The sequence below is a fragment of the Mesorhizobium sp. M0772 genome, from assembly GCF_040320135.1.
Taxonomy (GTDB): domain Bacteria; phylum Pseudomonadota; class Alphaproteobacteria; order Rhizobiales; family Rhizobiaceae; genus Mesorhizobium.
The window spans coordinates 1-55782 of the sequence record NZ_JAMYPB010000021.1; the positions used below are offsets into that span (position 1 = coordinate 1).

Consider the following 55782-nt stretch of genomic DNA (forward strand, 5'->3'; position numbering starts at 1 on the left):
CCCCCGGCCAAAGCCCCGGCGGCGCGCGGCGGGCGCGCCCCCAAAAAGCGGACCCCCCCCCCCGGCGGGGGCGGCGTTCCGAACCCCCCCCCCGCCCGCCCCTCCCCCGTTTGAGGCCCCTTCAAGGCGTCGTGTCCGCCACGAGAAGAGCTTGCTGACGGGCCAGTTCATCTGCTGTGGGTTTGCGCAGGTGTCGCCTGCCATCAGCCTGGATGACGGAAAACAAACCAACCTCGGCATGTCGCGAATTGTCCCAGCCCGGGTAGGCCGTTATCGGGTACAGGCAAATACCCTCGATCGGCGCTCCGAGACTGATTGCGGAACGCACCTCGTCGCAGACATAGTGGAGCCAAGCCGGCCCGCCGGATCCCTCGGAGCCGGTCTCCGCAATGAACATCGGCTTGCCGTACCGGTGAGCAACTTCTAGCAACATTTCCGACAGGGCGCGGTACTCGTGGTGTCCCATCGGAATCGTCGGCCCGTTTACGTACCATTGATTGTGCGGGTAAAAATTCAAGCCCACGACATCGACAACATCTTCGCTCCCGCCCAACTCAGGTTCGACGCGGCCCAGCAACATGTCGTAAGCTTCGAACTGTCCCTGTCGGGCGTTTTCGGCCCGGCGCCGTTCGCTGCGGGTCCGGTCACGAGGGGCGATATGGATAAGCGGCTCGGCCCAGACAAATCTGCAGGCGGGATCGATCTCCCGCATTGCACGAACACCCGCGATGGCGGCCTTGACGAGGTGCCGCTTGAACCATCCACGTTTGTTCGGCCCCACGCGCGGGAAATAGCCGACCTCGACAGCCCATGCGAAAAACGAGATTTCGTTGATGGGGCACAACAGAGGCGATGTTCCGGTGATCGAACGGTGTACCTTGACGGCTTCTGCCGCGAACGAGGCATAGGCGTCGATGAAATGCAGCGAGCCCTGATCGACATGGTCCGGAGATCCGTAGTGAAAGATGTCCCAGATTACCTGAACACCTGCCGATCGGGCTGCCTCGACCATTGGCGCCCAACTTGACCAGTCATAGGTTCCGGGAGCGGTTTCGATCAAATGCCAACGCAGGCCGTCGCGGATGGTGCGAAGGCCGAGTTCGGCGCAGCCGCGGTAGTCGCCCAGGGCATGCAAATTATGCGAGGTCGCACGAATAAGATCGAGGCGAACGCCGTCCTTGCGCCGGTGCGAGGAGCATTCAAAGCCTGCCATGAAAAAACTGGCGAAGCGCGAAGCTTCCGGAACCGAGGCCTCCGTCTGGCGTCCCACTTCGCTCATTTTTCGAAGTCTCCTTTGGGCAATCGGCTTCGAACTCGGCCGCCTTGTCCGGACCGGGAACCGCGTTGGCGAAATACCGAATTCAGTCGGGCGCGCCCCATGTTCGTTGCTCAGTCCAGCTCGTCCTTGCGTGGCCGGGTAGTGCCGAACCCATTGGTAGAGCCTTTGTTCCGGTGGTGAACTGTCCGGGCGCCGCGTGCAAATGAGGAACAAGGAGGCCCGTCCCAAGTTCGGGGCGATGTACAGCCGCCGTCATCCACTCGAGCGGCTGCTCGGCAACAACAGAGGCATGGGATCACATGACCGTTCAGATTCGACTTTCCGAGATCGACCACGCCAGGCGCGAGGATCGTGGCGACGGCGCTTGGAGCATCGCACCGGACCTGGGTTACTTGCGGCTAGCAATCGTCAATGTCGTGTTCTTCGGCGCACCGGGCAGCGGAGATCGGAACTGGGTGCTGATCGATACCGGGTTGCCGACGTCTCGCAGCAGCATTCTAGCGGTCGCGGAAAAGCGGTTCGGCGTCAACGCACGGCCGGCTGCAATCATCCTGACCCATGGCCATTTCGACCATGTGGGAACGGTTCTAGAACTCGCAAATGGCTGGGACGTGCCTGTCTTCGCCCATCCACTCGAGCACCCCTATTTGGACGGAACCACATCCTATCCGCCACCGGATCCCTGGGTTGGGGGTGGACTGATGGCGCTGCTTTCACCGCTTTTTCCACGCGGGCCAATCGATCTTGGCAGCCGTTTGCAACCCTTGCCCGCCGATGGATCGATCCCCGGAATGCCCGGATGGCAATGGCTGCACACACCCGGACATGCCCCTGGGCATATCTCGCTCTGGCGCGAGCAAGACCGCTCGCTCATCGTAGGAGACGCTTTCATCACCACCGGTCAGGAGTCGGTCTATGAAGTCGCCATTCAGGATCTCGAGATGCACGGTCCGCCGCGCTATTTCACGCCAGACTGGGATGCAGCGGAAAGGTCCGTGAAGCATCTGGCTGCCTTGGGCCCCCAGATGGTCATCAGTGGACACGGTGCGGCTGCTGCGGGAGTGGGCATGCGTCAGGCTCTCGATAATCTGGCTGAGCGATTCAGGGTATTCGCCGTCCCGCCGAAATTGAAATTCGTGCGGGAGCCAGCGTCGCCGATAGCTAGGCCAATCGAGCCGCCATCGTTCTGAATGGCCAGATTGGGCCAAGGCGGGACCATCGGACAGAGTAACTCGGTCCAGCGGAACAAACCCGGCCGGCGACAGTTGGGGCACTCGCTCAGGTGGCGACACCCTGCGAAGTGCCGCGAGGTTCCGCGCCATGGGGAGGCTCAGATGGAAACCCGACGAACGCATGCCTCTAGCCCGCGTTCCCGCAAAGAGAGATTGCAGAGCCGGTGTTCTTGCCATCCAGCCCTAAGTTGACACGCCAACTGCTCTGGATCGTCGGAGGCGCATTCTTGCCCGGTTGCGCGGGGGGAGTGCTCGATCCCCAAGGACCAATTGGTGTCGGTAATCGCACGATCCTTTTGAACTCGCTGGCGGTGATGCTGGTGATCGTTGTTCCCACGCTTGTTGCACTTCTGGCATTCGCCTGGAAGTTCCGCGCCTCGAACAGCAACGCCCGCTATAACCCGGAGTTCACCTATTCGGGACGCGTGGAGTTGATCGTCTGGTCGATCCCGACGCTCACCATCCTGTTCATTGGCGGTCTGATCTACTACGGATCGTATCAGCTCGATCCGCGCAAACCGATCCCTTCTAGCCAGCCGCCGCTCGACATTCAGGTGGTGGCGCTCGACTGGAAATGGCTGTTCCTCTATCCCGAGCAGGGCGTGGGCGCTGTCAATCAACTGGTTATTCCCGCCGGTGTTCCAGTGCGTTTCAAGTTGACCTCGGCCAGCGTGATGAACACGTTCTTCGTGCCCCAGCTTGGCAGCATGGTCTACGTCATGAACGGCATGCAGACCGAATTGCATCTGCAGGCCGACCGCGAGGGCAGCTTTTTCGGCCAGTCGGCGCACTTCAGCGGCGACGGCTTCTCGGATATGAATTTCAGTGTGAGCGCGGTTTCAGCCGATGCCTTCACCCGCTGGGCGTCATCGCTGCGTGGCGGGGGCGGCGTGCTCAATGCCAATGCCTATCGCGAACTCGCCCGGCAAAGCACAAATGTGGCGCCGGCTTCCTTCGGTCATGTCCAGCCTGGGCTGTTCGAAGCGGTCGTTCAGCAGACGCTCCCACCGGGTCCGGGGCCTGCTGAGAGCGCAGCCAGCGGCGAGCCACAGGTGAGCCCAAGGGCATTACCCGCGGCGGCGGCAACGATGACCCATCATCCACAAGGCGCAGAATGACGATGCTGGGCAAGCTCGACTGGTCGGCCGTTCCTTTCGATCAACCCATCCCCCTCGGCGCAGCCCTTGGCGTCTTTCTGGCAGCAGCCGCCGTGCTTGGCTGGATAACGGTGAAGGGGTACTGGCCATATCTGTGGAGCGAGTGGATAAGCTCGGTCGACCACAAGCGCATCGGCGTGATGTACATTGTGCTGGCGATGCTCATGCTTCTTCGTGGTTTTATCGATGCTATCATGATGCGCACACAACAGGTGCTGGCGATTCACGGGCCGGGCTACCTCCCGCCGGAGCATTACGACCAGATCTTTTCCGCGCACGGCACGATCATGATCTTCTTCGCCGCGATGCCGTTCATGATCGGCCTGATGAATTTCGTCGTGCCGCTGCAGCTTGGCGTACGCGATGTCGCTTTTCCGACGCTCAATTCCGTCAGCTTCTGGCTGACGGCTTCCGGAGCCCTGCTGGTCAACATCTCGCTTGTGATCGGCGAGTTCGCGCGCACCGGCTGGCTGCCCTATGCCCCTTTGTCGGAAACCACCTACTCGCCGGGCGTCGGTGTCGATTATTATCTGTGGGCGATCCAGATCTCCGGCGTCGGCACGCTGCTCACCGGTGTCAACCTGGTGACGACCATCCTCAAGATGCGGGCGCCGGGAATGGGCTATCTGCGAATGCCGATGTTCTGCTGGACCTCGCTCGCGTCCAACCTGCTCATTGTCGCAGCCTTCCCGATCCTTACCGCCACGCTCGCAATGCTGACGCTGGACCGGTACCTCGGCTTCCACTTCTTCACCAACGAAGCCGGTGGAAATCAGATGATGTTCGTCAACCTGATCTGGGCGTGGGGCCATCCCGAAGTATACATCCTGGTGCTTCCCGCCTTCGGAATCTTTTCCGAGATTTTCTCGACTTTTTCATCGAAGCCGCTGTTCGGATACCGTTCGATGGTCGCGGCCACGATGTTCATCTGCATCGTCTCGTTCATGGTCTGGCTGCATCACTTCTTCACCATGGGTGCTGGAGCGGACGTTAATGCCGCCTTCGGCATCGCCACGTCGGTCATTGCCGTGGGAACCGGTGTGAAAATCTACAACTGGCTCTTCACCATGTATGGCGGGCGCGTTCGTTTCGACACGCCGATGCTTTGGGCACTGGCTTTCGTGACCACCTTCACCGTCGGCGGCATGACTGGCGTCCTGCTTGCCGTCCCGCCGGCCGACTTCGTGCTACACAATTCCCTTTTCCTCGTCGCGCATTTCCATAACGTCATCATCTCGGGCGTGTTGTTTGGAGCATTCGCCGGCTTCACCTACTGGTTCCCCAAGGCGTTCGGCTTCCGTTTGCACGAAGGCTGGGGAAAGGCGGCATTTTGGGTCACCTTGGCCGGCTACATGCTGGTCTTCGTACCGCTCTATATTGTCGGTCTGCTCGGCATGACGCGGCGCCTGCAACATATCGATATGGACCTTTGGGCACCGTGGCTGGTGGTGGCCGCTTTCGGCGTGGTGGTGATGATCGCCGGCGCGGCGCTGCAGATCACACAGCTTTTCGTTTCGATCCGGCATCGCGACAAGTTTCGCGACGAAACCGGCGACCCGTGGGACGGGCGTTCGCTGGAGTGGTCGACATCTTCTCCTCCTCCTGTCTTCAATTATGCACGGCTGCCTCACGTGGAAGACGAAGAGCCCTACTGGAGCATCAAGCAACGAGGGATCGAACAGAGCTCGGACGAGGAAAAGGCATATGAGCCGATCGAGATGCCTCGCAACAGCCCGACTGGCTTCGTCACCGCCTTCTTCAGCACACTGATCGGCTTCGCGCTGATCTGGCATATATGGTGGCTGGCGATCGTCGGCTTCATCGGCGCCTACGCAACCTTCGTCGTATTCGCCTGGCGCGATCATGGAGACTACGAGATCCCTGTCGACGAGGTCGCCCGCATCGACCATGACCACAAGGCAGCCCAGTTTGCCTGGCTGCGCGGGTGGGAGCGCCCGGCATGAGCGATCATGCATTCTCCAGCGTCGGCACCCAGGCACGGGACCCGTATCGGCTCAATCACACCGGTCGGCACGCGGTGCGCTCTGCGACCGGCCACGGAGAAGGCGGCCCGGCCTCAAAGTTCGTCACAGTGACTTACGGCTTCTGGATCTTTCTCCTGTCCGACATCATCATGTTCTCGGCATTTTTCGCCGCCTACGCCGTGCTCGCCAAGGCAACCGCCGGCGGACCGACAGGCAAGGATCTGTTCGAACCGACACGCGTTGCGGTCCAGACGGGCCTTCTGCTCACTTCGAGCTTCACCGGCGGCGTGGCAACACTCGCCACCCTTCGCAGATCAATGGCTGCCACGCAGTTCTGGCTTCTCGTCACGGGGTTGCTCGGGGCAGCGTTCCTGTTCCTGGAACTGCAGGAGTTCGCGGCAATGATCGGCGAGCAGGCAGGCCCCTCGCGCAGCGCATTTCTTTCTGCCTTCTTTGCGCTCGTTGGCTGCCACGGTGCCCACGTCGGTCTCGGCCTGCTTTGGCTGGGAACGATGATGGCGCAGCTGTGGGTCAAGGGCTTTCGGCCCGACATCTTGCGGCGGCTCCACTGCTTCGGGCTCTTCTGGCACACCCTCGACATCATCTGGGTTGCCATCTTCACCCTGGTCTATCTGCTGGGAGCATCGTCATGACCGAGATCGAGAGCAAGACCGGCGAGTTGCAGGACCGCCGCGATTCAGCGCCGGGCGAGGAACACATAAGCGAGCACGAAACCGCTGGGGGCCTCTCGGGCTATGTGCTCGGCTTCGGCCTGGCCATTCTGCTCACGATCGCGTCATTCCTGGCGGCGCGAACCGATCTGATTTACCAGCCCGCGGTCATCTCGGCCCTGGTGGTGCTCGCTGTTGCGCAGATGGGCGTGCATCTTGTCTTCTTTCTGCACCTGACCACCGGGCCGGACAACACCAACAACATCCTGGCCCTGGCCTTCGGCGTGCTGATTGTCGCGCTGGTGGTTCTGGGCTCTATCTGGATCATGGCCCATCTGAATGAAAACATGGCTGCCATGACACCCCATCAAGCCGGAACGATGCCTTGAACGCTGCCCTGCGAACGCACGGCCGCCCACAGTGCACCATTCGCACCGATGGCCCGAGCCAAGCTGCGGCGGCAACGCTGAGATGATACTAGGCAGTGAACTCATAAATTGGGGAGACTGGGATCGGTGGGAAACGGGCGCTCCGGACTTCCTGTACTGGGCGGCTTTGATAGGCGCCATGGTCGTCGAGGTCTGGCGATCCTTATTTCAATCGCACTCAGTCGCGGTAGCGCAGCCTTTCCAGCGCGAGTGCGAAAGCCGGCGAGTGTTGGCGCCGGCTTGGATAATACAGGTGATAGCCCGGCCGAAGGGGGCACCAGTCCTCAAGAACGCGCACTAGGCGACCCTGTTCGAGTAGGTAGGTCACTAGATCCTCGGGCAGATAGGCGAGCCCGAACCCTTCAAGGCTGGCCTGGCAGATCATCGCGAGGGTGTTGAAGGCGGCGTGTCCGTGAACGCGCACCTTCAATTCCCGCCCCTCCTTGCGAAACTCCCACGGTGCAAAGCCGCCTGTGGGCAGTCGCAGGGGTATGCATGCATGATCGGCAAGATCTTCAGGCGTGACCGGACGGGAGCGGCTTACAAAGTATGAAGGCGCTACCACAACCGCCATGCGGAAGTCTGGCCCAATGCGCGCCGAGATCATGTCCTTATCCACCTGTTCGCCGAGCCGTACACCCGCATCGAAGCGATCGGCCGCAATGTCAGCCAAGCCGTAGTCGTGGATAATCTCGACCCTGATGTCGGGATAGTCGCGCATGAGCCCGACCATGGCGGGCCAGATGATGGTCTCGCCGGCATGCTCCACGGTGGTGATCCGGACTGTACCGGCCGGCTTGTCGCGCAGGGCGCTGAGGGCGGCAATCTCGCTTGCGATCTCATCTAACTTGGGAGCGATGCTTCGAAACAGGCGATCCCCCGCTTCGGTTAGCGAGACGCTGCGGGTCGTGCGGGTCAGCAGCCGAAGGCCGAGGCGTTCTTCCATCGTCCGGATCGAATAGCTCAGGGCAGACTGCGACACGCCGAGCATGGCGGCCGCCTTGGTGAAACTGCGCTCGCGGGCGACGGCGATGAAGGTCAGGAAGTCATCCAGACTGTCGCGACGCATTCATCAATCCTACTTCTAAGCCCATGCAGATTATACCACCTAATTGCATGTCGCTAAAGGAGCTAACTTCCTGACTCAAGGCCAGACGGTCAACCGGAGCAACTCTCCGCGCATTGCCTACCGTCCCACTGGCCCACTGAAGGAGAACAATATGAAGAAGGTAATCGTGGGCGCGCTCGCCGCCCTCACCATGATCGTGAGCCCGGCCGCCTTTGCTCAGCAAGCGACGGGCGTCGCTCCCCGCGCCTACATGATCGGCAGCTATGACATCAAGGATCAGGCGGTGTTTCAGCAGTACATCGAAGCGGCGTCGCCGCTCGTCACCAAGTATGGCGGCCGCGTGATCGTCTACAATCCCAATGTCACTGCCATCGAAGGAAGCTCGAGATCGGTGATCGCCATCGCCGAGTTCCCGAGCCTTGCTGACGCCAAGCGCTACTACAACTCGCCGGAATACACAGCGGCCCGGCAGTTTTTTACCAGGTCGACCGAAGGATTTCGCATCATCACCGAAGGCGCCGGCCTTCCGCAGTGACGCAGTCCGCCGGCGGATGGATCAACATGGGGATCAGTCCCTGCTGGCCATCGCGTCCAAATCCGGGCCGAGCTGCGGCCTAGAGAACAGGAGCCCAAAATGAGTGTTTGGTTCATCACCGGCGCAGGCCGGGGCCTCGGTCTGGATATCGCCAAGGCCGCATTGGCGGCGGGCCACAAGGTGGTGGCAACCGGCCGCAACACGGAAAAAGTCGCAAGGGCCGTGGGAAACGCCGAGAACCTCCTTATCGTCAAGCTGGACGTGACGAGCGCGGCCGACGCCGAAGCCGCTGCCCAGGCCACGTTTGACCGGTTTGGCCGCATCGACGTGCTGGTCAACAATGCGGCGAGTTTCTTTGCCGGGTACTTCGAAGAGTTGACCGCCGAACAGATGCAACTGCAGCTCAGCACCAGCCTCGTCGGACCCATGAATGTGACGCGGGCCTTTCTGCCAGCGATGCGCAAGCAGCGGTCCGGCAGGGTCATTTCGATCTCCTCGACGGCCGGGCTAATGGGTTTCGAGTTCTGCACGGCCTATTCAGCCTCGAAGTTCGGCCTCGACGGCTGGATGGAGGCGCTGCAGACCGAAGTCGTGCCGTTCGGCATCGAGACGATGATCGTGAACCCGGGCTTCTTCCGCACCGAGCTTCTCACGGAAGAGTCGACCAACTATGCCGCCCCCTCCGTCGAGGACTACCATGAGCGGCGGACGGCGCAGATCGCCTTCTGGCGCTCTCAGAACGGCAAGCAGGGGGGTGATCCGGCCAAGCTCGCGCGCGCCCTGATCACGCTCACGTCTGGGGACGTGCTCCCCCAGCGTTTCCTTGCCGGTACTGACGCCATTGCGACGGCAGAGCAGAAGATTGCCATTCTGCAGCAGCAGATCGGTGCCTATCGCGAGCTCTCGAGTTCCCTCGCCATGGACGAGAACGGCCGCAACTAACGACCCCTGCGGAACATCCGGACTTGCGGTACTGGTGGCTGAACACCACTGGCACTGCAATTCCGAGGTGAAGACTCGTGGCTGCGGCACTCCCATTGTCGTGCCGCCGCCGGATGGAGAGAAAAGGCTAGTCAGATCTCGTGCTTTGGCTGAGCTGCACGTATGGCATCAAGCGCTAAGCGAACGGCGTCGACGCCAGAGACGCCGGGCGGGATCGGCCTGAAAATCAGGCGGCCGTTCCGGTACTCCAGGCCCAACGCCTTGCTGTTCCGCCATTGGGACGCCGACGGCTTGTTCCGAAGGGTGATCGCGATGGCCTCGGGACCCAAATCGACTTTGCCGATGCCCAGTTCCGACGCTGCTATTCGCAACCTGGTAAATTCCAGCAAAAGGGCTACTTCGCCAGGCATGTCTCCAAAGCGGTCCTCGAGCTCTTCGCTGAATGTATCGAGGTCCGGCTCCGAACGGATGCGGGAGAGCCGCGCATAGAGGCCAACACGCACCGTAGGCTCTTCGACATAGCTCTTGGGAAAAGCGCCCTTTCCCGAACCGTTGATCTCGGCAAGTTGCTTGTCGAAGTCGGCCCCTCCGCCAGCCGCCGAGACCGCCCGCTCCAGCAAGTGCTCGTACAAGCCCACTCCGATCAGCTTCATATGCCCGGCCTGGTCTTCTCCGAAAAGATCTCCGGCGCCACGCAGGTCGAGGTCCCTTTGACTGATTGCCAGGCCGGAGCCGAGCCGATCGAGCGCAAGCATCGTCGAAAGCCGGGCCCTGGTGCTGTCGGCCAGTTCAACGCCAGGCTGGGTCAGAAGAAACGCAACAGCCTGCACCGCCCCCCTTCCGACCCGGCCCCGCAGCTGGTGCAACTGCGCCAGACCGAACCGGTCGGGGCGCCAAACGATGATGGTGTTGGCCCGCGGCACATCGAGGCCGCTCTCGATGATGTCGGTGCTCAACAAAATGTCGCCATCACCGTCGGCGAATCCGACCATGACTTCGTCCAGCTGTCTCCCCTTCATTTCACCATGCGCCGTCTTGACCTCGAGTTCCGGCACCAGTCTGTTCAGCTGGTCACAGGCCGGGGCAATATCCTCGATCCGCGGGATCACGAAAAAGCTCTGTCCACCCCGGTGAAATTCACGCAGAAGGGCCGCGCGCACCGATGCTGGATCGAACGCTGCCAAGATCGTGCGAACGGGACGTCTTTTGGCGGGCGGAGAGTTTAGAACGCTGACGTCCTGGATACCCGACAACGCCGATTGCAGCGTCCGGGGTATCGGTGTGGCGCTCATGCTCAGCGTATGGAGGCGAGGCGCCATGGTCCGCAGGGCCCGCTTCAACTTGACCCCGAACCGGTGCTCCTCGTCGATCACCAGCAGTCCAAGATTGGCGAAGGTGACGCTCCTGGACGCCAAGGCCTGGGTACCCACAACGACCGCAACCTGGCCGCTCCGCAGACCCTCTTTTGCCGCTCTCGCGTCCGCTGCCCCGACCATTCTTGAAAGGTGGGCGACCTGCAGGCCGGTTCCTGCGAAGCGGCGGCTGAACGTCTCATAGTGCTGCCGTGCCAACACCGTTGTCGGAGCTATGATAGCAACCTGTTTCCCGCAGAGAGCGGCGGCGGCGCAAGCACGCAGGGCGACCTCTGTCTTGCCGAAGCCGACATCGCCGCAGACGAGCCGGTTCATTGTCCTTCCGGAGGAAAGGTCATCGAGCACAGCGAGGATGGCGGCCGCTTGGTCGGGCGTCTCCGTATAGGGAAATTTCGCCGCAAAACGAGCCAAGTCCGTGCGGGAGGGCTTCATGATCTCGGCAGGCTGGCTGGACCTGATTTTGGCAAGACCCAAGAGGCGCTTGGCCAGCCTGTCGATCTCGCGCAACGCAGCTTCGCGTCGCTTCGGCCAGCCCTCGCCGTTGAGGCGATCAAGGGACACTGCCTCCGGTTCCGAGCCGTAGCGCCATATTCGTCCAAAGTCGTCGACCGGAACCAGCAAGGAAGCCCCGCCATGATATTCGAGCCTGACGACATCCTGTTGCTGGCCAGCCAACTCGACCTGTTCGACCGCGGCGAGCACGCCCAGGCCATGGTCTTCATGGACGACGACATCGCCAATGCGCAACTCGGGTTCGAGTATGCCCGTGGTCGCGCTCCCGTTCGCCTTCAACGCGGGACCAAACAGGTCGGATGCGGCGACCAAGGCGATATTGGATTGCGCGTCGACAAACCCTTCGTCGAGGACGAATTCAGCCTTGAGAAGAGAGCCCCTTGCGGCCGAAAGTATTTGCGGCAAGTCGGCCGCTTCCTCTGCCCGCCGGCCTAGTCTCCTATCGAGCAGGCGATCTGCTCGCTGCAATTCAGAGGCATCGCCGGTGAACACTACTCTGACTCCGGCGCTCGTCTGCCTTGTGACGAATTCCGCGAAATCATGCCCGGGTCGGGCCTGGCGGAAGAATTTGGGAACTCCCACGGCAGAAACGGCAAGTCTCACGCAGCAGCGGTTAAGCAGAGCAGCGTCCCACTCTTCACGGGATAGGTAAAATCGTCCCGGCAAAGGTTTTTTCGTTCCGGCTGCCTCCTGCCTGGCACGACGTGCATCCTCGACCAGATCCAGAATTCTGCCGAGCGGCTGCCCGTCGGTCCCTTCAAGGAAGGAGATCGAGGCGCTGGAAGCCGCATCGAAGACGGATGGCATAGCGCCATACGATGCGACCAGGCGCTCTTCCATCGACGTCGCGCGCATCGCTGTCAGCTCAGGATGCTCACCAGCTTTAAAGATCAGCTCGGATGCCGGTCCGACCGTAACCGAGTCTCGAACCTGATCGCTGAGCTGACTGAGCGGGTCGTAGGTCTTGAGCTGGCCGATGCAGGCATCGGGACCAACGATGATGCGAACGGGGCCATCCGCGCCAGCAGGGAAAATATCGATGAGATCGCCCCGAAAGGCTATCTCACCCGGTTCGTCGACCCTCTCGTCGACGACATAGCCAATGGCTTCGGACCTGGTTCTGAAATCGTCACGGTCGAGCTTTTGGCCTACCTCCAGAATTGTGAAACCGCCAGCGATGACGGGAGCAGGCGGCACCCGCTGCAGAATGGCTTCGAGCGACATTACAGCGATGCGCGGGCGATCCGGCTTCGTTGCGATCTCATGCAACGCACGAAGCCTTCGCCCCATATTGGCACGTGTGGGCCACACCCTGTCGTAGGGCAGGCAATCCCAGGACGGCAGCAAGATGATATCCGCGTCAGGCAGGAACTGACGCAAGGCGCCGGCGATCTCCTCGGCACTGCGTTCCGAGGGAGCTATATGGACGATGTGCTTATCCCGACTGGTCTCCAGGCCACGGGCCAGCGCTACCGCGATTGCTGAGGATGGCGGTCCGCCATGCTCTATCGCAAACCCGCTGTCATCCGTGTGATCGATTTGTTCGACATCCGTCCGCGAAATATGCCTGTTCACTGAAATCTCACCTTGCCATTGAGACAACGTCAGCGGAGCCACCCCGTTCCTGGTGGCGCATCAAAGAGTTCCAGGACTGGCTGCGGGTGCAGCCCTTGAAATTGGGGGGAGCGACTGGGTCAAAGCTGCGCCGTGATCGGCGAACTCCTGGGGCTGGCTGCCCAGCGGGACAATTTCTAACCGAGCCTATGTCATAGGTTAATGCATTGCTGCCTGGCTCACCTATGGCTGTCCTAAAAAACTGGTGCTTGGATCATTCCGGGATCTTCAACCACCCTCGACGCTGGCAAAACGCCCCAGGCACGGGACCATGCCGCACGGCGGCGCCTTCTGCCGCCGCGCATATGTCCCCATGCCAATCGGAACTTTTGGCGCGGATAATAGTTCGATCACCAACATCAGCCAGGTAGTCAATTTGTTCCCCACCTCATCCTCGGATGTACTCATTCGCAAGCTTCAGACCATCTCGGATCTTCGAGAGGCCGACATCGGCGTTCTGAAAGGCATTCCGATCCAGGAGAAGGAATATTCGGCCAACCACGATCTGGTGCGTGAGGGCGACCGTCCTGTTTACTCGTTTATCGTTCTTGATGGCTTGGTCGGTTCCACCAAACATACGGGCGAAGGAAAGCGACAAATCACATCATTCTTCGTCGCTGGCGACATTCCTGATCTGCATGGGCTGCATCTGTCGGTCATGGATTGTAACTTCTCGACCCTTACGCCGGCCCGAGTAGGTTTCATGCGGCATGACACTCTGCGTGCCGTTTGCGACCAGCACCCTCGCATCGCCACCGCTTTTTGGCGGTCGACGTTGATAGATGCCGCGATTTATAGGGAGTGGGTCATCAATGTGGGAAGACGCGAGGCATACACCCGCATGGCTCACATCCTGTGCGAACTGATTTTTCGCTTGCGCTCTATGGGGCGCATTGAGGATCACGTGGCGGATATTCCCATTACACAGGCGGCCCTTGGCGATGCACTGGGTTTGTCCACGGTCCACGTCAACCGGATGCTCCAGGAACTACGACGCAGAGGCCTCATTGCCACCTCGGGATCAAAAGTTCACGCACTGGACTGGGCTGGCCTCACTCACGCAGGAGATTTCGACACGACCTACCTGCACCAAAGGGACCCCGCAGATTAGCAGTGACGGAAGCTCTCCGATGGCACGATTTTTCTTCGACAGCGGCGATGGCGATCTCATCTTCGAGGACGAAATAGGTGTCGAATGCGCTGGCCTCGAAGAGGTCCGCCGCGCGGGATTCGAGGGCCTTGTCGACCTCACGAGAGAGTCACTGAAGAGCGTCGACGGGCAGCAATTGTTTATCGAAGTGCGCGATGAAAATGGCGCCAAGATTTTGCGGCTGAGCCTCTCGCTTCGGGTAAAATCGAACGTATAAATTTGCACTCTACGCGCAGCGTTAGGCGAGCGGACTGGGACTGCAAACATCCACTGGCATGTCGTGTCTCAAAACCAGGGCCACTTTTGAGCGACATGCATTAACCCATAGATTGTGCCTCGATTCGCCTCGATTTGTGTACAGGACGGGGAACCATCAAAGAGCCGCCGAGTTCGTCCAACGGACAAGCTCGGAATCTAACATGGAAGAAATCGGCAAGGCACAACAAAAGGTCATAGCCCGCCTCATACGGGAGTGGATTTCATCGGACGCCAATCGTCGCCAGCTTCGCCAGTTGCTGGATCTGCCGACAGATGCGGACATGCCCAGCGAGCATCGGTCATTGCTTGACGAACTCGACCGAAAGCTCAACCAATGAGCGCCCCTGCTTTCGGGAGGGCTTCCGAGTGGATGCGAGCCGGTGGCGAGGGAAAGGAGCTGAGGTCGACATCTGGTTGAGGCCGCCGACATTTGACCCAAGCAGACGCGAACGCTTTACGCCGGACGGCGCCGATTGGCCGAAGAAAGAATGTTCGGTGGTTTCGTGGAGCCGCGGTCCGATTCCTAGAGGTGAGTTTCTGCACCTTGCTGCGCGTTTAAAAGTTGAGAAACGGCAGTTATGATCTGCGGCAGAAAAAAGGGCTTGGTGATCATTATGCTGTTGGGCACACCTTCCGCTCCCCAGTGTACCGCGCTGTCGCCACTGATATAGACAACCGGGATGGTCGAGTTGGACCTTCGCAAGTGCCGAGCGACCTCCCACCCCGACTGTCCTGCTCCCAGACGGATGTCCGTGAGCACGGCCTTGAACTTGGTCGGATCGGGGTCGAAAGCCGCCAGCGCCTCGGCGGCACTCCGAGTGCCGACGACCTGGAAGCCGGCCTCCTCCAAAGCTGACTCGAGGTCGAGCAGGATCATTGTCTCATCTTCGACGATCAGAACAGCACCTTCGCTCATCCGGAATCTCCCCAAGCCGCCATCGCTAATACGAGTTCGGCGTCAACTTGGTTCCATCTGACGCGCAGCAGCCTGTTGGTATCGAAGCTCTACGCTGCCTCGATTGCGCGGCGGACTTGTGACGTGGGGAAGCCACCCTGGAAAAGGCCGACACCGGCTTAGCTGCTTCGACAGCCTTGGACAATGAGGCTGAATTACAGGCTGCAGCCGACGCTGAACCGTTGCCGGCAAGGTCGCTTTGATCAAGCGTTCTCCTGATCTTCAGAAGCTTGCTGGATTTGCGTCATCACCTTTTGGGGATCGACATTCTCGGCGAGTTCCGGCAGCTCTTTGTCGGCCGGGGTCGAGATATTCAGACGCGCCGTCAAGGCAGCCACCATCTCGATCAGCCGCGTGGTTTCATGTTCGTTCAGAAGGCTGATCTGCAAATCCAGTTCGGCTCGCCGCTCGCTGTGTGCGGCCATTCTGTTCTGATTGATCAGCACGAAAGTAGACAGGAAGATTGCCTCAACCGAGGCGACCATGGCCAGGATCACGAAAGTCGGGTCCCAGGCTGGGACGGCTGGTATCGCGCCAAGGTTCGCGAGGACCCAGACGACAAGAATTGCAAGGTGCAGATAGACGAAAGTCATGCTTCCCGCGAAGCGCGAAACGGCGCCGGCGACCCACGCTTGAACGCCTTGGTGCTCCTCTTGCTGTCGCCTGTGCTCCACCAGGGCCTGTATGTTCTGGTGGAGCACCGACTGCATGTCGGCTGGACGTTGGTCGCTCATTTGAAAGCCCCGTTTGGAGATCATTCCGTGCAAGCGGCGTCGCTTATCGCCGGTGGCTCCCGCGAGGCCGGATCTGCCTTGAACTCGTCGGCACACGACTTGGGTCGCTGCCCACGGCCCGCTTGGAACAAGGCGTGCCGTCCTGCAATAGTGTGCACCATGCCGACCACTGCTTGGGGGGCGCTCTGATGAACCATATGGCCGGCGCCCGGAACCACCTCAAGGAGAGACCCACCGACTTCCGCGTGCAAGCGTCGTGCATCGCGTTGCGCGTCGAACAACCGATCCCCGGATCCCGCCATGATGCCGGTGGGCACGGCAATGTCCCTATAGTTGGCCTTTCCCAACAGGGACGCGGCCAGCATCGATGCTGTCTCCAGAGAAACCGCCCGCAGTTGGGAAGGGCGGCTGGCGACATCTTTGGCGAGTGCGGCGAACTCGCTGGCGACGATGGCGGGTTTAAAGATCTTCTCCATTGCCCAATGCCAAGCAAGCCTTACAAGCGGCGGCAGCAAGGTGTGACGAAACGCGGTGCCGATCACAGGCAGTGCAGGGAGTGCGGCCAGTGCAAGATCCAGCCGCGGTGGCGGATAGTAATAGCCCGAGACCAGCACGATGCCGACGACCGATTGAGAATGCCTGCGCGCCAGTTCGAGGGCGATCCAAGCTCCCCAGGAATGTCCAAGCACGAGGTATTTCTCTATACCCAGCCCGCAGGCCGCGGCATGTATAAGGTCGGCTTGGTCGCGAGCGGACCAACGCCGGCCGCGCGGCCGTGAGCTTCGCCCAAAACCGGGACGATCAAATGCAAGCACCCGGTAGGTCTTTGCCGCCTCATCGAAGATGCCGCTCGACTTGAAATCCTCCGCCATGGATCCATTGCCATGCAGGAGAAGCAGCGGCATGCCGGTTCCGGCTTCGATAAAATGCAGGCGCACACCATAGATCTCCATCACACGTCCGCACGCCCGGCCGGCAATCGCACGTTTGGCGCGGATGGCGTTGTATGCCGCCAGCGCCGCCAACGAGGCCGCGAGCAACCCGGTCGCGAGTTTCGGTCCATCTCTGTCGAACGCCATGCACGTGCCTGTTGGAAACCATCTGCCGACCCCAACTCTCGGGGCGAAAGCTTGTTCCGCCAGACAAGACAACGCTGTACAGCCGGCTCAAGCGGCTAAAGTAGGCCTTCTCCATTGAGTTGGGACCGTTAAGCCTGGGCAGCGCTGCTGCCTCCCATTTTCCAATCACCCTGCCAACGTGCGCGCACGGCAATCATCAGCATGGCCGCTTCCGTCATCCCGGTCTGGAAAAGTCTGACCAGCTCTCTCGCGATGGATTCTGCCGCGGTAGTGTCCGACGAAATCTCAAATTCCTGACACAGCGCGTCGAAGACCGACCGAAGCGTTTTCAGGTCGTCTGGATAGAGAGCGTCCGTATTCGTAAGAATGGGTCGGTCAAGCATCAAACGTCTCCAAACGAGTGAAGTGTGGTTCGGGCACCCAGCCAGCGGGAGCTCGTCAAGTGCCCGCTGGTTTCCCCTTTATCCGCCACAGCGCGCCAAGCTGTCATTAACCTATGACCGGTGCGGCGTGTTCGGCTGACCGGCCCGCCAAAGAAACTGCCGTCCTGCGGGGAACTCTTGGCCGCAGACTGCATTTAAGTCCGGGCAAAACGGGGGCGAAATGGGGGCCACTTCGATCAATCGGCGATCTGAACTGCAGCGCTTCGAGCTTTTGGCAGCGCTGGGCGACCGTATTCGCGAGATTACGGATCCCGCAGAACTGGCCTACGCAGCCGCGGAACTGCTGGGGAACCATTTTGGCATCAGCCGAGCCGGATACGGCACGATCGATCTAGAGAAAGAAACGATCACCATTGAAAGGGACTGGAACGCGCCAGGCATCAAAAGCCTGGCTGGGACGCTGAATTTCAGGAACTACGGCTCGTATATCGAGGATTTGAAGCGAGGCGAAACCGTTGTCTTTGAAAACGCCGAGGCAGATCCGCGAACCAGCAGCCATGCGGAGGCACTCAAAGCCATCAGCGCCCAATCCGTCATCAACATGCCCGTTACCGAGCATGGCGGGCTGGTGGCGCTGTTATACCTGAACCACTCCGCGCCCAGACGCTGGGCGACGGAGGAAGTAGCCCTCATTTCGGCAGTCGCGGACCGGACGCGTACGGCGATAGAACGCCTTCGCGCCGAACTGGCCCTGCGTGAGAACGCCGAACGCCTTGCTTTTCTCGACCGCCTCGGCAGGGAGATAGCCCTCGCGGCCGACGCCGATGCTGTCATGCAGATCACCACTCGGCTCCTCGGCGAACATCTTGGCGTCTCGATTTGCGCCTATGCCGACATGGAGCAGGACCAAGACCATTTCACCATCCGCGGCGATTGGAGCGCACCTGGCTCGCCCAGCATCAGGGGATATTACAGTCTTGCCGATTTCGGTCGCCTGGCTGTCACCAACCTCAGCGCCAACAAGCCGCTTATCATCAACAACAACCTTGAGGAAATTGCTCCCGAGGAAGCGAAGACCTTTCAGGATATCGGGATAACGGCAACCATCTGTATGCCTTTGGTCAAACAAGGCCGACTGACTGCCCTGATGGCCATCCACGACAAGCAGCGCCACGTCTGGTCGCAACGCGAACTGTCCTTGCTGACCGAGGTGACGGAGCGGTCCTGGGCTCACATCGAGCGCGTTCGCTCGGAACAGGCGGCACGGGCCAGCGAGGAGAGGCTGAGGCTTGCCACCGACGCGGCCGCTATTGGCACCTGGGATTACGATCCGATCAGCGGAGTGCTGCGTTGGGACGACCGGTGCAAAGCCCTTTTTGGTTTGCCGCCGGACGCGGAGGTGACATATGAAAGCGCCTTCCTGGCGGGCCTCCACCCGGAAGATCGCGCACGGGCCGACGAGGCCGTACGCCAGTCGCTCGCGCCAGGCACCCCCTCCCGCTACGACATCGAATACCGGACGATCGGCCTTCGGGATGGCAAGGAGCGCTGGATTGCCGCAACGGGGGAAGCGCTTTTCCAGTCCGGCCGTGCGATCCGCTTCATCGGCACCGTGGTCGACGTCACCGCGCGAAAGCGGGTGGAGCATCAGCTTCAGTTGATGAACGCCACTGCGGCAGCCGTGGCGGCCGAGCTTGACGTAGAGCGAATTGTCCAGACGGTAACCGATGCCGGCGTGGTGCTGTCGGGCGCACAATTCGGAGCTTTCTTCTACAATGTGATCGACGACAAGGGCGACAGCTATGTGCTCTACGCCCTGTCGGGGGCACCTCGTTCTGCTTTCGAAAACTTTCCCATGCCGCGCAACACCGCGGTGTTCGAGCCCACTTTCCGCGGAACAAGCGTGGTGCGTTCCGACGATATCCTCACCGATCCGCGCTACGGCAAGAACTGGCCCCGCAAGGGAATGCCGGAGGGCCATCTACCGGTGCGTTCCTATCTCGCCGTGCCGGTCGTCTCGCGTTCGGGCGAGGTCCTGGGCGGCCTCTTCCTTGGTCATTCAGAGACCGGCGTGTTCGCCGAACAGCAAGAAGCGGCCTTGCTGGGGCTTGCCGGCCATGCCGCGACGGCCATCGACAACTCCCGGCTGTTCAAGGCGCTGCAGACACTCAACGGCACGCTCGAACAACGTGTCAAAGATGAAGTTGCGGAACGCGCCAGAGCAGAAGAGCACCTGCGCCAAGCCCAGAAGATGGAAGCTGTCGGACAGCTCACCGGTGGCATCGCGCACGACTTCAACAATATGCTGGCCGTCATCATCGGCGGCCTGAACCTTGTGCAGCGCAAGCTCAGAAACGGCGATACCAACGTCCACCAATTCGTAACCGGCGCGATCGATGGAGCACAACGTGCCGCAGAACTTACCAGGCGACTGCTCGCCTTTTCCCGCCAGCAACCACTGGCGCCGAAGCGGCTGAATCCAAATCGCCTCGTCTCCGGTATGAGCGAATTGCTGAACCGGACGCTTGGCGAGACCATCCAGATCGAGACCGTGCTCGCTGCGGGCCTATGGCATGTCGAGGCCGACGCAGGGCAATTGGAAAGCGCGCTGCTCAACCTTTGCGTCAACGCAAGGGATGCCATGCCTGCTGGCGGCAAGCTGACGATCGAGACATCAAACGCCCACGTCGACGATCGCTATGCCAGGGAGAACGCGATCCCCTCCGGCCAGTATGTGATGATAGCGGTCACCGATACAGGAACGGGCATGACTGCTGATGTTGTCGCAAGAGCCTTCGATCCGTTCTTCACCACCAAGGGGGTCGGCAAAGGCACCGGGCTGGGACTCAGCCAAGTCTATGGGTTTGTTCGCCAGTCCGGCGGCAGTGTGAAGATCTATTCCGAGCAGGGCATTGGAACCACCTTGAAAATATATTTGCCGCGCTCGCACCATGGCGTGCTCGACAGCCAAATCGACGTCGTGGCAGGCGAGCACCCCGGCTGTGCAGACGAGATCATCATGGTTGTCGAGGATGAAGATCGCGTCCGGCTGATGGCCGCGGAAGCGCTGCGGGAACTGGGCTACTCTGTGCTGGAAATGCAAGGTCCACGCGAAGCGCTGGTGGCCGTCGAAAGCGGGCAAGTGCCGTCGCTTCTGTTCACCGACGTGGTGATGCCGGAGATGTCGGGCCGGGAGCTGGTGGATCAGGTCAAGACAATGCACCCGTCGCTAAAAGTGCTCTACACCACCGGCTACACACGAAATGCGATTGTCCACAACGGCACGCTCGATTTCGGAACCGAACTTTTGACCAAGCCCTACACGATCGACGAATTGGCAGAGAAAGTCCGGAAGGTGCTGGATCGAAAGTGAACGGGCAACAGCCCGCGACGCTCGCCCCGTGACCGAACACGCCGTTTGCCGCGTGGGTGTGCAGCGAAAAGGGCCGGACACCGACATCATATTGACATGGCCCGGCTTCACTTTTCCGAGCCAGTATCCCTCCAGATTTTGTCGACCTCTTGCCCATCCGCGGCCTTGCTCATTGCCGTGATGGCGCAGCACGATCGAAATCTCGTTGCCGCCGGTCGCCAGTCGGAGAATCCCAGCGAGAAATAAATGCCGCCTCTGGCTCCCTGCGATGCTCAACACTGAAGCTGCCGTAAAAATGCTCGCTGGCCGATGGCCGGATGGAACAATCATCTTGCGGGGATGTTCGGATGATCTAACCGGAGAGATGTCCATGTTCATGCACAACAAGCGCCTGCAGTACACCGTTCGCGTCTCGGAGCCGAATCCTCGCCTGGCCTGCATGATCATGGAACAGTTCGGCGGCGCCGATGGCGAGCTTGCAGCGGCCATGCGCTATTTCACGCAAGGGCTTGGCGAGGACGATCTTGGCCGTCGCGACATGTTGCTCGATATTGCGACCGAAGAACTCAGCCATCTCGAAGTGGTGGGATCAATCGTCACCATGCTCAACAAGGGGCTCAAGGCACAGCTGGCCGAGGGCCAAATGAAGGAAGCCGACCTTTACCTAATGATCGGCGCCAGCGGCACAACAGCCAAGGAATCAATTCTGTTCGGCGGCGCTCCCGCGCTGTGCGACTCAGCCGGCGTTCCCTGGACCGCGGCCTATGTCGACTCGCGCGGTGAACCTACGGTGGATTTGCGGTCGAATATCGCCGCCGAAGCCCGCGCCAAGATCGTTTACGAACGCCTTATCAACATCACCGACGACCCGGGAATCAAGGACGCGCTCGGCTTCCTGATGACGCGCGAGATCGCGCACCAGAAGTCGTTTGAGAAAGCACTTTACGCGATCGAAAACAATTTCCCTTCCGGCAAGCTCCCAGGCGTAGAGAAGTACGCCAGCATGTACGTCAACACCTCTCAAGGCGACGGCGATGTCGCTGGCCCATGGAATTCCGGCGAAGAGTGGGATCGGATCGATGACCTTGAAGAGGTGATGCCCGTCGACGGTGGAGACGGCCTTGCAACTGTCAAGCTGGGGGCCAAAGACATGAAGGTGGTGGCCAGGATGGCCGACCGTACGCTTTCCGATCCGGCTTCCGATCCGACAACAGGCGCTGATCTAGGGGCTGGCCCGGGAGCTGGCCGTACCAAGAACGCCGATTTTGGCGGCGCGGCAAGCATTCAGGAGGCCCCGGCCGTGGCAGAGGCTGCTGTCAAACGCGCACGTAGGCGTTAGCACAGAGCCGACATCATTGCGGGCATCTATGTTCCGCGATGCGGCCGGAAGCTAACACCGACGAAGGCAGGGCATCCGACCAGCAACGGACTGGCCGGAGCGCTCGCATCGACATCTGTGCTGAATGTGGGTGAAGCAACCATGGCCACCGCCGCACCACGATCAGATTCGGAGCGTGCGGGCCAGCCGGATAAGGTCCGTCCCGACGGTTGCGAGAACCGGTGCATCGTGACAATCGGAGCATCGGCCGGCGGCGTCGACGCGCTGAAGAGACTTGTCCGCGATCTTTCGCCGGACATCCCGGCGGCTCTCCTCGTCGTACAGCACGTTGGTCCCACGAGTTACCTCGGCGACATTCTCGGTCGCGCTGCCAACATGCCCGTTGCAAATGCCTCCAACGGCATGAAGGTTAAAAACGGGCACATCTTCGTTGCACCGCCCGGAGCTCACCTTCTGTTACATGACGATCATATGCTGCTGCGGCGCGGGCCGCGCGAGAACCTGGCGCGCCCCGCCATCGACCCCCTGTTTCGATCGGCGGCCTGCAGCTTTGGCGGCAGCGTGATCGGCGTCGTGCTCACAGGCAGCCTCTCCGACGGCACCGCCGGCCTGCACGCAATCAAGATGTGCGGAGGCGTCAGCGTAGTCCAGGACCCCGGCGACGCTGCGGTACCCGACATGCCGCTGAGCGCCTTGCAGAATGTGGAAATCGACCATTGCGTCCCTCTGTCCGAAATGGCTGGCCTGTTGCACAGGCTTGCTTCCGAAATCGCAGGACCGACACCAGAAATCCCGTCCGGCATCCGCCTTGAGGCAGCGATTGCAGCTCAGGAGCACAGCACAATGGAACTGACCGAAGGCCAGCTTGGCGCCCCCTCGACATTTGTCTGCCCCGAATGTCATGGCCCCCTATGGGAGATAGAAGACGGGCCGATTACCCGTTACCGCTGCCACACCGGACATGCGTTCGGAGCGGACGTTTTAATGCAGGCCCAGGCTGACGATGCGGAACAGGCTCTTTGGAGCCTTTTAAGAGCGCACCAGCAGCGGGCTGAGTTGGCGAAACGTACGGCAAAACGCGAAGCCGCGCGGGAAAGACACAGCCTGGCCAGCCAAATGGCTGCGCGGGCCGCGGAGTACGAAGCCGACGCGAAACTTATTGAAGAGATCATCCATCGTCGAACGCCGTGACAAGGCAACAGCGTTTGTCAGGGCGGGTGCGTCTGCGTCCTTCCGATCGCATTTTCCTGGATCAGCCGCGTTGCCTCACCGCTTGGCCTGTGGCCACGGGTATCCAGGTCCCATGCTTTGATTGAACACCTGCACCCAAATCCAACTGCACGAATTTTATGCAAAGCAGGAACATAGAAGCATTACGCGAGTTAGGCACTGACCCATTGGACGTATCCTCGCATTCTGCGGTCTGCCTGGGTGGTCCTTGTTTTGTAAACGAATGCCAGGACAATGTATCGCTCGCAGCTTTTCGTACCTCTTTTTGGCCTGCTGTTGCTGATGGGTGGCCTGTTCCACGGGCACGAGGCCATGGCGCAGGAACCCTGTCCGGCCGATCACGATAAGCTGCTTGCAGCCCTCAAAGCCAACGTGAAGGCAAGCGGCGGACCAGCCAATGGCGGCTTTGAAACCAACGAATGGGCAGCCATCGTTGCCCGTGACGGCACTGTCTGCGCGATTGCGTTCAGCGGCCCCACCCCCGACTCGCAGTGGCCGGGAAGTCGGCTCATAGCAGCGGAGAAAGCCAACACGGCCAACGGTCTCAGCCTGGCTCAGATGGCCCTCTCGACGGCCAATCTCTATGCGGGGGTGCAGCCCGGCGGACCGCTATTTGGCCTGCAGGAGACCAATCCCGTCAACCAGGCCGCGGCCTATACGGGCGATCCCAAAACGTTCGGAAGCGCCGGCGACCCGCTCGTCGGCAAGCCGATCGGAGGCGTCGTGGTGTTTGGCGGCGGACTTGCCCTCTACGACGGCAAGAGCATTGTCGGCGGCCTCGGCGTTTCAGGCGATTCCTCATGCGCCGATCACAATGTCGCTTGGCGTATCCGCGCGGCGCTCGGCTTCGACAAGGTCCCGGCAGGCGTCAATCCAAATCGCAAGGATGCCATTGTCTACGATCTGGACCCCGGCGGCAAAAGCGCTTCGGGCTGGGGCCATCCGCTTTGTGCCGGAACGGAGGCCGACATCGCGGCCGAACTCGGCGCCGGCGTGGGAGGCTCGATCAATAAATGAAAGCTATGCCCCAGTTGGCATTGACGCGCGTTGACGTAGAACGCCATACCCGCAAATTGGCTGCCGGGAATTCCTTTGGCGCTATCCTTCTGGTGACGCTGCTCGCCTGCCTGCCGCTTTTGGGCGCTGCGTCCGAGCCACCTAAAACACCAGCGATCGTACCGCCAGCCGCAGCCTCGCCACCCGATGACGGCCAATGGACGATGCCGGCCAAGAACTACGCGTCGACGCGCTTCAGCGAACTCTCCGAGATCAACGAAGGCAACGTCAAGAACCTGCAGGTCGCGTTCACGTTCTCGACAGGCGTGAACAAGGGCCAGGAAGCAGCGCCGCTGGTCGTCGGCAACACCATGTATATCGTGACGCCCTTTCCCAACTTCGTCTATGCGCTCGATCTCTCCAAGCCCGGCGCCCCGATGAAGTGGAAGTACGAACCCAATCCCGAGCCGGCGGCACAGGGGGTGGCCTGCTGCGACGTCGTCAACCGAGGGGTGGCATTCGCCGACGGGCGCATCTTTTTCAATACGCTGGACGGCCACACGATTGCCCTTGATGCGAACACGGGCAAGCCGATCTGGAACACTCATGTCGGCAACATCAACATCGGCGAGACCATCACCATGGCGCCGCTTGTGGTGAAGGGCAAAGTGCTGGTCGGCAATTCCGGCGGCGAGATGGGCGTTCGCGGCTGGGTAAAGGCGCTCGACGCCGGCGACGGTCATGTCGTCTGGATCGCCTATAGCACCGGGCCGGACAAGGACGTGCTGATCGGATCGGACTTCAAGCCGCACTACGACATGGACAAAGGCAAGGATCTTGGCGTCACGACGTGGCCGCCGGAAGCCTGGAAGATCGGCGGCGGCAACATGTGGGGCTGGATTTCCTATGATCCCGATCTGAACCTGATCTTCCACGGCACCGGCAATCCCGGACCATGGAATCCGGATTTGCGGCCGGGCGACAACAAGTGGACGTCTGGCATTTTCGCGCGCGATCCCGACACCGGCGCGGCGAAATGGTTCTATCAGTGGAGCCCGCACGACCTCCACGATTATGACGGCATCAACGAGCAGATCCTGCTCGACATGACCTGGCAGGGCAAGCCGCGCAAGGTGCTGATCCGGCCGGAGCGCAACGGCTATCTCTACATCCTCGACCGGACAACCGGCGAGGTGCTGTCGGCAAAACCGTTTGGTCCGGTCAACTCCAGCAAAGGTGTGGATCTGAAAACCGGTCGGCTGATCGTAAACCCGGACAAGAAGACCGGCACCGGCAAGGTCGTTCGCGATATCTGTCCGACGGCGTCGGGCCTCAAGGACTGGCAGCCTTCCGCGTTCTCGCCGAAGACCGGCCTGCTCTACATCCCGCACAACAATCTGTGCATGGATGAAGAAGGCGTCGAGGTGAACTACATCGCCGGCACGCCCTATGTGGGCATGAACGTCCGCATGATACCAGGGCCTGGCGGTAATCGCGGCGCCTTCACCGCCTGGGACATCGCCGCGGAGAAACCCGCCTGGAGCCTCAAGGAGAATTTCCCGGTGTGGAGCGGCGCGGTAGTGACCGCCGGCGACGTTGTGTTCTATGGCACGATGGAAGGCTGGTTCAAGGCGGTTAGCGCCAAGACCGGAGACCTGCTTTGGCAGTTCAAGACCTCGTCCGGGATCATCGGCCAGCCCATCACCTATCGCGGTCCCGACGGGCACCAATATGTCGCCATCCTCTCAGGCGTCGGCGGCTGGGCCGGCGCCATTGTATCGGGCGATCTTGACCCGCGTGACGCCACCGCCGCGCTCGGTTTCGTCAATGCCATGAAGGATCTGAAGAACGCGACAACCTCGGGAGGCACGCTTTATGTGTTCCGGCTGCCTTGATGGATTGTACTTGACCGTAGGTCCGGCGCGAAAGGCGTGTCAACGGCTGGTGATCGGCATGGCCGCCATCGCCTTCGTGTTCTTGACGGCCACAGCCGACGCACGTGAGCTGAGGGTCTGCGCCGATCCGAACAACATGCCGTTCTCCAACGCGGCCGGTCAGGGCTTCGAGAACAGGATCGCCGAAATCGTTGCGTCCGATCTCGGCGCGAAGCTGACCTATACCTGGTGGGCGCAGCGCCGCGGCTTCATCCGAAACACGCTGAAGGCCGGTCTATGCGATCTCGTGCCGGGCACGCCGAGCAACCTCGAAATGCTGCGCACCACCACGCCCTACTACCGATCGTCTTATGTCTTCGTCACCCGCAGGGACGGCCCCGACGTAGCATCGTTCAATGATCCGCGGCTGCGCGACATGCGGATCGGTGTTCAGCTCATCGGCGACGATGGCGCCAATTCGCCTCCGGTCCAGGCGCTTGGCCGCCGAGGTATCGTCGGGCACCTCGTTGGCTATCCGGTCTATGGCGATTATTCCGCCCCCAACCCGCCGGCGCGCATCGTCGAAGCGGTGGCGAGTGGCGAGATCGACCTTGCCGTGGTCTGGGGCCCCCTCGCCGGCTACTTCGCCGCCAGGCAGAAGGTGCCGCTCCGCATCACGCCGGTTGCGCCCCGCATCGACGGACCGCAACTGCCGATGATCTACGACATCTCGATGGGCGTCCGCCGCGAAGACGATGCGCTGCGCGGCGATGTCAATGGCGCCCTGTCCAGGCACAAGGTCGAGATAGATGCCTTGCTGTCACAGTATGGCGTGCCGCGCCTCGATGCCCCGGGGAGCCCGGTGCGATGAGAGCCGCGGTGGCCATGCTCCTGTTTCCAGTCCTGGCGCTCGCTGCCTGCCAGCGCGAGGAACGTGACACGCGCCCGCAATCGGCGCTCGGATCGGGCGAGCAGCCGACGCCTGTGACCACGCTGGAGCCCGGCGGACAGCGGCCCCCCGCCAGCGACAACAAGGCGGCGAGCTTCGAGGCCAACGCCTTCCACATGAGCGAAGGGAAACGGCTTTTCGGCTGGTTCAACTGTTCGGGATGCCACGCCAATGGCGGCGGCGGCATGGGGCCGGCCCTGATGGACCAAAAGTGGCTCTATGGCAGCTCGATCGAAAGCATCCATGCCACGATCCGCGACGGTCGGCCAAACGGCATGCCGAGCTTCCGCGACAAGATTCCCGACGACCAGATCTGGGAGCTTGCGGCTTTCGTGCGCTCGCTGAGCGGCAACGCGCCGTCTTCCGCCGCGCCGCAACGCAATGACGACATGATGGCGCATCCTTCGGAAAACCGCATGCCCGACGCGGCCACGCTGGGGAAGTCGCCGTGAAACGTCTCGTCTCGATGGCGTTCGCCACCGCCGGGGCTCTGTTGCTCCAGGGATGCGCGGGCTGGCAATCCGCCCTCGACCCGAAAGGTCCCGCGGCGAGCGAACTGGCATGGCTGATCTGGTTCTTCACCGCGCTCTGCGCCGTGGTGTGGGTGCTGGTGATGATCGCCCTTGTCGTGCCTTTGATGATGGGGTCGCGCGCGCAGGCGGAGCCGCTCGCGATCGAGGCCGGCGCCGACGACCGGAAGCTGCGCGCGGTGATGACCGCCGTCGGGTTGACCGCCATTGTCCTGATCGGACTGACCTTGCTGAGCTTCTTCGCCAACAGGACGCTCGCCGCGATCGGCTCGGATGCCGCGCTGACCATTCGGGTCACCGGCCATCAATGGTGGTGGGAGGTGCGCTATGAGGATGCCACGCCAAGCCGCATCCTGACCACGGCGAACGAGATCCATATCCCCGCCGGGGAACCGGTGAAGCTTCTTCTGACCTCGACCGACGTCATCCATTCCTTCTGGATTCCGAGCCTTTCGGGCAAGCTCGACCTCATTCCCGGCCACATGAACGTGCTCGACCTCAAGGCCGACAAGCCTGGTGTTTACCGAGGTCAATGCGCCGAGTTCTGCGGGGCGCAGCACGCAAACATGGGTACCTTCATCATCGCCGAGCCGCGTGCGAAGTTCGACGCCTGGTGGAACGACCAGTTGCAGCCGGCAGCTACTCCGACGGGGGACGAGGCCAAGGCCGGCCAGGATCTGTTTCTGAAGCGCCCTTGCGTGATGTGTCACAGAATAGGCGGCACGCCTGCCGGAGGAACGGTCGCCCCCGACCTCACCCATATAGCCAGCCGGCAGACGCTTGCCGCCGGGACATTGACCATGAGCCGCGGCAATCTCGCCGCCTGGATAGCCGACCCACAGGGCATCAAGCCCGGATCCCACATGCCGGTGGTGGAGCTCAGCGGCGACGAACTCAACGCCATGGTCGCCTATCTCGAGGCGCTTAAATGAGCAGCGCGGATCTCACAAGCGAACGCGACCTGCCGCGCGAAACGCCCGCCACAGGCGACGTCGCACCCGAGCATGACGGACCGCGCGACACCGGCATGGACGATGCCAGCCTGGATCGCTGGCTGGCGCGGACATGGCGCACGCCCCCCGGCATCATCGGCGCGCTGTCGAGCGTCGACCACAAGGTCGTCGCACGGCGCTATCTGATCACCGCCTTCGTGTTTCTGTGCCTGGGCGGGCTCAACGCTGTCGCCATGCGCATCCAGCTCTCAGGGCCGCAGCGCGGTCTGATCGGCCCGGACCTCTACAACCAGCTGTTCACGATGCATGGTGTGACCATGATGTTCCTGTTCGCCGTGCCCATCGTGCAGGCGACAGGCATCTATCTCGTCCCGCTGATGGTCGGCAGCCGCAACATCGCCTTTCCCCGCCTGAACGCGTTCAGCTACTGGATCTATGTTTCGGGCGGCATATTCGCCTGGGTGTCTTTCGCGCTCAACATGGCGCCCGACGTCGGCTGGTTTGCTTATGTGCCGCTGTCAGGCCCCGAATTCGCGCCGGGCAAGCGGGCCGACGTCTGGGCCCAGATGATCACTTATACAGAAGTATCCTCCCTGGCCGTCGCGGTGGCAACCATCGTCACCGTGTTCAAGCAGCGAGCCCCCGGCATGTCGCTGGACAGGATTCCGCTCTACGTCTGGGCAATGCTGGTTACCTCCTTCGTCGTCGTCTTCGCCATGCCCGCGGTGATGATCACCTCGACCTTCCTGATCCTCGACCGGCTGGTCGGCACACATATCTTCAACCCGGCCGAGGGCGGCGACGCACTGCTCTTCCAGCATCTGTTCTGGTTCTTTGGCCATCCCGAGGTCTACATCATCTTCCTGCCGGCGACGGGCATGGTCTCCGCGATCATCCCGGTCTTCGCCCGGCGTCCCGTGTTCGGGCATCTCGGGCTGGTCTTGTCGCTGATCGCCGTCGGCTTCCTTTCGTTCGGCCTCTGGGTCCATCACATGTTCGCGACGGGACTACCCAAGCTCGGCGCCAGCTTCTTCACCGCGTCGAGCATGCTGATCGCCATCCCCAATGGCGTTCAGATCTTCTGCTGGCTGGCGACCTTGTGGGACGGCAGGCCGGTGATCCGCACGCCGCTGCTGTTCGTGTTCGGCTTCTTTTTCATCTTCGTCATCGGCGGCCTCACCGGCGTCATGCTCGCTTCGGTGCCGCTGGACCTCCAGGTGCACGACACCTATTTCGTCGTCGCCCATTTCCATTACGTGCTGATCGGCGGTTCGGTCTTCCCGCTGCTGGGCGCGGCCTATTTCTGGTTCCCCAAGATCAGCGGCCGCATGATGAGCGAGCGTCTCGGGCGCTGGCATTTCTGGCTGGCTTTCATCGGCTTCAACGCGGCTTTTTTCCCAATGCATCTCGTCGGGCTCTGGGGCATGCCACGCAGGGTCTACACCTATCCGGCCGAGCTTGGCTGGGGCAACATCAACCTGTTCATCAGCGCCGGCGCGGTGCTCTTTTTCCTCAGCTTCGTACTGTTCACGTTCAATCTTGTACACGGCGCGTTGAAGGGCGCACTGGCCGGAAACAATCCCTGGGATGCCGGTACGCTCGAATGGGCGACGTCTTCGCCGCCGCCAAGCTATAATTTCGCGCGGATACCGATTGTCACGCATGTCGAGCCGCTCTGGGCCGAACGGGAGGCGCTGCCTGTGGCGACCGGACTCCGCGTCGATGTCCGTGAGTTGTTGATCTCAACCGTGGCGGAAGCCCATCCCGACATTCGCGAGAAATCGGCGACACCGTCGATCTGGCCGCTGCTGGCGGCAATCGCCGTCGGCGGTACGTTTGTCTATTCGATCTTCACGCCCTGGGCGATCGTCTGGGGCGCCGCGCCGATCGCCATCACCTTGATCGGCTGGTTCTGGCCCAAGGACGACCCGGAGGATGAGGGATGAGTGAGCGTCCCAGCTTGGATCTTTCGGACCTCCCAACCTTTGGACATGGTCCGCGCAGCCCGACCTGGTGGGGAACGCTCGGCTTCATGGCGCTGGAAGGCATGGGCTTTGCGTTGGCCGCCGGCGCTTATCTCTATCTCGCCACTTTGTGGCCCAACTGGCGTCTAAGCGCCCCGCACCCCAACCATTGGCCCGGAACGATCGTCACCATCCTGTTCATTATCAGCGTGGTGCCGAATCACATCCTCCACGGCCATGCCAAGCAATGCGCGATCGTACCGGTCCGGATCGGGCTGGTGGTGATGTCGCTGCTCGGTCTGGCCCCGCTTGTCGTGCGCTGGTTCGAATTCCCTGCGCTGAACATCTACTGGGACACGAACGCCTATGGCTCGATGCTCTGGGTGCTGCTCGGGCTGCACACCACACACCTGATCACCGATGTCGGCGACACCATCGTTTTGACGGTGCTGATGCTCACACGCCATGGCTATAGCGGCCGGCGCTTCGGCGATGTCGGCGATAATGTCTTCTATTGGGATTTCGTGGTGCTGACCTGGATCCCGATCTATCTGCTCATCTACTGGATGCCGAGGCTAGGCTGATGCGTGCGTTGAAAATGGGAACGTCCTGGGGTGGTCTTCTGTCGGGGCCGATGGCTTGGGCAATCTCGACGCAGCTGAACTACGCACTCGTACCATGGCAGTGCAACCGCCAGGTGCCGGTGGTGCTTCCCGTGGCACTGGTGCTCGCCGTGCTTTCGCTGCTCGGCGGTGCCTTGTCATGGCGGGCGAAGCGGCAGGGCGGCGCCGCCTTCAAGCCTGAGCGCACGCGCAGCACCGAGCAGTTCGTCGCCGATCTCGGCATGCTTGCGGCATTGCTGTTTGCCCTCGTCATCATCATGCAAGGCAGCGCGGCTCTCATTCTCGACGAGTGCCTGCGATGAGCTTCGACGCGTTCTTCTCGACCTCGATCTGCTACGGCGCCGGCGCGCCCGAGGCCGGATGGACGCTCCCATTTCCCATCACGTTTCCGCTGGCCGCGATTGCCTTCCTTTATACCATCGGAGCGACTCGGTTGTGGCGCCGCAGCAGCCGAGGCCGTCCCGAGCGGATGCGGCAGGCGTTGTTTTTCGCCGCCGGTTGGGGCGTGCTGACGGCAGCACTGGTCAGCCCCATCCATGCGCTCGGCGAGCGGGTGTTTGCCGCCCATATGATCGAGCATGAACTGCTGATGGCGGTGGCGGCGCCCCTCCTTGTCGCCGCTTGCCCAGGCGCAGTCCTGCTCTGGTCCTTGCCGGCCGCACTTCGCCGCGGAACGGGCAAGCTCACGCGCGCAAAGACGCTGCAATCGGTTTGGGCCCTGGTGATCCGCCCCCTCAACGCGACGATCATTCACGGCGTCGCCATCTGGATCTGGCACATTCCGGCGTTGTTCCAGGCAGCGCTCCAGCAGGGCTTTCTTCATTATGCCCAGCATGCGAGCTTCCTCGGCACAGCCTTGCTGTTCTGGTGGGCGCTCCTACCGCGCCCCGGTCGGCAGCAGACCTATGGCAACTCCGTCATGCATCTTTTCTTCACCTCGCTTCATACCGGCCTGCTCGGTGTCCTGCTGCTGATGTCGCCCAAACTCTGGTATCCGGAGAATGGCGCCGGCGCGGCATTGTGGGGACTGACCGCGATCGAGGACCAGCAGCTCGCCGGATTGGTAATGTGGGTTCCGGCCGGCTTGATCTATGGCGGCGCCGCCTTGCTGCTCGCCGGCCTCTGGATAAGCAGCAGCGCAACCAGGGAGGCAACACATGCGTTCCGACCTGGTTAGGCTGATCGGGGGCGCCCTTGCCGCAATCCTGCTGCTGACCGCGGCTGTCGCAGCCGCGACTTTGTGGTCCGACCGGCGCGAGCGCGTCCGGCACGAGTCGGATGCAGCGACCGGGGGCGTAGGCGCTCGCGCCATTCCAATCATGACGGCGAATGGCTGCTCCGGCTGCCATACGATACCCGGCGTGCCGGGTGCGCAAGGCCAGGTCGGACCCCGCCTGGACGGTGGCCTTGCCGACAGGGTCTTTATCGGTGGCCTGCTGGCAAACAATCCGGAGAACATGGTCCGCTGGATACGCTCGGCGAGGGAAGTCAATCGGCACACGGCCATGCCGTCGACGAGGATCACCGAGCAACAGGCGCGGGACATCGCCGCTTATCTCTACGCGTTGAAGTAATTCATCCCTCGCCGCGGCGCCGGGACCACAAGCCCCGGCCGGGGTCATAGCCGATGACCGCCGCGAGGAAGAAGGCGATGAGGCAGCCAAGGACCACAATCGCCGCGACAGGATCGAACCGCAGATAGAGCGCGAAGCGTATCAGCTCGACCGCCGAGCTGAACGGGTTCCAGGCGGCGATTGTTGCCAGCACCGGTCCCGCCTCGGCAAGCCGCCACAGCGGATAGAGCGCCGTCGAGGCAAAGAACACCGGAAAGATGACGAAATTCATGACACCGGCAAAGTTCTCCATCTGTGTCGAAACCGAGGAGACAAGCAGTCCGAACGCGCCAAGCATGAGGCCCGCCAGCACGAGCGCCGGAAATACCGCGACGTAGCCGAGAACGGGCGGCCGCACATCCCAGAAACGCGCGATCAACAGAAACAAATAGACCAGCGGCACGCCGACGATCACGCTGGCCAGCAGGCGCGCCGCAAGCAGGTACCAGCGCGGCAATGGTGCGGTCAACAACAAGCGCATGCTGCCCATCTCGCGATCGTAAACCATGGCCAGCGAACTCGCCATGGCATGGAAGAGCAGCATCATGGCCGCTAGCCCAGGCACCACATATACGTCATAGAGAACATAGGTCTGGTAGGGTGGCGTGATCGACAGACCGAGAACGGAGCGGAAGCCAGCGGCAAAGATTGCCAGCCAGACCAGCGGCCGTACCATCGCCGAGAGCAGCCGGCCGCGTTGCCGCAACGTGCGCAGCATCTCCCTGCGCAGGATGCCATTGAGCGCGCGCACCGCGTGAGACGTTTTCATTCGGACTCCGTCAGCGACGCGAAGGCCTCGCCCGTGCTCGCTACAGCGAGATCGGCAGCCAGCCGATCGGCGCGGCCGGCCCACCGGATTGTGCCTCGATGCAGCACCACCACATCGTCATCCGCCTTCAGTTCTTCCAGAAAATGTGTTGCCCACAGGACGGCAATGCCGCGCTCGCGGCAAAGCTCCCGCACGTGCCGCTCAAGCGCGCGGCGGCCCGGCACGTCGAGCCCGGTGGTCGGCTCATCCAGCAGCAAAAGGCGTGGGCTATGCATCAGAGCGCGTGCTATCTCGACACGGCGACGCTGCCCCCCGGAAAGCGCTCGGGCAGGATCGTCGATCCTGTCCAGCACGTCCAGCCGGCCGAGTTCGTGGATGGAGCGCTCCTTGCTCAAGGCCTGGCTAAGCCCATGCAAGGCCGCGTGGTAACGCAGGTTCTCGCCAGCCGTCAGATCGAGATCGAGGGTTGGCAACTGGAAGACGACGCCCATCTGCGCCAACGCGGCGGACGGGTTGACATCCATCGCCTGGTCGAAGACATGCACCGAGCCGGAGCGGGCGTGATAAAGACCGGTGATCAGCGAGAACAACGTCGTCTTGCCGGCGCCGTTGCGGCCTAGCAAGATGCACATCCTGCCTTGGGCCACAGAGAAAGAGACGCCGTCGAGAACCCGCCGGTTTCCGAAACTATGGCCCAGATTCTCGACCGACAAGGCGTTCATGGCCCGATCACGACGCCCCACGGCCCCCGCCCTACCGGCAGCGATTTCACCACCTCCTGGTTTTCCAGATCGATAAACGAAATATCGCCGGAATTCCCGTTTGCGCTGACCAGGCGCTTCTCGTCGCCGGAGAGCGCAACGTGCCAGGGTCGTTGACCAACAAGGTAGAGCCGACGGACCGCCAGCGTTTTCACATCGACTTCCGCAATCCTGTTGGCGGGGCCGAGCGCCACATAGACGGTCGTGCCATCGCGGGACGTCGCCATGCCGACCGCCTGCACACCCTCGCGTCGTATACCCGGCACCTCGAACTCGACTTTGCCAGTCTGCGCGCGCGTTGCCGTGTCGAAGACGGTGACGGTGCCCCGGATCTCCGAGGACACCCAGAATTGCTTACCGTCCGGCGAGAATAAAGCCGCGCGCGGCCGGGTATCGACCAGCAGATTGTCGACGAGTTCAAGCGTGCCTGCGTCGATCAGATGCACCATGCTGGTGGTCTCCGAAGTGCAGGCGACATAGCGGCCGTCGGCGCTGGCCGCCATTCCTTCCGGTTCGACGCCGACATCCACGGTGCCGATGACCTTGGCCGCGGCGATGTCCACCACCGACACCAGATTGTCATTCTCGTTGGCGACGAACAGCCGCTTGCCATCGGGATGGACTGCGAAGAATTCCGGATCGGCTCCCGAAGGCAATTCCCCGACGACCCGCCGCTTCGCGACGTCGACCACGTCGATGCGGTTGTCGTCGCCTTCCGCGACGAACAGCATCTTGTTGTCGATCGACAGTGCCAGCCCGCGCGGACGGCGGCCGACATCGATCGTCGCCAGCAAAGTCATTGTCACGCCGTCGACGACCGCGACGGTATTATCCTGCTCATTGGAAACGTAGATGGTCTCGGCGGCGGCGGGAGCAGCAAGAGCGAACGCCGCCAACAACAGCGTCATCAGAACTTGCATGTGCTCTCCTCCAGGTCGATGCCCAGCGTGTCGAGCGGCGTGCGCTGATGCAGGAAGCCCGGTTGCGGTGAGCTGGAAATCAAGAGGCGAGGCCCGGCGATCAAAATGGGCTGGCGCATCTGTCCGTCCCAGGGACGGAAACTAAGCCCCTGCCCCTTGAAGCCAGCGAGAAGAAACGCGTCGCCGCGTATATATCTGCCGATTGCCGCGGGATCGAGACTGTGCAGGCGCGTCGCCGCTTCGCCGATACTGCGCACAGCGAGCCAGGCCGCGTAGTCGCTGGGCAACATCCAGCGCCCTGCCTGCCTGTGGAAACGGTCCTGCAGTTGCGTGGCGCCCCATTCCTCGCTGACAGCGCTCCAGCCTGTGGCGACAAGCCCTTGCGTGCCGGCGACGATTCTCGGCAGCGCAGTGCGGCCCTCCAGATAGGCGCCGAATTCATCCGCCTCGTCGGCGACCACGAGCACATCATAGTCGCTGACCTGCGTGACCGCCGGTATTTCGGTCTGCAGCGTGACATGCCCTGTATCGGCACGTCCGTTGGCGGGCCTGAATGTCCACGGCTGGTCGATCGTGATCTCGGCTCCGAAGCGAGCCGCCGCCCGTCGAAAGGCCGCAGCCATCGCCTGATCCTGCGAATGCGGCCCCACAAGCAGGAACCAACGCTGCCAGCGCTTCCAGGCGAGATATTGCGCCAGCCCGTCGGCGAGCATGGCGCGGCTCGGGATCGTGTGCAGGACGTTCCCACGGCAGTCCTGCTGGCGAAGCACGTCGTCCGGCGCCCGGCTGTTGAGCAACGTCATCTGCTCGGCACCGGGCGCGGCACTGGCCTGTAGAAGCTGACTGGCGTCGAGATCGGCGACGACAAAGGCGATGCCGGCATCGGCGAATTGTCTTACCGCGTCGTCCGGCGTTTCGGTTGGTTTCAATATCCTTTCCTCCAGCCGAAATTTCTGCCCAAGAAACCGGCCGGTGCTTTCGTCGTCGGCAATGCCGAGCCGTGCGCCTTGCAGGCCGTCGTCGGTCACGGTTTCATCAAGGGGTCCAAGGGGCAGAGCCGGTTTGCGCTCCTGGCCGATATACCCGATCACCATCGTCTGTTGCTCGGTGGCGCCAGGGCCGGTGATCAGCAAAAGAAAGAGAAGGCCCAGCAACAGTCTCATTGTGTCGCCCCCAGCCCAAAGCGCGACGATCCCGCTTCATCGCCACGAGAGATTGCGACATCGCGCACGATGCGGGCCGGCGATCCCTCCAGAACAATAACCCGATCACCCAGCGACGAGGCATATGCGAGATCATGCGTAACCAGCAGCGTGGTAGTCCGCCGACTGGCGAAACAATCCTGCAGCAGGCGGCGCATGTCTTGCGCGGTCGCCTCGTCGAGTGAAGCGAATGGCTCGTCGAGGAGCAGGAGCGCAGGCTCCACGGCGAGCGCCCGGGCAAGCGCTACGCGCCGCGCCATGCCGCCCGAGAGTCGCTGCGGATAGCTCTTCTCATTGCCTTTCAGGTCGACAGCGGCAAGCCACCGGGCCGCATCGGGCGCGCGATCCGGGATGGCCATCTCTACATTGCGCAAGGCGGTGAGCCAGGGCAGCAGCCTCGGTGTCTGGAACAGCATGCCTATCGGAAGCGGTCGTCCGCTCACGCTGCCGCGAAATTCGCGGTCGACGCCCGAAACGATCGACAGCAGCGTCGACTTGCCGACACCGGAAGGGCCGGTCAGGACGCAGACCTGTCCGTCGGCTATATCAAGCGACAGCGCGCGAAAGATCGTCCGGCGCTGTCCGTCGTCACCGGGGAAAGTCTTGTCCTCGATCCTGATCCTCAGCATCAGCGTCGCCAGGCGAACAGACGACGTTCCAACGGCACAAGCAGTCCATACTCTATGGCAAGCATCACAACGCCGAAGCTGATCGCATAGGCAAGGATGTGGGTGACGTCGAAGTTCTGAAAATAGACCTGTAGCTGGAACCCGACGCCGTTGGAGCGGCCGAGCAGTTCGGCGAGCAACACGATCTTCCACGTCAATGCCAGCCCGCTGCGCAGGGTGACGAGAAAGAACGGCGCCAATTGCGGCAGCACGACATGCTGCAGCTTTGCAGCACGCCCGAAGCGATAGAGCTCAGCCATTTCGGCAAAGTCCTTGTCCAGCCGGCTGGCGCCTTCACGAATAGTCACCACGACATTGGGGATCTTGTTGAGCGCGACCGCAAGGACAAGCGCAGTCTCGGCAAGACCAAGCCAGATATAAATTAGAATGACCGTGATCAGCGCCGGCATGTTGAGGAGTAACACGATCCAAGGCCTCATCCATATGTCGGCTCTGTGCGAGCGGCCTGCCGCGTAGCCAAGGGCCGCGCCGATGACTATTGCCGACCCGAGGCTTGCCACGACGCGCGCAAGCGAGATGCCCAAATGGTATGGCAGCTCGCCCCGAACCACTTCGTGCAGGAGAACCGAAACAACCTGGACCGGACCAGGAAACAGCCGATCGGCGGCGATCGATGATGCAATCTGCCAGACGAGCACCATGGTCAGCAATGCCGCAGTGGATTGACAACGCTGCATTGTGAGGGGGAACGCTGGGACATCGGTCATTGGCGCGAGCTCAAGCCGGTATGGCCCGGAAGACACCAGGATCGAGGCTCGTCGCCTTGCCGACCAGATCCTCGCCGCCCAATTCGGCCAGGATTGCAAACAACCGGGCCGCGCCATCACGTTCGTCTTTGCCGAACCGACGAGGGATTCCGGCTCGATAGGCGGCGCGTAGCGCCGCCTGTAGGTGAGGATCGTCCGTGCCCAATTGGGGCGCGAGCACCCGCCATTCGTCGTCCGAAGACTCGAGCAGCGACTTCGCTGCCGCGGTCGCGCTCGTGAATCGCGCGAGGGCTATCGGGTTGGCCCGCGCCCAGCTTTCATGGAAGACGTAGCCGAGCATCGGCAAGTCCACGGATACGCCAAGCCCCTGCAGGATTTGCGCGACACTGAGCAGAGGCCTTGCCCCCTCTGACTCGAGACGGGCGGCGAAATTCCAGAACGTCAGCAGTGCATCCAGTCGCCCCGCCAGAAATTCCTGCTCCAACAAAGGCGGCGCGCCGAACACTGGCTCCACCTCTTCAGCAAGATCGCGCTTCACCTGACGGAGGCCGAGCGCGCGCAACAGGATCCAGCTTTTGTCCAGCGGACCACCTGCGATCCCCAGCCTTTTGCCCTTGAGGTCCGCAAGAGTTCGAATGGGCGAGCCTTGCGGCAGTTCCAGCGCGCCGACGGCACGAGAATAGGGATAAAAGACCAGATCAGCGCCTTCGCTGCGCTGGCGCATGACCCACACCCAGTCCGAAACGATGACGTCGACGCTGCCGGCCAGCAATGCGGTCTTACCGGCTTCGGTACCGGCAAGCCGCTGAGCCTCGATTGATACGCCGTGCATGGTGTCCAACGCATGTCGCCGCATGACGTCAACTTCCCAGGCGGCGGTGCCAAATCCCAGCACGCCAAATCGCACGAGCGGCGATGGCTGTGGCGCGGCTTCTGCGGAAGCACCCAATAGCCAGCAACAAATACCCGCAAGAGCGGCCCGCCGCGAGATGTGACCCTGATCATGCCGGGTCAGCCATTCGCCTGGAAGGGTAGCAGTCAGCACGGGCGCACCGGGTGTGAAGGAACTTTCCTAACGCCGTGGCGGCAGGAATGTTCCTCAATGGTGCATGGAACTAACGGGAAAGCACCTAAGGTCCGTTTTTCAGCTCGTATAGCAGCCCGGGGGGCTTGTTCAGGCGAACAGAAGAAGGTGTCAGGGGCTACGGTCCGCTCTTGGCATCATCGACCTCCAACGCGTCCATTACAGGTGCCGGATCGCTCTTTTCGGAGCTCGGGCTCTGCACCCCGGACCCGGCGTTCTCGATCGCTTGCACGATAGCATCTTCGATGTTTCCGAGTTCGTCCTCCCTTACTTCACGCCCATAACCAGCCACCTCGGCATCTTGCTCGAATTGCTGAGCGAGCACCGCGACGCTGACTTCCTCTCGACCAGGAAGTGTGCCGACATTCTCCTGTAGCCAGTTTTGAAAAAACTCTCTGGTCGCGCTCATCTCAGACCACCCTTTCGCCAAACTAAGCGCGACGATGAGCCGAAGTTCCATGATGCGTTCACTTTCCCAGTGGCGCTGTACTCACAGCGTTGGGAGCCACGAGGTTTTTGCAGGCTTGATGAGGCAGTGGCCTTTCTCTTCACGACTCGATTGGAGTTCACTCTTATCGCGCAGTGTGCATCCTGATTGCGTCCATTTCGACCCTGTGGAACAAGCCTGTTGAGTTGAAGTTAGGCCCTATGCCAAGCTTTTCGGGCGAACCAAGTTTTTCGGGCAAACAAGTTTTTGACGTTGCCATCGTCGGCGGCGGCCCCGCGGGGCTCGCTGCAGCCATGTATTTAGCCAGGTTTCTGCGTTCGGTGATCTCGCTCGACGCGGGGCATGCGCGTGCCAAGCTCATCCCAAAATCCCGCAACTGTCCCGGCTTCCCCGACGGCATCAGCGGGGAAGAACTGCTCGGCCGCCTACGAGCCCAGGCACAGCTATACGGCGCGAGCCTTGTCCATGGTTGCGTAGGCCACGCCGAAAAACGCGAGGGTTTTTTTGTCCTGACGACCACCTGCGGGATTGTCCAAGCAAGGCGCGTGATTCTGGCAACGGGCATTGTGGACAAGGCACCTCCCATTGAAAGACTGGAGGAGGCGATCGCAACCGGCATTGTCAGACTGTGCCCGGTTTGCGATGCATATGAGGCCCGGGGTAGCCGCATCGGCGTTGTTGGTCCGGAGCATCTCGCCGTCAGGGAGGCTCTGTTCCTGAAGGGATATGGCAGTCAGGTCGCCTTGCTCGCCAATAACCAGGATGATGTTTCCGAAGCTGCCCGCGGCGCCGCCTTGGCAGGCGGAGTTGAAATCTGGGACGCTGTCGATGACCTGATCCCTCGACGAACCGGGTTCGATGTCGTCATGGCCGAGGGCGCCCCGATGCGCAACATCGATGTGGTGTACCCTTCGATGGGCAGCGACGTACGCTCCGAACTCGCGGTTGCTCTGGGGGCTAACTGTGACGCAGAAGGCTATGTCCTGGTCAACCGACACCTTGAGACTTCAACGCCAGGACTCTATGCCATTGGCGACGTGGCCGAGGGGCTCAATCAAATTGCTGTTGCGTTCGGAGACGCCGCCAAGGCTGGAACTCACATTCATAACGACCTCCGCGATTGCGCCGAGCCCGCGACGAACTTCCGGCGAAGTTGACCTGCAGATGCGAACGCACCGTACCGGCTCACCTTTGGCTGCGTTGATGCCCGGAACCTGTTCCACCCGGCGTGAGACTACCGGCTTCGGCTTTGCTAGAGTTCTCCCAGGCGCAGCCGCTGGGTTGATGGACGGGCACGCGCTGGCGAACGGCTGGAGGAAGGAATGAAAATTCTCGTCACCGGCGCGTCAGGTCTGATTGGAGCCGCGCTTTGCGCGCGCCTGGCCGGCGAGAGTCATGAAGTGGTCCGCGTGCTTCACCACGCAGACACTGGCGTCCACCCGGAGATCCCAACCGTTTCCCTGGATATGGCGCGGGCCTTGCGACCTCAGGACTGGACCCCCTATCTCGCCGGTGTGGACGCCGTCGTAAACTGTGCCGGCGTCCTGCAGGATAGTGCCCGGGAAAACACCCGGCATGTCCATTCTACCGGCGCCTCGGCTCTCTTCACCGCGTGTGAGCACGCAGGTGTGAATAAGGTGATCCACTTTTCTGCCATCGGGATCGATCGCCAGCAGCCGTCCGCCTTTTCCGCCAGCAAGCTCGCCGGCGATGAGGCACTGATGGCACGTAGCCTTGACTGGGTCATCCTGCGCCCCTCCGTAGTACTGGGAAGGCCGGCCTTCGGCGCAAGTGCACTTTTTCGCGGCCTCGCGGCGTTGCCGCTCTTGCCGTTGATGCCCGACACGGGCCGTCTCCAAGTCGTCCAACTCGATGACGTGATCTCCACCGTCCTGTTCTTCCTCAAACCCGGCAGCCCATCGCACCTCACGCTGGACCTGGCTGGGCCCGAGGCACTTTCGATGAGCGAGGTCGTGGGTCGCTATCGCCGCTGGTTCGGATGGAGCAGTGCTCGGGAGTTCATCTTGCCCAATTGGGCCGCAGCTATCTTGTACAGGTTCGGGGATGCCGCGGCTCAGCTGGGCTGGCGCCCGCCGATGCGCAGCAATGCAGCAAAAGAGATTGCCCGAGGCGCTGTCGGCGATCCCCAACCCTGGATGACGGCGACCGGCATTCAACCATCAAGTCTTACATCTGCACTGCGTTTAAATCCTGCGACGGTGCAGGAGCGATGGTTCGCCGGTCTTTACTTCGTCAAGCCGGCGCTCTTTGTCATCTTGCCGCTCTTCTGGATCATGACGGGCATCATTTCCCTCACTGCCGGCTGGCGCAGCGGAGTTGATTTGCTGATTGGCACTGCTGCCGGCCCCTTGGCCGAACCGGCGGTAGTCGCCGGCGCGCTGGCTGACATCGCCGTCGGGGCGCTTATCGCCTGGCGCCCAACCAGCCGGCTTGGTCTTTTCGGCGCAATCGCGGTATCGCTTTTCTATGCGATCGCTGGGAGCATTCTGCGGCCGGATCTTTGGCTCGAGCCACTCGGGCCGTTGATCAAAATCCTCCCGATCCTCGTTCTGCATTTTGCAGCGCTGGCCATTCTGGAGGAACGCTGATGACGTACTTCGTGCTTAAATACCTGCACGTGATCGGCGCTGCTGTGCTGCTCGGAACTGGTGCCGGCATTGCTTTTTTCATGCTTTTGGCACACCGGACCGGGAATGCCGCGACGATCGCAGCCGTCGCCCGCATTGTCGTGCTGGCTGATTTCCTGTTCACGGCTACGGCCGTTATCGCACAACCTCTGACCGGACTGGGCCTCGCTAGGGTTGCGGGGTATTCGCTGTCCGAAGGATGGATCGTTCTCTCGATCCTGCTCTACATCTTGACGGGCCTGTTCTGGCTGCCTGTCGTGTGGATGCAGATCGAGATGCGAAATCTAGCCACACAGGCCGCACTCTCCAACCAACCTCCTCCCGAGCGCTACCATCAGCTGTTCAGACGCTGGTTTGTCTTCGGCTTCCCAGCTTTCGGCGCCGTGCTCGCCATTTTCTGGCTGATGATTGCGCGCCCGGCAATCGAGTGGTCATCGTTGTAGCTGCGATCGGCAAGCACTGGGCCGTGAATTCATCCGTCGCGCCTAGCTGGCTCGTGCCGGCGCGATGCACTGCGGTCGGGAACCACGGTCACTGCCGCGAGTTCTTTCGCATGGCCAATCATCCCGTCACCGGCGTGCTTACCTCAATCGGCACATTAACCTCCCGCCCCGCGGCATTCCTGATCCTGTTGGTCTACGCAATCCTTTGGATGATCTTCGAGCGACAGACCCTGGACTGGCATGGAGCGGCTACCTTGTTTACGTGGGCCATGACGCTGTTCATCCAGCGTGCCGAGCACCGCGACACTCAGGCCATTCACGCCAAACTGGATGAGATCCTGCGATCAGACCACAATGCCTCGAACATCACGCGGATCGACGATGAAGAGCCCGAGGAAATCGAAAAACACCGCCACCGCAAGCAGCAGGACGACTGATGAGCGGCGTTTTGGTTTCACGGCAGGACGAGTAGCGGGTTTCCAGCTTTTGACGCCTATCCAGCCCCGCCGCCTCCTGCGCTCAGGCCCAGGCCTTCGATCCTTGCTGCGGCTGTGGTTCAGCTACCGAAGGATCGGAGCCCTCTATTGATTGTTCCACTGCATCCAGAAAAATTTGCCCGAGAACCAGGTCAGGCAAATCGGCCGGCTCGAAGTGCGTCATTCGCCTTTCTGGTTGCGCTCGACGAACTTGTTGAAACGGCTGGTTTGTCCGTCACCAGTCTTGGACTGGTAAAGAAAGGCCAGATCGTTCTCGTCGAATATGCGGAAGAACTCGTCCCATTCGACCGGCTCGAATGCTTCCTCGGGTTTGCCGAAGTCGATCCGCAGGATGCCGCCCGCGCCTTTGGTGCGAACCACTGCCGGCCGTCCATCCCGCTCCTCGGCCCATTTGCGGATTTCGTCGTGATTGGTGGTCGTTTGCGACTGGGACATTGAAATCTCCTTTGATCATCGGCGTTGCCAACATCGGGCATCGTCGGGGCTGCCGGCGTCCTAACAGCACAAGGGCGGCAATGTTCCGGCACGGCGCGGCGAGCGCGATGTGGCTGCTTCCGAACGAAGCCGGCCAAAGGAACTTTGTTGAAGCCAAGGGAACAAACCTTTTGCCGAAAAGTTCGGGTCGCCAAGATTACCTGTCTGAGGAGTGGTCGTGAAACGGATATTGGTTACAGGGGGCTGCGGCTTCATTGGCCGGCATGTCGCCCAGGAACTCATCGAGCAGGATTATTCGGTTCGCATTTTGGATGTGCTGCTGGAGCAGGTGCACGCAGGCGAAACAGTCGCCCTTCCCGCCGGGGCCGAGCTGATCAAGGGCGACATTCGGGACCGGGAGGCGGTCGCCAAGGCGCTGGAAGGCGTTGACGCGGTCATTCATCTAGCCGCGGAAGTCGGCGTCGGACAGTCGATGTACGAGATCGCGCGCTATGTCGGCACCAACGATCTCGGCACCGCGACGCTGCTTGAGGCGCTGATCAAACACCCGGTCGAGCGCATTGTCGTCGCCTCATCGATGAGTGTCTATGGCGAGGGCCTCTATGCTACATCGGACGGCCGGCGCATCGACAATGCCCGGCGCAAGGCGAGCGACATCAAAAACGGGCAGTGGAATCCGCTGTCGCCGGAAGGCGAGCCCCTCTCCCCCCTGCCGACGGACGAGGAAAAGCCGGTCGATCTCGCCTCTATTTATGCACTGACGAAATACGCCCAGGAACGCGCCGTGCTGATCTTCGGCGAAGCCTATGGCATCGATGCGGTCGCGCTGCGCCTGTTCAACGTCTTCGGCGCCGGCCAGGCGTTATCGAACCCCTATACCGGCGTGTTGGCCAATTTTGCTTCGCGTCTCGCCAACGGCCAACGTCCAATGATCTTCGAGGATGGCGAACAGAAACGCGATTTCGTCCATGTGGATGACGTCGCCCGCGCCTTTCGTCTTGCGCTGCAGCAACGCCAGGCAAGGGGTCACGTCATCAACATCGGCAGCGGCCGAGCCTATGCTATCAGCGACGTCGCGCGGGTACTTGCCGAGGCCATGGGAACGCCGGACCGCTCGCCAGAGCTGCTCGGCAAGGCGCGCTCCGGGGATATCCGCAACTGCTTCGCCGATATTTCCAAGGCCCGTGAGCTGCTCGGTTTCGAGCCGAGGCAACAACTGGAGAATTCGCTCGCCGATTTCGTTTCCTGGGTGCGCAACTCGTCCGCCATCGACCGCGGCGCCGACATGAAACGCGAGCTTGAAGAACGTGGGCTGGTGTCATGAATACGCGCAATCGACGCGACGCGCCCGTCGCCATTGTCGGCGGCAGCGGCTTCATAGGATCGAACCTGGCCGACAGCCTGTTGTCGGATGGCGAGCCGGTGCTGGTGATCGACAATCTCAGCCGCCCCGGCGTCGAACAGAACCTTGAATGGCTGGCGCAAAAGCACGGCAGCCGCCTCGCGGTCGAAACCATTGACGTGCGAGACGCCAACGCGCTTGCGCCCGTTCTGAAGAGTTCCAAGGCGATCTTCCATCTGGCCGCGCAAACCGCAGTCACAACGAGCCTGGTCCAACCGGACGAGGATTTCGACATCAACCTTCGAGGAACCTTCAATGTCCTCGAGGCGGCGCGGCTGAGCAGTGAGTTTGTTCCGGTGGTGTTCGCCAGCACCAACAAGGTCTATGGCAGCCTGCCCGACGTCGCGGTGCGCGAGGACGGCGATCGTTACCTGCCTTGCGACGGCATCATCCAAGCGAATGGCATCGACGAGACCCACGGCCTGGATTTCTGCACGCCCTATGGCTGCTCCAAAGGCGCGGCGGACCAATATGTGCTCGACTATGCCAAATCCTACGGCATGCCGACGGCGGTGCTGCGGATGAGCTGCATCTACGGGCCGCGCCAGTTCGGAACCGAGGATCAAGGCTGGGTCGCGCACTTCCTGCTGAGTGCGCTGACGGGACGTCCAATCACCATTTATGGCGACGGCAGACAAGTGCGCGACATACTGCATGTCTCCGATGCGGTCGCCGCCTACAGGGCCACGCTCGATCGTATCGAGACGACCAAAGGCCAGGCATTCAATCTTGGCGGCGGCCCCGATAATGCGATCAGCCTGCGCATGCTGTTGAGCGAGATCCGTAGCTTGACCGGCCGTGAGCTTTCGATCCGCCATGATGGCGAACGCACCGGCGATCAGCCCTTCTTCGTCGCCGACACCCGCAAGATCAAAGCGATGCTTGGCTGGAAAGCTCGTGTTTCATGGCGCGAAGGCATTCGCGATCTCGCAGACTGGCTGCAACAACACCGGCTCCAGCCTCGCCCCGAAGTCGTGAGGTACGTCGCATGAAAATCGCCCTGGTAAACCCGTTCTGGACCTATGACGACAGCATCTATTTCGGCTGCCGCCAACCACATCTCCCGCTGGAACTCGGCTATTCGAAATCCCTCCTCGAAACAGCCGGCCATGAGGTGTTGATGCTGGATGGGCAATTGCAGAAGCTCGACAACTCGGACCTCTCCGAGCGTGTGGCTGATTTCGCGCCTGCAATGACGGTCGTCAGTACCGCCCCGACTTATCTGTTCTGGCGCTGCGCACCACCCGAGTTGCGCGTGCCGGCCGATTTCCTCAACCGTCTCGCCGGGCGCGGTGGACGCACAGTCGCGGTCGGGCCGCATGGCTCGGCTACGCCCGCGCCGACCTTGCGCAAGCTTGGCGTCGACATTGTTGTGCGCGGCGAATGCGAGGAAATCGTCGCGGAACTTGCCCGGCGCGACGACTGGAGCGCGGTGCCCTCGACCGCTTACCTGCGCGAGGCCAAGGTGGTTTTGACCGGCGGCGTCCACGCCAGCTCGTTTGTCGATCATCCGCCACTCCAATGGCCATCAGACTGGATCGCTGCCCATTCGCATCACCATCACAGGTTCGATGACAATCAGGTTGGGTTCGGCGCGGAGGTCGAAGCATCGCGCGGTTGTCCCTACAATTGCAGCTTCTGCGCCAAGATCGATTTCCGCGATGCCTATCGCCGCCGAAACCACGAGGCGGTCATAGCGGAAATCGATGGGCTGATTGCCCAGGGCGTCGGCTACATTTATTTCATCGATGAAATCTTCCTGCCGCAGAAAGCGCTGCTGGAAGCGTTGATCCATCGCGACGTGAAGTTCGGTGTGCAGACCCGCATCGACCTTTGGAAACCCGAGCTGCTGGAACTGCTCGGTGCGGCTGGCTGCGTCTCCATCGAGGCCGGCCTCGAAAGCCTGACCGTGGAAGGTCGTGCGATGCTGGCGAAACGCTGCCGGCTGGGTACCGAGGAACTTGCCGCGCTGCTCGTCAATGCGAGGCGTCACGTTCCGTTCGTACAGGCCAATCTGATCGGCGTCGTCGAGGATGACCCTGCCCTTGTGGACTACTGGCGAACGCACCTCATCGACAACGGCGTGTGGGCCAATGAACCCGTACCGCTTTATCCATATCCGAGTTCGCCAAGCTATCGCGAGCTTTGGGGCGAACCCGACGACCTCGCCTGGGAGCGCGCCCATGATCACTATCTCGCATCATTCCAGAAGTTCAGCGACATCCAGGAAAGGCGCCCGCGTCCGCTGGCGGAACTGGAGGCGACATGTTGCGGACACTGACGCCGCGCTCGCGGCGCATCCTGATGACGGTCGACGCCGTGGGCGGCGTGTGGCGCTATGCGCTCGACCTGGCCAGGGAACTTGTCAATGGCGGCGATAGCGTGGTGCTTGCCGGCCTCGGTCCGCCACCGTCCAGGCAGCAGGCCGACGAGGCGGAGGCTTTCGCGAAGCTGATCTGGCTGAACACGCCGCCGGATTGGATGACCCGCAACGGCGGTGATCTCGACGCGCTGCCGCGGGAGTTGCATGCGCCCATGCGCGACCACGCCATCGACCTTGTCCATTTCAACGCGCCTTCGCAGGCAGCGGGATTCGACGCGCCATGCCCGGTCGTGGTGGTCTCCCATTCCTGCGTGACGACTTGGTTCCATGCGGTCAGAGGACAGGCGGCGGATGGGGCATGGGCCTGGCAGAAGGAGCGCAACAGACGCGGCATGGATCGGGCCGACGCGGTCATCGCGCCGAGCCGCAGCCATGCCGACATGCTAGAGACCTGCTACGGCCCGATCGCGCGCTTGAGTGTGGTCAGAAATGGTGCCCGTCCTCTGCCGAATGCCGAAAAGCACCAACCGCTCGTGTTCGCCGCTGCCCGCTGGTGGGACGAGGGCAAAAATGCCGCGGTGGTCGACCAGGCGGCGTCCCTGACGCGATGGCCTCTGTTTGCCGCCGGGTCGACGAACGGCCCAAACGGCGAGCATGTCAGCTTCAGCCATGCTGTTCCTCTGGGAGCAGTGCCGTCCGACGAGGTGCGTTCGTTGATGGCTCGCGCCGGCGTTTTCGTATCGCCATCGCTCTACGAGCCATTCGGCCTGGCCGCGCTGGAAGCCGCCATGTCGGCTACGCCCCTGGTGCTTTCCGATATCGCCACCTATCGCGAACTATGGGACGGGGCCGCGATATTCTTTGACGCGCGCGATCCGCACGATCTCGCTGCCTGCCTCAATCGTCTCTCCAGCGATGCCGAGCTCAGGCGAGAGCTTGGCCAGGCAGCCATCCGACGCAGCCGCAGGTTTAGGCTGACAAAGCAGACAGCGGCCATGCGCGGCGTCTACGACAAAGCGGCCTTAGCGATGGCGGAGCGCTGATCATGCGCTTTGTGTTCTACACCCACTCGGTCGTTTCCGACTGGAACCATGGCAATGCCCATTTCCTGCGCGGCGTGATGCGAGAGCTGGTCCAGCGCCGGCATCAGGCGATTGCGCTGGAGCCGGCGAATGGCTGGAGCCGGTCGAATCTGCTGGCTGAGAAGGGGCCGTTCGCCATCGAACGCTTCCGCAAGGATTTTCCCGAACTGATGCCGGTGACCTACGATGCCGGATTTGATCACGAAGCCTGGATTGCCGAGGCCGACGTTGTGATCGTTCATGAGTGGACGGATCCGGAGCTTGTCGCACGTATTGGCCGTGCCCGGGCCGCCGGCGGCAACTTCATCCTTCTTTTTCACGACACCCACCACCGGGCCGTGTCTGCGACCGAGGCACTCTCGGCGCTCCGGCTGGAGCACTATGACGGCGTTCTCGCCTTTGGCGAAACCTTGCGCGAGAGCTATCTGCGCGCCGGCTGGGGCAAGCGCGTCTTCACCTGGCATGAAGCGGCGGACGATCGCCTGTTCAAACCGCACCCGGAGATCCACCCCACCTCCGATCTGGTCTGGATCGGCAACTGGGGCGATGATGAGCGGACCGCCGAACTCAAGGAGTTTCTGATCGAGCCGGTGCACGATCTCGGCCTTGATGCCGCTGTTCACGGCGTACGCTACCCCAAGACGGCACTTGCGGATCTGGCCACCGCAGGACTGCGCTATGAGGGGTGGATCGCCAATGCCGACGTGCCGAAGGCTTTCGCCGCGCATCGTGTCACAGTTCACATCCCACGGCGCCCCTATCGCGAGAGGTTGCCCGGAATCCCGACGATCCGCATGTTCGAGGCACTCGCCTGCGGCATTCCGCTGATTTCAGCGCCATGGTCCGATGTCGAGCAGCTTTTCAGGCCCGGTGTCGACTTCCTGTTTGCCGAGAATGGCTCGCAAATGCGGCAACAGCTTCGGACGGTGTTGTCCGACGAGGACTTTGCGGCCTCCCTGGTGACCTCGGGTCTCGAGACCATCCGCTCGCGGCACACCTGCCGCCACCGCGTCGACGAGTTGCTCGGCGTGCTCACGCAATGCGCGAACCGACACACCGCCGTCCCGACAGCCGCAAAGGAAGCCGTCGCATGAAGATCGCATTCTATGGATCGAGCCTTTTGTCGTCCTACTGGAACGGTGCCGCGACGTACTATCGCGGTTTGCTCAAGGCACTTTCGCAATTGGGTTACGAGATCACGTTCTACGAACCCGATGTCTACGACCGGCAGAAGAACCGCGACATCGAAGCTCCCGACTGGTGCACTGTCGTCGTTTATGAGGCGACCCAGCATGCGCTGATGCAGGTCGCGGCACGTGCCGCCGGCGCCGACATCGTCGTCAAGGCGAGTGGCGTCGGTTTCGAAGACGAGGCGCTGCTTCGCGCCGTTCTCGACCACGCCCGCAGCGACGCGCTTGTCGTATTCTGGGACGTGGATGCGCCAGCCACGCTTGCCCAGTTGCGCGACGAGCCGGACCACCCGCTCCATCGTGCACTGCAGGAGATCGACCTCGTGCTGACCTATGGTGGCGGCGATCCCGTTGTCTGGGCCTATCGTGCCATGGGCGCCAAGGAGTGCGTGCCCATCTACAATGCGCTCGATCCCGAAACGCACCATCCGGTCGCCAGCAAAGCGCGTTTTGCCTGCGACCTGGCGTTCCTCGGAAACCGGCTGCCGGACCGTGAAGCGCGTGTCGAATCGTTTTTCCTCGATCCCGCCAGCCAGCTGCCGAAACAGCGTTTCCTGCTCGGCGGCTCGGGTTGGGGCGACAAGCCGCTCCCAACCAATGTCGGCTGGCTCGGCCATGTTGGCACCCGCGATCACAACGCCTTCAATGTCACGCCAAAAGCCGTGTTGAACATCAGCCGCGACAGCATGGCAGCCAACGGTTTTTCACCGGCCACGCGAGTGTTCGAGGCGGCTGGCGCCGGCGCCTGTCTCATCACGGATGCATGGCTGGGCGTGGAACTGTTCCTGAAACCAGGCGAGGAGATCCTGGTCGCGCGTGACGGCGGCGATGTCGCGGAGATAATGCGCTCGCTGACCCCCGGTCGGGCCAAGGCAATCGGCCAAGCCGCACTTCACCGCGTGCTGGCGGACCATACCTACGCGCTTCGGGCGGATGTGGCGGATGCCGTCTTCAAACGTCATTTCGAGCACGGGGCCGTGGAGGCAGCGGAATGACCAAGAAACTGGACATCGTCTTTCTCGGCCTGTCGCTGTCCTCATCCTGGGGAAACGGCCACGCCACGACTTTCCGGGGTCTTTTGAAAGGCTTGCACGGACTCGGTCACCGGGTGACTTTTCTGGAGCGCAACGTGCCGTGGTACGCCAATCACCGCGATCTGCGCGATCCGGAGTTCTGCGCCTTGCGCTACTACGAAACCACTGCGGAGCTGCAACGCGACTACGCACAGTGCCTGGAGCAGGCCGACATCATCGTCATCGGATCCTTTGTTCCAGAAGGACGCCAGGTCATCGACATCGTCGCCTCGCTTTGCAAGGGGCAGCTCTGCTTTTACGACATCGACACCCCGGTGACCCTGGCCAAGCTTTCAGCCGACGATTGCGATTATCTGAGTTCGCGGCAAATTCCGTATTTCGATGTCTATTTCTCCTTCACTGGCGGCCCAACGCTCAACCATCTGGCGCAAGACTTCGGCGCGCGCCATGCCGAACCTCTCTATTGTTCGGTCGATCCAGAACGGCATCACCCGACAGGAGATCCGATCCGCTGGGATCTCGGCTATCTCGGCACCTACAGCATGGACCGGCAGACAACGCTGAACGCTCTGCTGCTCGAGCCCGCACGGCATATGCCGAACCTCCGTTTCGTCGTGGCCGGCTCCCAATATCCATCCGACATCATCTGGCCGGACAATGTCGAACGCATCGAACATTTGCCGCCAGCCGATCACGCCGCGTTCTATAGCCGTCAGCGCTACACGCTGAATGTCACACGCAGTTCCATGATCACCGCAGGATGGTCGCCCAGCGTGCGCCTGTTCGAAGCGGCGGCTTGCGGCACGCCCATCGTCAGCGACCGCTGGCCAGGGCTCGACAGCTTCTTTCCTGCATCGGCGATCCACACGGCCGCGGAGACGGACGAAGTCATCGATATCCTCGTTGGCGAGTCCGAGCGCGCACGCCTGGCCATGGCCGGCCGGGCTCGCAAACTCGTCCTCGCTTCCCACACCGGTGCGGCCAGGGCTCGCGAATTCGTGGCGGCGCTGACCCAACCAAGGGCGACGGCCCTCGATCTCGACATTGGAAGTGCAGCATGAACGGCAGACAGGAGAAAACAGCGATGCGACAGACAAGAAAGGCGCACAGGGCAAAGACGGTGCTTGTTGCCGGCGGCGCGGGTTTCCTCGGTTCGCATCTTTGCGAAGTATTGCTCCGCAACGGCTGGCGCGTGATCTGCGTCGACAATTTTCTGACCGGGCGCATGGAAAACATCATCTCGATCATGGACCGGCCGGGTTTCCGGTTGATCGAGCAGGACATCTGCCGGCCACTGGATCTCGGCGAGCCCGTGGATCACATCTTCAACCTGGCCTGCGCCGCCTCACCGCCGCGTTATCAGGCCGACCCGATACACACCACGCGTACCTGCGTGATCGGAACCCTCAACCTGCTCGAACTCGCTGTCCGCAATGACGCGCGACTGCTGCAGGCCTCGACGAGCGAAGTGTATGGCGATCCGGAACAACACCCGCAAAGGGAGGATTACGTAGGTCATGTGAACTGCACCGGCCCACGCGCCTGCTACGACGAGGGAAAGCGCACCGCCGAAACGCTTTGCTTCGACTATCTAAGGGCCGGCAAGGCCGACGTCCGCGTCGCGCGCATCTTCAACACCTACGGTCCGAGAATGGATCCGGCCGACGGTCGCATCGTCTCGAATTTGATCATGCAGGCGCTCGAGAAGCGTCCGCTGACGATATTCGGCGACGGCCAGCAAACGCGATCCTTCTGCTATGTCTCCGACTTGATTGATGGATTGATGCGCCTGATGAACATCGACCCCAATCCGGGCAAGCCGGTCAATCTGGGCAATCCCGGAGAATTCACCATCGTGCGACTGGCGGCATTGGTGAAGGCGATGACCGGCACCAAGTCGGATCTGAAATTTCTGCCCCTGCCGCAAGACGATCCTCGGCGCAGGCAGCCTGATATTTCGCGTGCGAAAACGCTGCTTGGCTGGTCGCCGAGAGTGCCGCTCAACGAAGGGCTCAAGCTGACGATCGATTATTTCGCGGCGCTCGAAGGCACCGGCATCGGCGATCAGATGACAGGCCTTGCCAAAAGGAGACCCGCAGGCGGGCTGCAGAACCTTCCTGCATGACGTGGGCCGCGGCCGGACCTGCCCGGAGATCGTGCGGAACATCCATCCAACCTTGTAGTTTGGCGGGAGGGACCCGATACGGAGGATCATCCTCATGCAACCCAAGCGACCCGCGAAGGATGTCGACAAGATTGCCGAACGCGAGGCGGCCGCCTATCTGCGGCGCTCCTCGATCACCTATCTCGAGTGCTGCGTCAGCCTGATGATGACGCATCTGCAGCGCGAGGAAGTGGCCGCTATTCTCGAGCAGGAAGCAGACATGCTACGAAGGCTGGATTGATCGAAACGCTACACCTGAGATTCGTCCAGGAATCGTATCAGCCCCGCCCTGTATCGGTCTGCGGTCGCGGCCAGCCTTGCTTTTTCCTGGCCATTTTCGGATTGCGCAGCCGTGCTCCAGAGCCCGATTTGGAACGCCAAATAGCAGGGTTCGAAAAAATCGATGTGGCCATTGTCAATATCGAGCCCCATCCCCTCGACCAATGTCGTCACATCGCTGTCGGACAGTCCATATTCGACACGGGCGCCGGCAATGTCCCACTCTATCGGCTGGCAGCCAATCAAATCGTGTGCCCGGCAATGGTCGACGGCATCTGTCTTGACCACCGAGCCGTCGGCACAAACGAGAAACTCCCACGCGTGAAGCTTTCCGTCGATTTCCACCGGCTGCAGAACATGCGCAGGGGTTTTTTTCGAGAGCCAGCCGCGCAACGTCGCCGCTCGGTTCTCGCCCAGGGCTTCAGATGTGTTGGAAACAGCCATTTCCGCGAGTGCGAGCAATGATGCACCCGGTTCGCATGTTCGGAGATTGAGCGCCCGCCAGGTTAGATAGCGCGTCAACTCCGCGAGCAGCCTTCCTCTGGGCAGCGGCGCCTGGTCCATCGTGGTGCCGTCAATCCACCGTTCAACCAGAAAGCCGTGGCAAAGCCCGACCACTTGCGATCCCAACCCGGCTTTCCCCAACATTTCCGCGGCTCGTCTCTTACGCCGTCCGGTTTCGCCGAGGCCGGCGAATTTGACGAGCCAGCGACCACACCCCGCGGACGCCAGGAATTTACGCCGCTCGATGCCGCGCGGGCTCGGCGGCCAATGCTTTTCGTCGACGTAGTGGACGCTCCTCCATTCGCCACCAGACAGTTCGGTCAGGCGTGCTTCGGGGCTGCCGACCGCCTCGGCCACCCAGTCGCGCAGCGTGGGAATGTTCGAGCTTTCGGGGAAGGTGCATTCGAGCGCCGTCGCCACATGTTTCGGACAGCGCGACCATGTCTCCCTGGCCTCCCGTGACGCTTCGATGCCCGGGTCGCCAGGATGGCTGGGAAACAGGTGAATGCGGTCCATACCAATACCCAGTTCCCGCAGCCACGCGACGACGGCGTGCATCGAACTGCCGGACAGACCGGGACCTTCGTCTACAACGGCGAAGCGTGCCGATGGACTGTTCTTCCAGGTGGCGATCGAGCGCGGATCGGCATTGATGTGCCTGCGGAAAGGATGGCCGACCGGACGAACGCTGAATGGCGCCGGCGCGCCAATCGCGGCAGCCACTATGGCTGCAAGCCCCAGGCCGATGCTGCGGATGCCGATCACGCATGTGTTCGCATCGAGACCTGACTCCTGCGCCGCTCCCAAATAGCTTTCGGGATAAAGCGTGTAGTGCGCGTAACCCTCGGCCGAACCGGTCAGAACCTCAGCTTCGCAATCCAACCCGTCCAGTAGTTGGAGAAGTCCCGGGTCGATGCCACCGCCTACGGCGAAACCGCTTCGCCACGACTTCGCGACCTCGGCCGCAAGACCAACCAGCAATCTGGCGCCTTGCTGTTGCCGCGGCGAAAAGAAGTCGATGCCGCTGTTCTCGAAATCGACATCGGCAAGCGCGCGAACCAGTTCCGATACGCTGATGAATAGGCCGACCAACGCGGCATGGCGTCGGACGCCATGAGCCATGCGGTCCAGACTTTGAGCAATTTCGCTCGCAGCATCGCGAAGCCGTTCTGCGCTCTGCCTCCGCTTCTGGTCTCCGTAAACGATCATCGATCGGTTTTCCAATGCTTTGCCTTGCGGCAACGCAGCGAGCGCTGCTTCGATCCATGCGGTCTTGCGCAATTTTTCGGCAGGCCAAGGAACATTCCGGCACGCTGGTGGTTCGGCGGCAGGAACTTACCTTTGAACAGCATAGGGCGGCAGTTTCGTGGGATCGAAAAAGGTTCGTGTCGGTATCGTCGGGGTCGGCAATTGCGCATCCTCCCTGGTGCAGGGCCTCTCCTATTATCGTCACGCAAAGAGCAACGAACCAATCCCAGGGCTGATGCATGCCGACCTCGGCGGTTACCATGTCGACGACATCGAGATTGTCTGCGCATTCGACGTCGCCAGGAGCAAGGTTGGCCTCGACGTCGCTGAAGCAATCTACGCCGCCCCGAACAACACGTTCCGCTTTGCCGATGCGGCGGCAAACGGCGTTCGCGTCGAGCGCGGACCGACACTTGACGGCATCGGAAAATACTTGCGCGACGAAATCGAGGAGGCGCCGGAGCCGGTTGCCGACGTCAGCGAAATCCTGCGCAACAGCGGCGCCGACGTGCTGGTCTCTTACCTGCCGGTGGGCTCCGAGGAGGCGACGCGCTTCTACGCCGAATGCGCGCTTGAGGCCGGCTGCGCCTTCGTCAACTGCATACCCGTTTTCATCGCCTCACGTCCGGAATGGCGCCGGCGCTTCGAGCAGCGAGGGCTGCCGCTGGTCGGCGATGATATCAAGAGCCAGGTCGGGGCGACCATCGTTCACCGCCTGCTGGCCAATCTCTTCCGCGAGCGCGGCGTGCGCATCGATCGCACTTATCAGCTGAATTTCGGCGGCAACACCGACTTCCTCAACATGCTGGAACGCGAGCGGCTGGAATCAAAGAAAATTTCCAAGACCCAGTCCGTGGCCAGCCAGTTCGATGTTCCCCTGGAGCCGGGCAATATTCATGTCGGACCCAGCGACCACGTACCGTGGCTGACTGATCGCAAATGGGCCTATATCCGAGTGGAAGGGACGACCTTCGGCGGCGTGCCGCTCAACGCCGAGCTCAAGCTGGAAGTCTGGGATTCTCCAAATTCAGCCGGCGTGGTGATCGATGCGATACGCTGCGCCAAGCTTGCGCTCGATCGCGGCATAGCGGGAGCACTGACCGGTCCCTGCAGCTATTTCATGAAGTCGCCTCCCGAACAGTTCACCGACGC

54 protein-coding genes (1 of these 54 only partly in view) are annotated in these 55782 nt (G+C 61.7%); 37 read left to right on the forward strand and 17 right to left on the reverse strand.

The window, feature by feature from the left end; translation table 11 throughout:
- Positions 1-121: 121 nt before the first annotated feature.
- Positions 122-1279: a hypothetical protein gene (locus tag NKI06_RS15935; protein ID WP_023691420.1), complete on the reverse strand. Its 1158-nt coding sequence runs from the start codon at positions 1277-1279 to the stop codon at positions 122-124.
- 299 nt (positions 1280-1578) lie between these two features.
- On the opposite strand from NKI06_RS15935, the gene NKI06_RS15940 reads away from it, so the two are divergent.
- The 5 genes from NKI06_RS15940 to cyoD all read left to right on the forward strand — a co-directional run bounded on the left by NKI06_RS15940 (position 1579) and on the right by cyoD (position 6713).
- Positions 1579-2469, forward strand: a complete 891-nt coding sequence (locus tag NKI06_RS15940) for an MBL fold metallo-hydrolase (RefSeq protein ID WP_023668030.1) — start codon at positions 1579-1581, stop codon at positions 2467-2469.
- A 194-nt stretch (positions 2470-2663) separates the two neighbouring features.
- The gene (gene cyoA, locus NKI06_RS15945) at positions 2664-3629 is read left to right on the forward strand and encodes a ubiquinol oxidase subunit II (RefSeq protein WP_081726068.1); all 966 of its coding nucleotides are present in this window, start codon (positions 2664-2666) and stop codon (positions 3627-3629) included.
- Between the two features lie 2 nt (positions 3630-3631).
- Positions 3632-5632 (forward strand): cytochrome o ubiquinol oxidase subunit I, encoded by a 2001-nt coding sequence (gene cyoB, locus NKI06_RS15950; RefSeq protein ID WP_352838885.1) that lies wholly within the window; start codon positions 3632-3634, stop codon positions 5630-5632.
- On the forward strand, positions 5629-6306 hold the full coding sequence (locus NKI06_RS15955; RefSeq protein ID WP_352838866.1) for a cytochrome (ubi)quinol oxidase subunit III: 678 nt from the start codon (positions 5629-5631) through the stop codon (positions 6304-6306). The genes cyoB and NKI06_RS15955 overlap by 4 nt, the downstream gene beginning before the upstream one ends.
- Positions 6303-6713, forward strand: coding sequence for a cytochrome o ubiquinol oxidase subunit IV (gene cyoD / locus NKI06_RS15960; RefSeq protein ID WP_023712206.1), 411 nt, complete (start codon positions 6303-6305; stop codon positions 6711-6713). The genes NKI06_RS15955 and cyoD overlap by 4 nt, the downstream gene beginning before the upstream one ends.
- 217 nt (positions 6714-6930) lie before the next feature.
- Here cyoD and NKI06_RS15965 read toward each other — a convergent pair whose 3' ends face one another.
- Positions 6931-7821 carry a LysR family transcriptional regulator gene (locus NKI06_RS15965; protein WP_352986134.1) on the reverse strand — a complete coding sequence of 297 codons (891 nt, stop codon included), beginning with the start codon at positions 7819-7821 and terminating at the stop codon, positions 6931-6933.
- Positions 7822-7972: 151 nt separating this feature from the next.
- Here NKI06_RS15965 and NKI06_RS15970 point away from each other — a divergent pair, with 151 nt between their 5' ends.
- Positions 7973-8356: a DUF1330 domain-containing protein gene (locus NKI06_RS15970; protein WP_023748057.1), complete on the forward strand. Its 384-nt coding sequence runs from the start codon at positions 7973-7975 to the stop codon at positions 8354-8356.
- A 99-nt stretch (positions 8357-8455) separates the two neighbouring features.
- Complete coding sequence (locus NKI06_RS15975) at positions 8456-9298, forward strand: SDR family oxidoreductase (RefSeq protein ID WP_023752166.1); 843 nt, start codon at positions 8456-8458, stop codon at positions 9296-9298.
- A 131-nt stretch (positions 9299-9429) separates the two neighbouring features.
- On the opposite strand, the gene NKI06_RS15980 is transcribed toward NKI06_RS15975, so the two are convergent.
- The gene (locus NKI06_RS15980) at positions 9430-12759 is read right to left on the reverse strand and encodes a DEAD/DEAH box helicase (RefSeq protein WP_352838864.1); all 3330 of its coding nucleotides are present in this window, start codon (positions 12757-12759) and stop codon (positions 9430-9432) included.
- 310 nt (positions 12760-13069) lie between these two features.
- Between NKI06_RS15980 and NKI06_RS15985 the strand changes: the two genes are divergently transcribed.
- The 3 genes from NKI06_RS15985 to NKI06_RS15995 all read left to right on the forward strand — a co-directional run bounded on the left by NKI06_RS15985 (position 13070) and on the right by NKI06_RS15995 (position 14544).
- Positions 13070-13909: a Crp/Fnr family transcriptional regulator gene (locus NKI06_RS15985; RefSeq protein ID WP_352986137.1), complete on the forward strand. Its 840-nt coding sequence runs from the start codon at positions 13070-13072 to the stop codon at positions 13907-13909.
- A gap of 19 nt (positions 13910-13928) precedes the next feature.
- Positions 13929-14165: a DUF6894 family protein gene (locus NKI06_RS15990; protein ID WP_023668023.1), complete on the forward strand. Its 237-nt coding sequence runs from the start codon at positions 13929-13931 to the stop codon at positions 14163-14165.
- Positions 14166-14367: 202 nt separating this feature from the next.
- Positions 14368-14544, forward strand: a complete 177-nt coding sequence (locus NKI06_RS15995; protein WP_023687819.1) for a hypothetical protein — start codon at positions 14368-14370, stop codon at positions 14542-14544.
- Positions 14545-14729: 185 nt separating this feature from the next.
- Here NKI06_RS15995 and NKI06_RS16000 read toward each other — a convergent pair whose 3' ends face one another.
- The 4 genes from NKI06_RS16000 to NKI06_RS16015 form a co-directional block, all read right to left on the reverse strand.
- A complete protein-coding gene (locus NKI06_RS16000) occupies positions 14730-15122 on the reverse strand; it encodes a response regulator (RefSeq protein WP_023687818.1) in 393 nt (130 codons plus the stop codon).
- A gap of 242 nt (positions 15123-15364) precedes the next feature.
- On the reverse strand, positions 15365-15895 hold the full coding sequence (locus NKI06_RS16005; RefSeq protein ID WP_023668020.1) for a DUF1003 domain-containing protein: 531 nt from the start codon (positions 15893-15895) through the stop codon (positions 15365-15367).
- Between the two features lie 20 nt (positions 15896-15915).
- Positions 15916-16974 (reverse strand): alpha/beta fold hydrolase, encoded by a 1059-nt coding sequence (locus NKI06_RS16010; protein ID WP_023748053.1) that lies wholly within the window; start codon positions 16972-16974, stop codon positions 15916-15918.
- Between the two features lie 128 nt (positions 16975-17102).
- Positions 17103-17357, reverse strand: coding sequence for a hypothetical protein (locus NKI06_RS16015; RefSeq protein ID WP_023668018.1), 255 nt, complete (start codon positions 17355-17357; stop codon positions 17103-17105).
- A 220-nt stretch (positions 17358-17577) separates the two neighbouring features.
- Between NKI06_RS16015 and NKI06_RS16020 the strand changes: the two genes are divergently transcribed.
- From NKI06_RS16020 to NKI06_RS16080, 13 genes are all read left to right on the forward strand, one after another.
- On the forward strand, positions 17578-20730 hold the full coding sequence (locus tag NKI06_RS16020; RefSeq protein WP_352986140.1) for a GAF domain-containing protein: 3153 nt from the start codon (positions 17578-17580) through the stop codon (positions 20728-20730).
- A gap of 370 nt (positions 20731-21100) precedes the next feature.
- A complete protein-coding gene (locus tag NKI06_RS16025; RefSeq protein ID WP_023681124.1) occupies positions 21101-22069 on the forward strand; it encodes a manganese catalase family protein in 969 nt (322 codons plus the stop codon).
- Positions 22070-22210: 141 nt separating this feature from the next.
- The gene (locus NKI06_RS16030; RefSeq protein WP_023681123.1) at positions 22211-23260 is read left to right on the forward strand and encodes a chemotaxis protein CheB; all 1050 of its coding nucleotides are present in this window, start codon (positions 22211-22213) and stop codon (positions 23258-23260) included.
- Positions 23261-23533: 273 nt separating this feature from the next.
- Entirely contained in the window at positions 23534-24316 is a 783-nt protein-coding gene (locus NKI06_RS16035) for a heme-binding protein (protein WP_023712209.1), read from the forward strand.
- Positions 24313-26190: a methanol/ethanol family PQQ-dependent dehydrogenase gene (locus tag NKI06_RS16040; protein WP_023681121.1), complete on the forward strand. Its 1878-nt coding sequence runs from the start codon at positions 24313-24315 to the stop codon at positions 26188-26190. The genes NKI06_RS16035 and NKI06_RS16040 overlap by 4 nt, the downstream gene beginning before the upstream one ends.
- Before the next feature lie 58 nt (positions 26191-26248).
- Positions 26249-27040, forward strand: a complete 792-nt coding sequence (locus NKI06_RS16045; protein WP_023668012.1) for a substrate-binding domain-containing protein — start codon at positions 26249-26251, stop codon at positions 27038-27040.
- Positions 27037-27570 carry a c-type cytochrome gene (locus tag NKI06_RS16050; RefSeq protein WP_023681119.1) on the forward strand — a complete coding sequence of 178 codons (534 nt, stop codon included), beginning with the start codon at positions 27037-27039 and terminating at the stop codon, positions 27568-27570. The genes NKI06_RS16045 and NKI06_RS16050 overlap by 4 nt, the downstream gene beginning before the upstream one ends.
- A complete protein-coding gene (gene coxB, locus NKI06_RS16055) occupies positions 27567-28580 on the forward strand; it encodes a cytochrome c oxidase subunit II (protein WP_023681118.1) in 1014 nt (337 codons plus the stop codon). The genes NKI06_RS16050 and coxB overlap by 4 nt, the downstream gene beginning before the upstream one ends.
- A complete protein-coding gene (gene ctaD, locus NKI06_RS16060; RefSeq protein ID WP_023681117.1) occupies positions 28577-30547 on the forward strand; it encodes a cytochrome c oxidase subunit I in 1971 nt (656 codons plus the stop codon). The genes coxB and ctaD overlap by 4 nt, the downstream gene beginning before the upstream one ends.
- A complete protein-coding gene (locus NKI06_RS16065; RefSeq protein WP_352986143.1) occupies positions 30544-31149 on the forward strand; it encodes a cytochrome c oxidase subunit 3 in 606 nt (201 codons plus the stop codon). Before ctaD ends, NKI06_RS16065 begins: the two co-directional genes overlap by 4 nt.
- Positions 31149-31490 carry a hypothetical protein gene (locus NKI06_RS16070; RefSeq protein WP_023681115.1) on the forward strand — a complete coding sequence of 114 codons (342 nt, stop codon included), beginning with the start codon at positions 31149-31151 and terminating at the stop codon, positions 31488-31490. Before NKI06_RS16065 ends, NKI06_RS16070 begins: the two co-directional genes overlap by 1 nt.
- The gene (locus NKI06_RS16075) at positions 31487-32365 is read left to right on the forward strand and encodes a cytochrome c oxidase assembly protein (protein ID WP_352986145.1); all 879 of its coding nucleotides are present in this window, start codon (positions 31487-31489) and stop codon (positions 32363-32365) included. Before NKI06_RS16070 ends, NKI06_RS16075 begins: the two co-directional genes overlap by 4 nt.
- Positions 32346-32762: a c-type cytochrome gene (locus NKI06_RS16080; RefSeq protein WP_023668005.1), complete on the forward strand. Its 417-nt coding sequence runs from the start codon at positions 32346-32348 to the stop codon at positions 32760-32762. Before NKI06_RS16075 ends, NKI06_RS16080 begins: the two co-directional genes overlap by 20 nt.
- Before the next feature lies 1 nt (position 32763).
- Here the strand turns inward: NKI06_RS16080 and NKI06_RS16085 are convergent, their stop codons facing one another.
- The 8 genes from NKI06_RS16085 to NKI06_RS16120 all read right to left on the reverse strand — a co-directional run bounded on the left by NKI06_RS16085 (position 32764) and on the right by NKI06_RS16120 (position 39393).
- Positions 32764-33570, reverse strand: a complete 807-nt coding sequence (locus NKI06_RS16085; protein ID WP_352986147.1) for a lanthanide ABC transporter permease protein PedC — start codon at positions 33568-33570, stop codon at positions 32764-32766.
- The gene (locus tag NKI06_RS16090; RefSeq protein WP_023668003.1) at positions 33567-34292 is read right to left on the reverse strand and encodes a lanthanide ABC transporter ATP-binding protein PedB/LutE; all 726 of its coding nucleotides are present in this window, start codon (positions 34290-34292) and stop codon (positions 33567-33569) included. Before NKI06_RS16090 ends, NKI06_RS16085 begins: the two co-directional genes overlap by 4 nt.
- Complete coding sequence (locus tag NKI06_RS16095; RefSeq protein WP_023714659.1) at positions 34289-35239, reverse strand: PQQ-dependent catabolism-associated beta-propeller protein; 951 nt, start codon at positions 35237-35239, stop codon at positions 34289-34291. Before NKI06_RS16095 ends, NKI06_RS16090 begins: the two co-directional genes overlap by 4 nt.
- Positions 35239-36414 (reverse strand): lanthanide ABC transporter ABC transporter substrate-binding protein PedA1, encoded by a 1176-nt coding sequence (locus tag NKI06_RS16100; protein ID WP_023714660.1) that lies wholly within the window; start codon positions 36412-36414, stop codon positions 35239-35241. The genes NKI06_RS16095 and NKI06_RS16100 overlap by 1 nt, the downstream gene beginning before the upstream one ends.
- Positions 36411-37082 carry an ABC transporter ATP-binding protein gene (locus tag NKI06_RS16105; protein WP_352512460.1) on the reverse strand — a complete coding sequence of 224 codons (672 nt, stop codon included), beginning with the start codon at positions 37080-37082 and terminating at the stop codon, positions 36411-36413. Before NKI06_RS16105 ends, NKI06_RS16100 begins: the two co-directional genes overlap by 4 nt.
- A complete protein-coding gene (locus NKI06_RS16110) occupies positions 37082-37966 on the reverse strand; it encodes an ABC transporter permease (protein ID WP_352673098.1) in 885 nt (294 codons plus the stop codon). Before NKI06_RS16110 ends, NKI06_RS16105 begins: the two co-directional genes overlap by 1 nt.
- Positions 37860-38681 carry an ABC transporter substrate-binding protein gene (locus NKI06_RS16115; RefSeq protein WP_245262596.1) on the reverse strand — a complete coding sequence of 274 codons (822 nt, stop codon included), beginning with the start codon at positions 38679-38681 and terminating at the stop codon, positions 37860-37862. Before NKI06_RS16115 ends, NKI06_RS16110 begins: the two co-directional genes overlap by 107 nt.
- A 370-nt stretch (positions 38682-39051) precedes the next feature.
- The gene (locus NKI06_RS16120; protein WP_023667997.1) at positions 39052-39393 is read right to left on the reverse strand and encodes a DUF768 domain-containing protein; all 342 of its coding nucleotides are present in this window, start codon (positions 39391-39393) and stop codon (positions 39052-39054) included.
- Between the two features lie 188 nt (positions 39394-39581).
- Here NKI06_RS16120 and NKI06_RS16125 point away from each other — a divergent pair, with 188 nt between their 5' ends.
- The 4 genes from NKI06_RS16125 to NKI06_RS16140 all read left to right on the forward strand — a co-directional run bounded on the left by NKI06_RS16125 (position 39582) and on the right by NKI06_RS16140 (position 42909).
- On the forward strand, positions 39582-40538 hold the full coding sequence (locus tag NKI06_RS16125; RefSeq protein ID WP_352512456.1) for an NAD(P)/FAD-dependent oxidoreductase: 957 nt from the start codon (positions 39582-39584) through the stop codon (positions 40536-40538).
- Between the two features lie 165 nt (positions 40539-40703).
- Positions 40704-41990: an SDR family oxidoreductase gene (locus NKI06_RS16130; RefSeq protein ID WP_352673101.1), complete on the forward strand. Its 1287-nt coding sequence runs from the start codon at positions 40704-40706 to the stop codon at positions 41988-41990.
- Positions 41990-42472 carry a DUF2269 family protein gene (locus NKI06_RS16135; protein ID WP_023741841.1) on the forward strand — a complete coding sequence of 161 codons (483 nt, stop codon included), beginning with the start codon at positions 41990-41992 and terminating at the stop codon, positions 42470-42472. Before NKI06_RS16130 ends, NKI06_RS16135 begins: the two co-directional genes overlap by 1 nt.
- Before the next feature lie 110 nt (positions 42473-42582).
- Positions 42583-42909 carry a low affinity iron permease family protein gene (locus NKI06_RS16140; RefSeq protein WP_023687797.1) on the forward strand — a complete coding sequence of 109 codons (327 nt, stop codon included), beginning with the start codon at positions 42583-42585 and terminating at the stop codon, positions 42907-42909.
- A gap of 219 nt (positions 42910-43128) precedes the next feature.
- Here NKI06_RS16140 and NKI06_RS16145 read toward each other — a convergent pair whose 3' ends face one another.
- Positions 43129-43404 (reverse strand): hypothetical protein, encoded by a 276-nt coding sequence (locus NKI06_RS16145; RefSeq protein ID WP_023667991.1) that lies wholly within the window; start codon positions 43402-43404, stop codon positions 43129-43131.
- 217 nt (positions 43405-43621) lie between these two features.
- Here NKI06_RS16145 and NKI06_RS16150 point away from each other — a divergent pair, with 217 nt between their 5' ends.
- The 9 genes from NKI06_RS16150 to NKI06_RS16190 all read left to right on the forward strand — a co-directional run bounded on the left by NKI06_RS16150 (position 43622) and on the right by NKI06_RS16190 (position 52840).
- Positions 43622-44728: an NAD-dependent epimerase/dehydratase family protein gene (locus tag NKI06_RS16150; RefSeq protein WP_023681102.1), complete on the forward strand. Its 1107-nt coding sequence runs from the start codon at positions 43622-43624 to the stop codon at positions 44726-44728.
- A complete protein-coding gene (locus tag NKI06_RS16155) occupies positions 44725-45798 on the forward strand; it encodes a GDP-mannose 4,6-dehydratase (protein ID WP_352986151.1) in 1074 nt (357 codons plus the stop codon). Before NKI06_RS16150 ends, NKI06_RS16155 begins: the two co-directional genes overlap by 4 nt.
- The gene (locus NKI06_RS16160) at positions 45795-47087 is read left to right on the forward strand and encodes a TIGR04295 family B12-binding domain-containing radical SAM protein (protein WP_023817808.1); all 1293 of its coding nucleotides are present in this window, start codon (positions 45795-45797) and stop codon (positions 47085-47087) included. The genes NKI06_RS16155 and NKI06_RS16160 overlap by 4 nt, the downstream gene beginning before the upstream one ends.
- Positions 47072-48172, forward strand: a complete 1101-nt coding sequence (locus NKI06_RS16165; protein ID WP_352986154.1) for a glycosyltransferase family 4 protein — start codon at positions 47072-47074, stop codon at positions 48170-48172. The genes NKI06_RS16160 and NKI06_RS16165 overlap by 16 nt, the downstream gene beginning before the upstream one ends.
- Before the next feature lie 2 nt (positions 48173-48174).
- Complete coding sequence (locus NKI06_RS16170) at positions 48175-49305, forward strand: CgeB family protein (protein WP_352986156.1); 1131 nt, start codon at positions 48175-48177, stop codon at positions 49303-49305.
- Positions 49302-50396, forward strand: coding sequence for a CgeB family protein (locus NKI06_RS16175; RefSeq protein ID WP_023667985.1), 1095 nt, complete (start codon positions 49302-49304; stop codon positions 50394-50396). Before NKI06_RS16170 ends, NKI06_RS16175 begins: the two co-directional genes overlap by 4 nt.
- Complete coding sequence (locus tag NKI06_RS16180; protein ID WP_352986158.1) at positions 50393-51496, forward strand: CgeB family protein; 1104 nt, start codon at positions 50393-50395, stop codon at positions 51494-51496. Before NKI06_RS16175 ends, NKI06_RS16180 begins: the two co-directional genes overlap by 4 nt.
- A gap of 23 nt (positions 51497-51519) precedes the next feature.
- On the forward strand, positions 51520-52560 hold the full coding sequence (locus NKI06_RS16185; protein ID WP_023681096.1) for a UDP-glucuronic acid decarboxylase family protein: 1041 nt from the start codon (positions 51520-51522) through the stop codon (positions 52558-52560).
- Positions 52561-52654: 94 nt separating this feature from the next.
- On the forward strand, positions 52655-52840 hold the full coding sequence (locus NKI06_RS16190; protein ID WP_023667982.1) for a hypothetical protein: 186 nt from the start codon (positions 52655-52657) through the stop codon (positions 52838-52840).
- Between the two features lie 8 nt (positions 52841-52848).
- Here NKI06_RS16190 and NKI06_RS16195 read toward each other — a convergent pair whose 3' ends face one another.
- Complete coding sequence (locus tag NKI06_RS16195) at positions 52849-54663, reverse strand: hypothetical protein (protein ID WP_352986160.1); 1815 nt, start codon at positions 54661-54663, stop codon at positions 52849-52851.
- 85 nt (positions 54664-54748) lie between these two features.
- Between NKI06_RS16195 and NKI06_RS16200 the strand changes: the two genes are divergently transcribed.
- On the forward strand, positions 54749-55782 hold the 5' portion of the coding sequence (locus NKI06_RS16200; protein ID WP_023681094.1) for an inositol-3-phosphate synthase. It continues 70 nt past the right edge of the window; only the first 1034 of its 1104 coding nucleotides appear in the window; the start codon lies at positions 54749-54751; its stop codon lies off the right edge, out of view.

Excerpts from the sequence above, each read along its gene's own strand:
- NKI06_RS16170 (WP_352986156.1), top strand. The coding sequence starts at position 48,175 with ATGCGCTTTGTGTTCTACACCCACTCGGTCGTTTCCGACTGGAACCAT.
- NKI06_RS16065 (WP_352986143.1), top strand. The coding sequence starts at position 30,544 with ATGAGTGAGCGTCCCAGCTTGGATCTTTCGGACCTCCCAACCTTTGGA.
- NKI06_RS16115 (WP_245262596.1), bottom strand. The coding sequence starts at position 38,681 with ATGCACGGCGTATCAATCGAGGCTCAGCGGCTTGCCGGTACCGAAGCC.
- NKI06_RS16085 (WP_352986147.1), bottom strand. The coding sequence starts at position 33,570 with ATGAAAACGTCTCACGCGGTGCGCGCGCTCAATGGCATCCTGCGCAGG.
- NKI06_RS16165 (WP_352986154.1), top strand. The coding sequence starts at position 47,072 with ATGTTGCGGACACTGACGCCGCGCTCGCGGCGCATCCTGATGACGGTC.
- NKI06_RS16130 (WP_352673101.1), top strand. The coding sequence starts at position 40,704 with ATGAAAATTCTCGTCACCGGCGCGTCAGGTCTGATTGGAGCCGCGCTT.
- NKI06_RS16120 (WP_023667997.1), bottom strand. The coding sequence starts at position 39,393 with ATGGAACTTCGGCTCATCGTCGCGCTTAGTTTGGCGAAAGGGTGGTCT.
- NKI06_RS15970 (WP_023748057.1), top strand. The coding sequence starts at position 7,973 with ATGAAGAAGGTAATCGTGGGCGCGCTCGCCGCCCTCACCATGATCGTG.
- NKI06_RS16075 (WP_352986145.1), top strand. The coding sequence starts at position 31,487 with ATGAGCTTCGACGCGTTCTTCTCGACCTCGATCTGCTACGGCGCCGGC.
- NKI06_RS16010 (WP_023748053.1), bottom strand. The coding sequence starts at position 16,974 with ATGGCGTTCGACAGAGATGGACCGAAACTCGCGACCGGGTTGCTCGCG.
- NKI06_RS16140 (WP_023687797.1), top strand. The coding sequence starts at position 42,583 with ATGGCCAATCATCCCGTCACCGGCGTGCTTACCTCAATCGGCACATTA.
- NKI06_RS16020 (WP_352986140.1), top strand. The coding sequence starts at position 17,578 with ATGGGGGCCACTTCGATCAATCGGCGATCTGAACTGCAGCGCTTCGAG.
- NKI06_RS16175 (WP_023667985.1), top strand. The coding sequence starts at position 49,302 with ATGAAGATCGCATTCTATGGATCGAGCCTTTTGTCGTCCTACTGGAAC.
- NKI06_RS16000 (WP_023687818.1), bottom strand. The coding sequence starts at position 15,122 with ATGAGCGAAGGTGCTGTTCTGATCGTCGAAGATGAGACAATGATCCTG.
- NKI06_RS16035 (WP_023712209.1), top strand. The coding sequence starts at position 23,534 with ATGTATCGCTCGCAGCTTTTCGTACCTCTTTTTGGCCTGCTGTTGCTG.
- cyoD (WP_023712206.1), top strand. The coding sequence starts at position 6,303 with ATGACCGAGATCGAGAGCAAGACCGGCGAGTTGCAGGACCGCCGCGAT.
- NKI06_RS15975 (WP_023752166.1), top strand. The coding sequence starts at position 8,456 with ATGAGTGTTTGGTTCATCACCGGCGCAGGCCGGGGCCTCGGTCTGGAT.
- NKI06_RS15990 (WP_023668023.1), top strand. The coding sequence starts at position 13,929 with ATGGCACGATTTTTCTTCGACAGCGGCGATGGCGATCTCATCTTCGAG.
- NKI06_RS16180 (WP_352986158.1), top strand. The coding sequence starts at position 50,393 with ATGACCAAGAAACTGGACATCGTCTTTCTCGGCCTGTCGCTGTCCTCA.
- NKI06_RS16190 (WP_023667982.1), top strand. The coding sequence starts at position 52,655 with ATGCAACCCAAGCGACCCGCGAAGGATGTCGACAAGATTGCCGAACGC.
- NKI06_RS16095 (WP_023714659.1), bottom strand. The coding sequence starts at position 35,239 with ATGACGCTGTTGTTGGCGGCGTTCGCTCTTGCTGCTCCCGCCGCCGCC.
- NKI06_RS16080 (WP_023668005.1), top strand. The coding sequence starts at position 32,346 with ATGCGTTCCGACCTGGTTAGGCTGATCGGGGGCGCCCTTGCCGCAATC.
- NKI06_RS16125 (WP_352512456.1), top strand. The coding sequence starts at position 39,582 with ATGCCAAGCTTTTCGGGCGAACCAAGTTTTTCGGGCAAACAAGTTTTT.
- NKI06_RS15955 (WP_352838866.1), top strand. The coding sequence starts at position 5,629 with ATGAGCGATCATGCATTCTCCAGCGTCGGCACCCAGGCACGGGACCCG.
- NKI06_RS16135 (WP_023741841.1), top strand. The coding sequence starts at position 41,990 with ATGACGTACTTCGTGCTTAAATACCTGCACGTGATCGGCGCTGCTGTG.
- NKI06_RS16090 (WP_023668003.1), bottom strand. The coding sequence starts at position 34,292 with ATGAACGCCTTGTCGGTCGAGAATCTGGGCCATAGTTTCGGAAACCGG.
- NKI06_RS16105 (WP_352512460.1), bottom strand. The coding sequence starts at position 37,082 with ATGCTGAGGATCAGGATCGAGGACAAGACTTTCCCCGGTGACGACGGA.
- NKI06_RS16015 (WP_023668018.1), bottom strand. The coding sequence starts at position 17,357 with ATGCTTGACCGACCCATTCTTACGAATACGGACGCTCTCTATCCAGAC.
- NKI06_RS16045 (WP_023668012.1), top strand. The coding sequence starts at position 26,249 with ATGGCCGCCATCGCCTTCGTGTTCTTGACGGCCACAGCCGACGCACGT.
- NKI06_RS15995 (WP_023687819.1), top strand. The coding sequence starts at position 14,368 with ATGGAAGAAATCGGCAAGGCACAACAAAAGGTCATAGCCCGCCTCATA.
- NKI06_RS16040 (WP_023681121.1), top strand. The coding sequence starts at position 24,313 with ATGAAAGCTATGCCCCAGTTGGCATTGACGCGCGTTGACGTAGAACGC.
- NKI06_RS16005 (WP_023668020.1), bottom strand. The coding sequence starts at position 15,895 with ATGAGCGACCAACGTCCAGCCGACATGCAGTCGGTGCTCCACCAGAAC.
- NKI06_RS15985 (WP_352986137.1), top strand. The coding sequence starts at position 13,070 with ATGCCGCACGGCGGCGCCTTCTGCCGCCGCGCATATGTCCCCATGCCA.
- NKI06_RS16185 (WP_023681096.1), top strand. The coding sequence starts at position 51,520 with ATGCGACAGACAAGAAAGGCGCACAGGGCAAAGACGGTGCTTGTTGCC.
- NKI06_RS16025 (WP_023681124.1), top strand. The coding sequence starts at position 21,101 with ATGTTCATGCACAACAAGCGCCTGCAGTACACCGTTCGCGTCTCGGAG.
- NKI06_RS16070 (WP_023681115.1), top strand. The coding sequence starts at position 31,149 with ATGCGTGCGTTGAAAATGGGAACGTCCTGGGGTGGTCTTCTGTCGGGG.
- NKI06_RS16050 (WP_023681119.1), top strand. The coding sequence starts at position 27,037 with ATGAGAGCCGCGGTGGCCATGCTCCTGTTTCCAGTCCTGGCGCTCGCT.
- NKI06_RS16100 (WP_023714660.1), bottom strand. The coding sequence starts at position 36,414 with ATGAGACTGTTGCTGGGCCTTCTCTTTCTTTTGCTGATCACCGGCCCT.
- NKI06_RS16030 (WP_023681123.1), top strand. The coding sequence starts at position 22,211 with ATGGCCACCGCCGCACCACGATCAGATTCGGAGCGTGCGGGCCAGCCG.
- NKI06_RS16110 (WP_352673098.1), bottom strand. The coding sequence starts at position 37,966 with ATGGCGCGGCCCGGTTGTTTGCAATCCTGGCCGAATTGGGCGGCGAGG.
- NKI06_RS15935 (WP_023691420.1), bottom strand. The coding sequence starts at position 1,279 with ATGAGCGAAGTGGGACGCCAGACGGAGGCCTCGGTTCCGGAAGCTTCG.
- cyoB (WP_352838885.1), top strand. The coding sequence starts at position 3,632 with ATGCTGGGCAAGCTCGACTGGTCGGCCGTTCCTTTCGATCAACCCATC.
- NKI06_RS15965 (WP_352986134.1), bottom strand. The coding sequence starts at position 7,821 with ATGCGTCGCGACAGTCTGGATGACTTCCTGACCTTCATCGCCGTCGCC.
- NKI06_RS15940 (WP_023668030.1), top strand. The coding sequence starts at position 1,579 with ATGACCGTTCAGATTCGACTTTCCGAGATCGACCACGCCAGGCGCGAG.
- NKI06_RS16160 (WP_023817808.1), top strand. The coding sequence starts at position 45,795 with ATGAAAATCGCCCTGGTAAACCCGTTCTGGACCTATGACGACAGCATC.
- NKI06_RS16145 (WP_023667991.1), bottom strand. The coding sequence starts at position 43,404 with ATGTCCCAGTCGCAAACGACCACCAATCACGACGAAATCCGCAAATGG.
- ctaD (WP_023681117.1), top strand. The coding sequence starts at position 28,577 with ATGAGCAGCGCGGATCTCACAAGCGAACGCGACCTGCCGCGCGAAACG.
- NKI06_RS16155 (WP_352986151.1), top strand. The coding sequence starts at position 44,725 with ATGAATACGCGCAATCGACGCGACGCGCCCGTCGCCATTGTCGGCGGC.